A 53,717-nucleotide genomic window follows, 5' to 3' on the forward strand; every position below is an offset into this window, starting at 1 on the left:
GCGCAGGATCGCGGCCAGATCATCAATATCTCCTCGGTGGGCGGCCTGGCGGTCGTGCCGACCGCCGCCGTCTACTGCGCGACGAAATATGCGGTACGGGCGATTTCCGACGGTCTGCGTCAGGAAAACAAGAAACTTCGGGTCACCTGCATCTATCCTGGTGTGGTCGAATCCGAACTCGCTTCGACGATTACCGAACCCTTCTTGGCCGAAGCCATGGTCTCTTTCCGGGCGATTGCCCTGAAGCCCGACGCCATCGCCCGGGCAATCCGCTTCGCCATCGAGCAGCCCGACGATGTCGACGTCAACGACATCTCGGTTCGTCCGACCGAAAGTGTGGGGCTCTGACCATGGCAATCCGCTCGGCCCTTGCAGGCGCGGTCTTTTCGCTCGCAGCCTCTTCATCCGCTATTTCAGAGGATCAGAAAATGCAGAACCATCCCTACCTCGGCATGTGGATCACTGGTGACGGCCATATCCGTCAGGAGCTGCTACCGAACGGCCGATATGACGAGGCGCGGGGCACGCGAAAGAGCGCCTATCAGGGCCGCTATGAAGTGACCGGCGACCATATCGAATATTGGGACGATACCGGCTTTACCGCCGATGGTGATTTCATCGACCGCGTGCTGCATCACGGTGGAATGATCTTCTACCGTGATGGCAAAAAGCCGGAATAAGCAAATGCGGCTCGGTGGGCTGCCTTAACCGGCCACACCGACCGCAACACCGCGTCCGAGCGCGTTGAAGACGGTCGAGACGATGCCGGCGCGATCGAGACCCGCATGGGCGATCATTGCTTCCGGCTTCGCCTGCTCCATCCAGATATCGGGCATGACGAGCGAACGGACCTTCAAGCCGCGGTCGAGCAACCCGTCCATCGCCATGAACTGCATGACCTGGCTGCCGAAGCCGCCGACCGAACCTTCTTCCACGGTGATGAGGATTTCGTGATGCCCCGCAAGCTGGCGGATTAGAGCATGGTCGAGCGGCTTCGCGAAGCGCGCATCGGCAACCGTCGTCGACAGGCCTGCGGCATCGAGATCTTCGGCCGCGAGCAGACAGTCCGCAAGCCTCGTCCCGAAGGAGAGAAGCGCGACTTTGGTGCCTTCCTTGACGATGCGCCCCTTGCCGATCTCAAGAATCTGGCCGCGCTCCGGCATGTCGACGCCGATACCTTCGCCACGCGGATAGCGGAACGAGATCGGGCCGGCATCATAGGCAACGGCCGTGCGCACCATATGCTTCAACTCCGCCTCGTCGGCGGCCGCCATGACCACGAAGCCGGGCAGGGTGGAGAGGAAGACCGTGTCGAAGGAGCCCGCATGCGTCGGACCGTCGGCACCGACGAAACCGGCGCGATCGATCGGGAAGCGCACCGGCAGGCCCTGGATCGCCACATCGTGCACGACCTGGTCATAAGCGCGCTGCAGGAAGGTGGAATAGAGCGCTGCGAATGGCTTGAAACCTTCGGCGGCGAGGCCGGCGGCGAAGGTGACCGCGTGCTGTTCGGCAATGCCGACATCGAAATAGCGTGAGGGGAAGATCTCGGCAAACTTGTCGAGACCGGTGCCGCTCGGCATCGCCGCTGTGATGCCGACGACGCGATCATCGAGCGTGGCTTCCTGGACCAGGGTTTCTGCAAAGACATTGGTATAGCTCGGCGCATTCGGCTTCACCTTCGCCTGCGTGCCGGTGATGACATCGAACTTGTTGACGCCGTGATATTTGTCGGCTGCAGCTTCGGCCGGCGCATAGCCCTTGCCCTTCTGCGTCACGACATGGATCAGCACCGGGCCGTTCGCATTGTCGCGCACATTGCGCAGCACCGGCAGAAGATGATCGAAGGAATGACCGTCGATCGGGCCGATATGATAGAAGCCCATTTCCTCGAACATCGTCCCGCCGGTCACATAACCGCGGGCATGCTCGACGGCGCGGGTGATCGCGCGGTCGATGTTCTTGCCGAGGTAAGCCGTCAATTTCTTGCCGAAATCGCGGAAGCCCATATAGGTGCGGCCGGAAGCGAGGCGGGCGAGATAGGCGCTCATCGCGCCCGTCGGCGGGGCGATCGACATGTCATTGTCGTTGAGAATGACGATCAGCCGAGCATCGAGAGCACCGGCATTGTTCAGCGCCTCATAGGCCATGCCGGCCGACAGCGCGCCGTCCCCGATGACGGCGATCACGCGGCGGTCCGTCTTGTCGATATCGGCAGCGACGGCCATGCCGAGACCGGCGGAAATCGAGGTGGATGAATGCGCCGCGCCAAACGGATCGTATTCGCTCTCGGCCCGGCGGGTGAAGCCGGAGAGGCCGTTTTCCTGGCGCAGCGTGCGGATGCGGTCGCGGCGCCCGGTCAGGATCTTGTGTGGATAACATTGATGGCCGACGTCGAAGATCAGCCGGTCATCAGGCGTGTTGAAGACGCTGTGGATGGCGATCGTCAGTTCCACCACGCCGAGACCCGCGCCGAGATGCCCGCCGGTGCGGGACACCGCATCGATCATTTCGTCCCGGACCTCGCGTGCAAGCTGCGGCAGATCGCGATCCTCGAGCTTGCGCAGGTCGGCAGGGTAGGTGACCTGATCGAGCAGCGGGGTCTTCGGGGATTGTGTCACGGGCGGGCGCTCTTCTTTGACTGATCGGCTTTGCTTTATTCGATTGAATTGCGGCAAAACAACTGCATTTGCATAACCGCAAGATTTTCACCTTAGAGCACTTCAGCCCTCCGGCAAAGGCACGAATTCCTCTTCGTCGCCGGGAACGATATCGAAGCGGCCGGTGCGCCACTCCTCCTTGGCCTTCTCGATCCGCTCTTTCGAGGAGGACACGAAATTCCACCATATGTAGCGCTTGGAGTTCAGCGCCGCACCGCCAAACAGCATCAGATGACAGCCCTCGGCGCCCGCTTCGAGCGTGATCGCATCGCCTGGCCGGAAGACGAGAAGCTGGTCCGCCGCGAACCGGTCGCCGGCAATCACGACCTCGCCCGAGAGCACATAGACCGCGCGTTCTTCATGAGCAGCGCCGAAGGGAAATTTCGCGCCCGGCTGCAGGGCAATATCCGCGTAGAGCGTATCGGTAAAGACCTTTACCGGCGATTTCAGCCCTTCGAACGAGCCGATGACCACGCGGCCGGTCACCCCGCCATCGTCGATGACAGGCATGTCAGTCTTTTCGGTATGGGCAAAGGAAGGATCGATCTCCTCCTTGTCGTCAGGCAGCGCAAGCCATGTCTGCAGGCCGGACATGGAGAGCGGATGGCCGCGCAGATTGTCCGGCGTGCGCTCGGAATGCACGATGCCGCGGCCGGCCGTCATCAGGTTGATGTCGCCGGGCCGGATGACCTTTTCCGTGCCGAGACTGTCACGATGGCGGATTTCCCCGTCGAAGAGATAGGTGACGGTCGAAAGCCCGATATGCGGATGCGGCTTCACGTCGAGCGCCTCGTCGGGCTTCAGGATGGCCGGCCCCATGCGGTCGAAGAAGATGAAAGGCCCGACGAGACGGCGCTGACGCGTCGGCAGGGCGCGCCGCACCTGGAAGCCGCCAATATCGCTGGTGCGCGGAATGATCAGGTTCTCGATCGCGTCGCAGGCGAAGGCATCGCCGGGCAGGGGATCTTTACCGGGGAAGAAGGACATGGGGGATCTCCGATCACAAAGGCTTCCGCCACAGATAGCGCCTGCCGGTCCATGGTGAAAGGGTCAGTTTCCCGGATCGTCAAGAGTCGTCAGATGGCAGTAAAACCATTGTCCACGAAGAGATGGGCGCCGTTGACGAAGATCGATTCATCGCTGGCAAGATAGAGTGCGGCGCGGGCGACATCTTCCGGCTCGCCGATCCGGCCCTGCTGCGCGACAATCGCCGCATCGGACGCATCGACGCCATGTGCCTGCAACTCCTTCACTTCGCGCAGGCCGTGCGGCGTGCGGATGAAGCCGGGGCAGACGGCATTGCACCGGATACTACGGTCACGAAATTCGACAGCGATGGCGCGGGCAAACATATGCACCGCGCCCTTGGTCGTGTCGTAGAGCACTTCCATCGGCGTGGCGGCGACCGCCGAGATCGAAGAGGTGCAGACGATCGATCCGCCGCCGGCGTCGATCATCTTGGGCAGCACCGCCTTGGTCATCAGGAACATGGAGCGCACGTTGACGGCGTGCAGCCAGTCCCATTCCTGCAGCGTGGTTTCCAGGAACGGCTTGATGACGATCGTGCCGGCATGATTGAAAAGCACGGTGACCGGCCCATAACGCTCTTCGATGCCTGCCACTGCGGCATTGACCGCTGCTTCTTCCGAGACATCGGCCGTCCAGTACTCGGCCTCGCCGCCGGCCTCGCGGATTTGCTTCACGGTTTCGGCTGCCGCCTCACCATTGCGGTCGATGATCGCGACATGCGCACCCTCAGCCGCAAAGAGCTTCGAGGCCGCGCCGCCCATGCCGGTGGCACCACCTGAGATAATGGCGACCTTGCCCTTCAATCTGTCCGTCATTCTGCTGCTCCCTGATGTTGTCGAGGGATCATAGATCGGCAGGAAGCCGGCGGCCAAGCGTCTAAGACAGGAAGTTTTACTGTTGCTTAAGCGCCGTCGAGTGGTTCGACGCCCTGCGGCTTGCCGGCGCGGTCGAGGCGGATCTTCTCGATGCGGTTTTCGGCAGCGGTGAGCAGCGCTTCGCAATGCTTCTTCAGCGCTTCGCCGCGCTCATAAATCTCGATGGATTCGTCCAGCGCTACGTCGCCGCGTTCCAGGCGGGCAACGATGCTTTCGAGTTCGGCAACTGCCTTTTCGAAGGAAAGACCGGAAACCTCCGGCTTGGCGCTGTCAGTCATTCTCAACCCTTCATCATTCTGAGGATATGCATGCCCGCCGACTCGGCGAGCCCTTCCAGATCATACCCGCCTTCCAGCAGGCTGACGACCCGGTTATTGGCGCTGCGGTCGGCAACCTCGAGAAGACGGCCGGTTGCCCAGTCGAAATCCTCGCCCGTCAGGTTGATCTGCGCCAGCGGATCACGGTGATGCGCGTCGAAGCCGGCCGAGATGATGATGAGATCCGGCCGGAAATCGTTGAGCGCCGGCAGCACGCGCGACTTGAACGCCTCGCGGAAATGGTCGCTGCCGACATTGGGCGAAAGCGGCGCATTGACGATCGTGCCATGCACGCCGTTCTCGTCCTTGGCGCCCGTACCGGGATAAAGCGGCATCTGGTGGGTGGAACAGAAGAGAACGGAAGGATCGTCCCAGAAAATATCCTGCGTGCCGTTACCATGGTGCACATCCCAGTCGACGATGGCGACACGCTCGGCGCCATGAGCCTTCTGTGCGTGGCGGGCAGCGATCGCCGCATTGTTGAAAAAGCAGAAACCCATCGCCGTCATTTTTTCGGCATGGTGCCCCGGCGGGCGGGCGGCAACGAACACATTGTCCGCCTTACAGTGGAAGACATCGTCGACGGCAGCCAACGCCCCGCCGATGCCGGTCAGCGCGGCTTGCAGGCTCTTCTGGCTTGCATAAGTATCGGCTTCCAGCTGGTTGATCTTGTCTTCCTCTTCCGGGATCTGCCGCATCACGGCGATCAGATGCTCCTCCGGATGGGCAAGCAGCACGGCGTCCTCATTCGCCTGCGGCGCTTGCCTGCGGTCGAGGCGCTCGAAATTCGGATGTTCCAGCGCGACATTGAGCGCGCGGATGCGGTCGGAGCGCTCGGGATGACCTGACGGCGTCACGTGCTCGAGAAAGATGGGATGTTCGTAAAGACGGGTGCTCATGCCGGCACTCTATCGGTCGTAAATGTCATGATCCACAGCAGATGGAGCGCAGCGCGTCGATTTCAACAAGCCACGTCGCCGCGGTTACGATCCCACTTCTGTTGTTTACGCTATTTTAATTGTTTCGTTTACTTCGACGGACCCCATGCTAGGGTCGAGCTGATAACCTGCAAGGCAGACCTGTAAATGAGTAAGACGAACCGCCCGGACGTGGTGGAATTGCGCGTACCGTTTCGTGATGTGGATATGAACGGCCAGATGTTTCTGGCCTCCTATATTTCCTATGCCGAATCCGTACTTGCGGGTTTCTGGTCATTGAGACCTGATGTTGAGGACGAGCCTGCCTATACTCCCGCCAAGGTGTCCTGCATCCTTCACCGGCCGCTGCACTATCATGAGGCGGTAACCTTCACCGCCGGCGTCGACAAGATCGGTTTACGTTCCATCGGCTTTCTCATCGCCGCCGAGATTGATGACGAGCGTGCCGCCGAGGTCGAAATCACCTGGCAGGCGCGCAGCCGCGACGACGGCTCGCCGGTCGCGCTACCGGAAGAGACGCGCGACTGGCTCTATGGTTTCCTGGATTAAGCGCGAACCGGCAAGAGTGGATAGCCGGCCATGACGGCCCGGCCGACGAGCGCTGCGACGAAGGCCTTTATGACATCACCTGGAATGAAGGCCATGCTGCCCACAAAGGCCTGCTTCAGGCCGATATTGGCGGCAATGGCCAGATAGGCGATGCCGAAGGCATAAAGCACGACGATGCCGCCGATCATGGCAGCAAGGAAGAAGTTTACCGTCTGCACGAGGCCGGACTGATCGCTGTGCACGAGCCGTTCACTGAGGAAGCCAGTAACAAAAGCGGCAAAAGCCCAACCGAACAGGAAGCCTGATGTCGGAGCCACGAAAGCGGCAAAGCCGCCGCGACCGCCCGAAAGCACCGGCAGGCCGATGGCTACGAGCACCAGCACGATCAGCACGGCAATCGTGGCGCGTCTTGCGCCGAGTACGACACCTGCCATCATCACGCCGAGCGATTGCGCCGTAATCGGCACCGGAATGAAGCCCAGATAGATAGGTGGCAGCAGGCCGAGAGCCACGATAATAGCGGCGAAAAGGGCGGCAAGAACGAGGTCGCGCGTGCTCATCGTGATCTCCAATTCATAAAACGTTAACTGACATGCCGCCGAATGCCGCGCGCGTCAATCGCCGCGGCAATGTTATCCGCATCCCTGAGCGTCAAAATGATGAGCGGGGTAAGGATCGTCACCGGTCGCACCTTCAGTCCACGCGCCGCATGGGCTTCGCTGATCGCATGATAGCGGGCGATGATTTCGGGCACGAACCGCAGGACGAGGCCGACGGCGAGCCCTATGTCGTCGGCCTTCACCCGGCCGGTCCGCTCCAGCGGCCGTGCAAGCGCTGTTATTTCATCCATGAATTGCGTGATCGTCGTCGTCGCGGTCACGGCAGCAGCAAACAACATCAGTGCCGTCAGCCGGAGCAGCGTCGCAAGCGCAACGTGCCACGGACTGACGATGAGAGTGAAGAGCGCCACGATCACGATCGTCAGCAGGATCGGCCGCAGCCGGACGGCCGATTCCTTCAGTGACAAGCCGATGCTCCGATAGGTCAGCGCCGTCAGCAGCGTGACGGTGGAAAGCAACGGAAGATTGTCGCCGATGAAGAGCACGACGCCCAACAGGAAGAGCGAAAAGATCTTTGCCCGCGGCGAAAGCCGATGCAAGGCACTGTTACCTTCGACATAAAGCGACTGCATCAGGCGACAAGCTCCCTATAGCGGGCAATCGCTTCCGCCGCCGGCGCGTCGGCTGCGAGCCTGCCCTCATGGAAAAGGAGAACCCGCCCGAAGCCGGCGATCAGCTCCAGATCATGAGTGATGACGACGACACTTTCCTCAAGCCCATCAATGGTCTTCTGAACCAGCGCGCGGTTGCGCAGATCGAGCTGATTGGTCGGCTCGTCGAGGATAAGGATATTGGGACCCGTCGCCAGCACCGAGCAGAGCGCCGCGATCTGGAGCTCACCACCCGAAAGCTCATGCGCACGGCGAGTGGCAAGGTCCTCAGCATTGAAGCGAGCCAGCACCAGCTCGACCTTCCGATCGATCTCCGCCTTGGTTAAGCCGCGGCCCTTCAACCCGAAAGCGATATCGTCCTTGACGATAGGCAGGATGATCTGGTTCTGCGGCGACTGGAAGATGAAGCCGACATCGGCAAGCGCCGTCTTCTCGTCGCGTGTGTCGCGACTGTTGACCAGGACCTTGCCCGTGGTGGGTTTCATCAGCCCATTGATCATCCGCGCGAAGGTCGTCTTGCCCGAACCGTTGAGCCCGATGACGCCGAGGCGGTTTTCGGTGAGCGAGAGCGTTAGCGGTTCGACCGCGACCCTTGGCCCGAAACTGGCACCTGCGCTCTCGAAACGAATATCCAAATCTGGTCCCCTTGCTAGAATTCCTGCTTCTATAGGGCGGTGATGACCCGATAAAGGATCAAAATCAAATCGGCTCCAATATGGTATCGGGTGGCTAGGAAGATTTTCCGCGCTATGATGGCGGCATGACGAATCTGCTCTCGAATTCCGTTGCCCGCCGTATCTTTCTCGCCAAGCAGGGGCTGAGCGCGCCTCCGAACCGCGCGTTGACCAAGGCCGGCCTGCTGGATCTTATCCATGATCTTGGCTTCGTGCAGGTGGACAGCATCCAGACAGTGGAGCGCGCTCATCACCAGATTCTCTTTTCCCGCAACCAGACGTACCGGCGCGAACATTTGACCGCGCTGTTGGAGAAGGATGGTGCGCTCTTCGAACATTGGACGCATGATGCCTCCATCTTGCCGAGCGCCTTCTTCAAATATTGGAAGCACAGGTTCGTCGATGAGGAGCGGGCAATTGTCGAGCGCTGGCGCAAATGGCGCGGCGAGGGCTTCGAAGCTTCCTTCGAGGAAACTTACGAGCGGGTGGTGAAGGACGGAGCGATCCTGGCGCGCGACATGAAGGCGGACGGTCACGTCTCCGGTGGCTGGTGGAACTGGCATCCGAACAAGACGGCGCTCGAATATTTCTGGCGTACCGGCAAGTTCGCCATCGCCGGCCGCTCCAATTTCCAGAAGATCTACGACCTCGTCGAACGCGTCATTCCGGCCGAATTCCATGAGCCGGAGGTGAGCCGCGAGGATTTCGTCGACTGGGCTTGCCGCAGTGCGCTCACCCGTTTGGGCTTTGCCACCCACGGCGAAATCGCCGCCTTCTGGGATCTCTTGTCACCGGATGAGGCGAAGGCCTGGGTGACCGAACATCGGGATGAGCTGATCGAAGTGCTGATCGAACCGGCGCTTGGCGGTAAGCCGCGCTCTTCATGGGCTTTTGCCGATTTCCTCGGCACGATAGACACTTATCCGGAAGCGCCCCCGCGAATCCGGGTGCTCAGCCCGTTTGACCCGATGATTCGGGACAGAAACCGGACAGAGCGTCTTTTCGGCTTCTTCTATCGCATCGAGATCTTCGTGCCGGAACCGAAGCGCGAATACGGCTACTATGTTTTCCCGCTCCTGGAGGGGGACCGGCTCATCGGCCGCATCGACATGAAGGCAGACAGGAAAAAGGGCACGCTCGATGTGAAGCGGCTGTGGCTGGAGCCGCGCGTGAAAGCGTCTGCCGGTCGGATCGAAAAGCTGGAAGCCGAGCTCGAGCGCCTGGCGCGCTTCGCCGGTGTGGAGCAGGTCGTTTATCTGGACGGCTGGAGAGAATAGTCCCGCCTCCCTGAGGGAGAAGGGATAATCAGCAGATCTCCGTCTTGGAAATCTTGATGCCGAAGCCTTCCAGGCCGACATAGTGCCGTTCGCGGCTGGTCATCAGCGTGATCGAGCTGACGCCGAGATCTTTCAGGATCTGTGCGCCGAGGCCGATTTCCAGCCATTCGTTGTCGCGCGTCTGCGCTTCGGCATGGGCCTCGCGGCCCTGGTTGCGTGCCTTGCGGCCGTTGTCATAGTGGCCGACTCCAACAGAGCCTTCGCGCAGGTAGACGATGACGCCGCGGCCCTGTTCGGCGATCTTCTGCATGTAGAAATCGACCGGTTTGCGCTTGCCGAACAGATCGTCGGCGACGTTTTCCGGATGCAGGCGCACCGGAATATCGACGCCATCCCTGATGTCGCCGAAGACGACGGCAAGATGCTGCATCGGATCCCAGGGTAGCGAATAGGCGTGCGCCTTGGCCTTGCCGAACGGTGTGTCGATATCGAAGCTCGAACCGAGTTCGATCAACGTTTCCTTGCGCTGGCGATAAGCGATGAGGTCGGCGACCGAGAGGAGCTTCAGCCCGTGCTGCTCGGCGAAATCCACAACCTGCGGGCCGCGCGTCACCGTGCCGTCGTCATTGACGAGTTCGGAGATGACGCCGATCGGCGGCAGGCCGGCAAGCTTGCAGAGATCGACAGCCGCTTCCGTGTGTCCCGAGCGCATCAGGACGCCGCCTTCGCGGGAAACCAGCGGGAAGATATGTCCGGGGCGGACGAAATCGGAGGCGCCGACATTCGGGTTGGCGAGATTTCGCACCGTAAGCGTGCGGTCGTCGGCGGAAATGCCCGTCGTCGTACCATGCTTGAAATCGACGGAAACGGTGAAGGCAGTCGTATGGGCGGAATCGTTTTCTGCCACCATCGCATTGAGGTTCAGCCGCTTGGCCTCTTCCTTCGGCATCGGCGCGCAAACGATGCCTGATGTGTGGCGCACGATGAAGGCCATCTTTTCCGGCGTCGCATGCACGGCGGCAACGATCAGGTCGCCCTCGTTTTCGCGATCATTATCATCCATGACGACGACAATTTCGCCGGCTTCGAAGGCCCTGATGGCATCGACAACGCGCTTCTGGTCATAAGGCATGGGACAGGTCCTATTTCAGCCGGCCGGTCTGGCCGCGGTCGCGAAGATAGTGGTCGGCAATGGCGCAGGCGATCATCGCCTCGCCGATCGGCACGGCGCGGATACCGACGCAGGGGTCATGACGGCCCTTGGTGCGGATATCGACATTCTTGCCGTCGGCATCGATCGACTGCCGTTCGGTGAGAATGGAAGAGGTCGGCTTGACGGCGAAGCGGGCGACGACCGGCTGGCCAGTCGAAATGCCGCCAAGAATACCACCGGCATTGTTGGACAGGAAGATCGGCTTGCCGTCATTGCCCATGCGCATCTCGTCGGCATTGTCCTCGCCGCTCGTCTCGGCGGCGGCAAAGCCGTTGCCGATCTCCACGCCCTTGACGGCGTTGATCGACATCAGCAGTGAAGCGATATCCTGGTCGAGCTTGCCATAGATCGGCGCACCGAGCCCTGCCGGAACACCCTCGGCGATCACTTCGACGACGGCGCCGATGGAGGAGCCGGCTTTGCGGATGCCGTCGAGATACTCTTCCCAGACGGGCACAATCTCGGCATCGGGGGAAAAGAACGGGTTCTGGCCGACCTGATCCCAATCCCAGTTGGCGCGGTTGATCTTGTGTTTGCCGATCTGCACCAGCGCACCGCGAATGGTAACACCGGGCACGACGAGGCGGGCAATGCCGCCAGCTGCGACGCGTGCCGCCGTCTCGCGTGCGGATGAACGGCCGCCGCCGCGATAGTCGCGGATGCCGTATTTCGTGTCATAGGTGTAGTCGGCATGGCCGGGGCGATATTGGCGGGCGATCTCGCCATAGTCCTTGGAGCGCTGGTCGGTATTCTCGATCAGCATGGAAATCGGCGTGCCGGTCGAGATCATCGTTTCGCCGTCGGTATCCATCATCACGCCGGAGAGAACTTTCACCAGATCGTCCTCGCGCCGCTGGGTGACGAAGCGGCTCTGGCCGGGCTTGCGCTTGTCGAGCCAGACCTGCAGGTCCTCGAGCTTGAAGCGCAGACCGGGAGGGCAGCCGTCGACGACGGCGCCGAGCGCCGGTCCGTGGCTTTCGCCCCAGGTGGTTACACGGAAGAGGTGACCGAATGTATTATGCGACATGTGTTCCCGCCGGATGCGCGGAGCCGGTCGTCACCGGCCGCGCCATTACTTAAAAAGGCGCGACACTCATAGGCCAAAAAGCCGTTCAGGCAAAAGCCTTTCTTTGCGCCTGATGGGGCGATCAGAGGAATGGTATTTCCGGTATTGGGACCGATAGCCTAGGCTTCAGCGCTAGGATGCCAGCAGCCAGGCCGTGCCGCGCGCCTCGATGGCGAAATCGTCGAAGGAGAGGGGGCGTGCGAAGGCATAGCCCTGCAGGAGATCGCAGCCGAGATCGCGCAGCAGTTCGGCATGATCAAGCGTCTCGACGCCCTCGGCCACCGTCTCCACGCCGAGCGAGCGGGCGATTTCGATGATGGAGCTGACGAGCGCGCGTTCCTGCGAAGAGGCGACGATCGGCTGCACGAGCTGCCGGTCGATCTTCAGCCGCTTCGGCTTGAGCTTCAAAAGCGACACGATCGACGTGTGGCCGGTGCCGAAATCATCGATCTCGATATCGATGCCGAGCGCCTTGATTCGTTCGAGATTCTGCGAGACCACATCCTCGCTCTCGTCGAGGAAGATGGATTCCACCAGTTCGAAGGAGATTTCGCCGGGACGGATCTGCAGGTCGCCAAGCGATTCCAGCAGGCTGCCGTCGTGCAGGCGCCGCGCCGAGACGTTGACCGAGACCTTCGGCACGGAGATGCCCTGTGCCGCCCAGCGCATCTTGTCGCGCAATGCGGTCTCCAGCACGATGCGGTCGAGCGTCTGTACGACATTGATTTCGTCGGCAATGCGCAGGAACTTATCCGGCGTCAGCAAGCCCTTGGAGGGATGGCGCCAGCGCACCAGCGCCTCCACCCCGGTCAGCTTCATCGAGCGGGCGCAGAATTGCGGCTGGTACCAGGCCGTGAACTCGCCATTGTCGATGCCGGCGAGGATCTCGTCGGCGGTGCGCTTGTTGTTGATGATATCGGCTTGAAGATTGTGATTGAAGAATTCGAAGCGGTTGCGGCCGAGGCTCTTGGCGCGATAGAGCGCGATATCGGCATTGATCAGCACCTTGCGCGCATCGACATGGATGCCGTTCGCCAGCGCAATGCCGATCGACACGCCGCAGCGGCAGGAGAAGCCCTGGAAATCGATGGGCTGACGCATTTCCTCGACGATGCGGCCTGCAAGCTCTGCCATCTCCGTGTCGCCCGTGTCGAAGGAGAGGATGACGAATTCGTCTCCACCGATACGCGCCACGACATCTCTGTCACGCACGCTTCTCGAAAGCACGCGGGATGCATGCACCAGCATCGCGTCGCCGGCGGCATGCCCCAGCGTGTCGTTGATTTCCTTGAAGCGGTCGAGGTCGATATGCAGGATCGCGAATGTCTGCCGCTCGCTGCGGCCGGCATCCGTCAGGCTTTCCAGTGCTATGTCGAGCTTGCGGCGGTTGGCGAGCGAGGTCAGCGGGTCGTGAAGGGAATTGTGCTCGATCCTGTTCTTGGCAAGCTCCAGTTCAACGTTCTTGGCGATCGCCTCGTCCTTCGCGGACTTGAGGCGCAGCGTCATCAAAGCGTCTTCTGTCGAATCGAAGGCGATGCCGATGATTTTCATCTCGCCGGTCGGCGTGCGGTGCACCTTGCCGACGGAACGCACGTAGCGCAAGCCGCCATTCTCGTCCGGCACGCGGACGACAAGCGTATGCGTGTCCCCGAGTCGCTTGAAATGTCGGGCGCTTTCGAGCGCCAGCCCGCGATCATCGGGATGGATTCGGGAGAGCCAGGCGTCTTCGGTCACGAAGGCATTGCTCTGCTTCAACCCGTAGAGTTCTTGCATGCGCTCGTCCCAGATCGAACCGGCCTTGCCGAGAACGGCTTCCCAGATTCCGCATTGATAGGAATCGAGTGCCAGATCGAGCTTGCTGGACAGTACGGAAAGCTCGGCCTCACGGCTTGAAAGCTCCTCCAGTGCAAGTTCCAGCTCGGCATTTTTGAGTTCGCTTGTTTCTTTGGCGAGACGAAGCGTGTTGGTGACTTCTGCGTCGGCCGTGACATCCCAGACGATGCCGATCGTCTTTCCTGCGCCGCCGGCATCCGTATAGAAGGCGCCGATGGACCGCAGGTGGCGGATGCGGCCATCCTCCCGCATCACCCTGTATTGCGCGGTACAGGCTTCCCCCGCTATGCTGCAGCCGAAGAAATGAACCTCTGCGATTTCGCGGTCTTCGGGCACGATCGTTGACAGCCACACTGCCTGCGATCGGATACCCTCTATCGCCTTGAGGCCGTGAAGCGAGGATGCGCGCGCATCCCAGGAAAGGCTGGTGGCGTTTTCCGGCAACTCCCAAATGCCGATCCGGGAGGATTCGAGTGCCAGGTTGAGCCGCTGCGACAGTTCCAGAAGCTTGGCCTCGCGCGCTTCAAGCTGCGTAATATTGCGATTGCGTTCGCCGAGCAGCAACGTGGCGAAGAAGATCGGGATGATGATCACGCAGCCTGCGGCGACGATGATCAATCGCAGTTCGGGCTGATTGTCTGGAACGGCCGTCCAGCCTGTGTTCGGTACCGCCGCCAGTTCCCATCGCCCGCCCGCGAAATTGATTTTACGGCGGAGCGGATCTTTGCCGTAAATATCGGGGGGGCCGAAGAAGGGCGCGGCCGTTTCGTCTGGAGTGCCGATGTCGCGCACTGCGACCGACAGGTGGTCGAGATGCGGATAGCGCTCCTGGTTCTCGCTGTTACGCGCGGGTCTAAGACCCGTCGCCTCGTAGAACATGTTCTGGTCGATGACTGCCTCGACCGCGCCCCAGATGCGGCGTTTGCCGTCCTGCTTGATGAAAACCGGGAAGAAGATCGCGAAGGCGTTTTCTGCGTCCGTCGTCTTGAAGGGACCGTAGAAGCGGGCCGACTGATCGCCGGAATTGCGGCTGATCGACATGCGCTGCAGCAGTACGTCCCGCACATCCCTGCCGATCCGGTCTTTGCCTGATTGCGCCGGATAGACCGACTTGACGACGAAATCAGGCGCGACCGCAATATGGATGAAATGCGGGTTCTGGATCAGCAGCCAGTTGATCTGCCGTTCCATCTCCACTTCGTTCGTCGGCGTGCTGAGCGAGATCAGGTTGGAAAGGTCGCGGACGGCGGTGATGTCCATGTTGATCTGCGCCGCCATGCGGGCGCGGATCAGGTTCGTCTCGTTTGCAGTTCGGATTTGCAGCTCGCGTAGATAGGCGGCAGTATTCGCGCTGTCGAGCGCAAAGCCGACGGCAATAACGACAACAGCCATGAGGGCGGAAACCAGCAGCGAGACACGCGTATTCTTCAGAACACGCCGCAGTTGGTTGCCGTTGCTCAGCCGGAATTGCAAATCACACACCCCTACATTCGCGCCGACTTTAGGGGGCAGGGGTTAATTTACGATTGCGCGCATTCGTGGCTGCTAAATCGCGTAAACGGAGAGAAAAAGACGGTCAACGGAGCCTCTTGATTATCCGTAAAATCCTATTCATCAATTGGGCGCCGAAAGCCATTCTTCCGGGCAATTTTCGCCATATTCAGGAGTTTATCTGTGGCCACTCGATATCAACGGCAGCGTTTCAAAGGGATTGCCGACATGCGTTTCGTTATTGCTACGCTTCTGGCCACGGCAAATTTTCTTTCGCCCATGAGCAGTTTTGCCGAGAGCGCTGATGTCGAGGCGACCATCAAGAAGGTCGACACGACCAATCTCGTCCTGACGCTGGACGACGGCAAGACCTATCAGGCGCCCGAGGAATTCGACTTCGAAGGCCTGAAGGCCGGCGTCAAGGTGGTGATTTTCTATACGGAAGTCGACGGCAAGCGCGTCATCAACGATCTCGACATCGTCAAGTGAGCAAGTCCCATCTGGGCTAGAGCCTTTCCTGGTTAGATTGAAGCATTCTGCCGGAGCAGGTTTGCGTCAGGGCAAAGGCGATTGGCGAAGGGCATACCCCTTGGTACATCCGAGCCGATCGCCTTTGATCCTGGCGGAAAGATGCCCGGCCCTAGCTGGTTTGCAGGCAAACCAGCGGGTTGGCTGAAACGGGCCGCCTGATCGACCGGCCGGCTTGGCTGTAGATCTGGGCTACTACGCGCGCCGGCCGGTCGATCATCCGACTCCGTTTGAGCCAACAGAATGCTTCAATCTAACCAGGAAAGGCTCTAGATCCAGCCGATCAGGCTCTGCGACGTCTCGATCTTCAAAATCCGGTCCTGCGGAATTTCGCCCTCGGAGGCGACGTCCTTCGGCAGGTTGGATATCATCTTGAACAAGCTTCTGATGACACCGCCATGAGTGACGCAGACCGTCGGCCGGTCGACCGAATTCAGCCATGCGCCGGTCCGCCACGACATGATCTCGTAGCTTTCCGCATCCTCGCCCGGCGGAATGAAATCCCATTTGTTGATGTTGCGTTCTGCGACGCGCTCGGTCTGCGAGGCCCTAAGCTGCTTTAGCGTATAGCCTTCCCAATCGCCGAAGGAGACTTCGACCAGGCGTTCGTCGGTGCGGTATTCCTTGGGCGGGAGCCCCATGGCTGATCGCATGATCTCCATGGTCTCGCGCGTACGGCCGAGCGGGCTTGCGACGAAATCAAATTCCGTATCGTCACCGTTCAGGATCGCCGCAAGGGCGATCCCGTTCTGTCTTGCCTGTTCGCGGCCGATCGCATTGATCGGAATATCCTTCTGCCCCTGCAGGCGACGCTCCGCATTCCAGTCGGTCTGGCCGTGTCTGATCACATAGATAAGCACGGGGATCGGCTCCGCTCGAGGGTAGTAGGACGCCTCAGTCCTTGATGACGGAAATATCAGGCGCGTCCACCGCCTTCATGCCGATGACATGATAGCCGCTGTCGGCGTGATGCACTTCACCGGTCACCGAACGCGACAGGTCGGAGAGAAGGTAGAGACCGACATCGCCCACTTCCTCGATGGTAACCGTACGGCGCAGCGGCGCATTGTACTCGTTCCACTTGAGGATATAGCGGAAATCACCGATGCCTGAAGCAGCAAGCGTCTTGATCGGGCCTGCCGAAACGGCGTTGACGCGAATGTTTTTCGGTCCGAGATCGACGGCGAGATACTTGACGCTCGCTTCAAGTGCGGCCTTGGCGACGCCCATGACATTGTAGTTCGGCATCACCTTTTCTGCACCGTAATAGGTGAGGGTGAGCATAGAGCCGCCTTCCCTCATCAGCTTCTCGGCGCGGCGAGCGACCGAGGTGAAGGAGTAGACGGAGATCTGCATCGTCTTGGCGAAATTGTCCGGCGTCGTATCGACGTAACGGCCGGTCAGTTCGTCCTTGTCGGAAAAACCGATCGCGTGCACGATGAAATCGATCTTGCCCCAGAGCTTCTCGACATTGTCGAAAACGGCATCGATCGTGGATTCGTCACTGACGTCGCAATGGCCGACCATGACGGCGCCGATTTCGGCAGCCAGTGGCTCCACGCGCTTCTTCAGGGCATCGCCCTGGTAGGTGAATGCAACTTCTCCGCCCTGCGCATGAATGGCCTTGGCAATACCCCACGCAATCGAACGATTGTTGGCGACACCCATGATGACGCCGCGTTTGCCTGCCATGAGGCCGGATGCTTGAGCCATATTTCGCTTCCCTAGGAATTCTGATGATCCTGCCTATGGCATAGGCCGTTAATCGGTTCAAGCTTGGCTAAGATCATCAACTGTTAGGGATCGTAACAAAGGGTGCGATTGTCACTGAAATTTCATAAAAACAGCCCTTCACGCATGCTTCGCATGAGATCGGTGACTTTATCGTCGGGTTTTTCCCACAACATAATACGCAATTCGACGACGAGATCGCCTTTTCCGCCGCTGTCGTTGGGCAGGCCCTTGTCGGGGATGCGGATCGTCTTGTCGGAGCCGGACCAGGCCGGGACCGTTACATTGAGCGGTCCCTGCGGCCCGTCGATACGCGCCTCGGTGCCGAGCACCGCATTCTCGATGTTCAGCGGCAGCACCGCATGCACGTCGAAACCGTCGACGGTGAAGCGTGGGTCGGGGGCGATGTGGATATTGATCACGGCATCGCCGCGCTGCATGCCAGGCAGCTTGAAACCCTGGCCCTTGAGCCGGATCTGATGGCCTTCGGTCGTGCCGGCCGGCAGGGCAAAGCCCACTTCACGGCCTTCGGGAAGGGAAACCGTCGTCCAGCTTCCCTTCATGATGTCTTCGATCGTCACGGTCGCGGTCGCCACTTCATCCGGCGCCTTTTCAAGGCCCGGCTGGCCGGCGCCGGTGAAGCGACGCATAAGCGAGGTCAGGAGACTTAGCGGCAGGGACATGTTGGCGCTGCCTGCAGCGGAGGCCTCCATATGCTCGTCCTCTGCCTTGGCGGGGTCGGATTCGGTGGTTTCCTGTTCTGGCTGCTTGGCGGCCTCCGCTGCATGCGGCTTGGCCTGTGCTTGCTGCGAATGCGTCTGGGATTGGGCCTGTGCGCCGGCAGTGCGGGCTGTCTGCGCACCGAAGATCCGTTCGACCATCTCTTCTGCGGCTTCGGCAGTGCCGGCCTGCTGCTGTTTGGCACCTGCCGCGGCGGCCTTTTGTGCATTGGCGTTGGCGCGCGCAAGCTCTTCCATCACACGCTCGGCATTGGCCTGCGCGGCCTTTGCGCGCTCGGCCGCTTCACGGGCTGCGTGCCGCTGCTGCATGATCGTTTGTTCTTGCTTCTTGGCCTCTGCCATACGCACCGCGCTGTCGAAGAGATTGCGCTTCCTTGGATCTTTCAGCGTCTCATAGGCGCGGCCGATCTCGGCAAAACGTGCGGTCGCCGTCGGGTCACCCTGATTGTGATCGGGATGCACGGCCTTGGCCATGTTGCGCCAGGCCGCCTTGATTTCATCCGCTCCCGCGTCGCGCTTGACGCCCAGTACCTTGTATGGATCACGCATTGTTCGCACCGCCGCTGTCGCAATCCGGGAGGCATGTTCCTCGTGGCCGTTCCCGGAAACCGAATACTCAACTCATGACGCGCCGTCCCGTTCGCTTATGCGACAGGAAAGCCCGCTCGTCGGCCGATCGTGCGGGAGAGTTGCTAATCACTTCTTATTTCCGAAGTTGGACATGGGGTGTTTTGCCGCGAATGGTTAGTCTTTCACTAAACATTGAGGCGAATCGGCACGACACATTAACCCTGGCGCGTCAGGCGTGCATCCCGCCGAAACAGCTGAGCAGACGGGCTCAGCTTTCCGGCTGGAAGCTCAGAAGCTGCCAGTTGCCGCCGCCGACAAGGCAGGTTTTGCCATAGAACTTGGCGATGCCGACATAGGAGTGGCGCGTCGTGCGGAACTGGCGGCAAACCTGGCCGGCGTCATTGTTCTCTACGATTGTATCGATGACACCGGCGCTGCCGGTCGAGGCATTGGCCCAGGGAAGGGGCTGTCCCTCGAGCTTCTGGATATCGGCTGAGGTTACGGCGTTGCGCACCGTCATCTCGTCGGAAAGGGTATCGGTGCTGGGAGCGGGCTGCGGCACGGTGCCGGTTGCCACCGAACGATCCACCTTTGCCGAACTCAGGAAATCGAACCCTCCGGCCACGCAGCCGGAAAGGGACAGTATCGCGATACCGACGATGGAGAGTCTGACGCTGCGGCGCAGCGAACCCTTTGTATGGCGATGTGTCTTTGCTATGACTTCCACCCTGTGTTCTTCCCCAGCGTCAAAGGCTGGGTCAGTTTAATAAACCGCGGGATTTGAACTAATATGTCGGAAAACGGGTTAACAGGTGGTGACTTTACTGAAAGTGAAGAGCCCTTCAAGCTCTTTGGAGAATGGCTGAAGGAGGCGGAGGCTTCCGAAGTCAACGACCCCAATGCTGTCGCGCTCGCGACGGTCGATGAAGATGGGCTGCCCAATGTCCGCATGGTTCTCCTGAAGGGTTTCGATACCGACGGATTCGTCTTCTACACGAATTTCGAGAGCCAGAAAGGTCGCGAAATTTTGGGACAGAAGAAAGCGGCCATGTGTTTCCACTGGAAAACGCTGCGCCGTCAGGTGCGTGTTCGCGGCCCCGTCGAACTGGTCGCCGATGCAGAGGCCGACGCCTACTTTGCGACTCGTGCCCGCGGCAGCCGTATCGGCGCCTGGGCCTCCAAGCAGTCACGCCCGCTCGAAAGCCGTTTTGCGCTGGAAAAGGCAGTTGCTGAATATACGGCGCGCTACGCTATCGGCGAGATTCCGCGCCCGTCTTACTGGTCAGGCTTCCGGATCCGCCCAACCTCGATTGAATTCTGGAAGGACCAGAAGTTCCGGCTGCACGACCGCATCGAATTTCGCCGACCGACGCCCGAGGGGGGGTGGGACAAGGTGCGGATGTACCCGTAAAGAGTTTATTTGCCGAGCAGTTTCAATGGAATGCCTGATGCCAGCGCCGAAACATAGCGTGGCTTCTGGTAAAGGCCGTTGAGCGAGATGCGCGGCATAAAGGTGGGCCGACTTGCTGCGGGAAAGCCCGGCTGCGTTGTCACGGCTACGGCAAAGCCGAGCTTTGCCGTAAGTTCCGCTTCGCGGCCTGTCGCAGCTTCCTGCGTGCCATAGGGATAGGCGATCGCCCGCGGGCGGATGCCAGTGATCGATTCGACATAATCGGCCGAGATTTCCATCTCGATCCGTGCTTCCGCCTGCGGCAGGCGGGCCAGCGCCCGGTGGCTGATCGTATGGGCGCCGAGACTGGCGAGCGGGCTTGCCGAAAGCTTACGCAACTCCTGCGGCGCCATGACCAGTTCCCGCGTGATATCGACCGGCTCGATTCCGTGGTGCCGGGCCAGCGCATCCACCTCCAAGATGGCGCGGCTCTCGTCCTGCCTGTGGATAAACTCGGCAAGCCGGTCGAAGGCGTCCCATTTCCGGACGAGAGTGTCGAGCGCCAGTCTCTCCCTCCCGCGGCCGAAGTTGAACTCGATGCTGTTCTCCCTGCCGAGCAGCAGCGCCAGGGTTTCCCACCAGATGCTGTGCGAGCCTTCGGCAAAGCCTTGCGCTACGAAAACGGTAAAGGGTGCCCGATGCCGCTCGAAAACGGGCAGGGCATGGACGAGATTGTTGCGATACCCATCATCCAGCGTGAAGGCGGCGAACAGGCGATCGTCCTGCGGGTCCGACAATAGCGAGGGCACGGCATCGAGCGGCACGAAACGATAGCCGCTCCGTTTCAGCCGCCGAAGCACTGCGTCCAGAAATTCCGGCGTTATTTCAAGATGTTCGTTGGGTTCGAACGGCTGGGCGATATGCGGGCGCACGTGATGGAGCGTGAAGATGACACCACGTCCGCGGGCCTCCTTCATGAGCCCGGCTGCATTCGCCAGCCACGCCGCTTCCAGCCCGCCGCCGATCGCGGTGCGTTTCAGACGTCGCTTCCACTGCCCCATTTTTCCCGTGACCCCGCTTTGTATTCGTGTCACACAAGCTATCAATCCGCCGTTAAACCTTGCTGAATCGTGCATGGAGCGTGGCTTATTTATCGGCTGTTAACCAAGCGAAACAAAAGCTTGGAAAAAACTTGGGCGTTGCCTCAAAGTCGCGCCAGATTGTGGGCATGTGTCACAATACGGGACATAGTTTCGATTGTATCGACTCGCCGGATAGAATGAGGGGAAGCGCATGAGAAGGCTTTTGGCTGCCATTTTGACCGCGACGCTGGCAATTACTGCACCCGTAGCGGCCTTTGCCGGAAGCGCCTCTCTCGTCCTCGATGCCCGCACCGGCAAAGTCCTCGCGTCCGAAAACGGTGATACGCTGAACCATCCGGCCTCGCTGACGAAGATGATGACGCTCTATCTGACCTTCGAGGCGCTCAATCGCGGCAAGATCACCTGGGATACGCCGGTCACGATGTCGAAATATGCGGCCTCCCGTCCACCCACGAAGCTCGGCGTGAAGCCGGGCGGCACGATCACCGTGCGCGAGGCGGTCTATGGCATGATCGTCAAATCCGCCAATGATGCTGCTGCCGCCATGGGTGAAAAGCTCGGTGGTTCGGAAAGCAATTTCGCCAGGCTCATGACCCACAAGGCCCGCCAGCTCGGCATGAGCCGCACGGTCTTCGTCAACGCATCCGGCCTGCCGGACAAGCGCCAGATCACGACGGCTCGCGACATGTCCACGCTCGCCGTGGCGCTGATGAAGAACTATCCCAGCGAATATCGCCTCTTCTCCATCGCGAGCTTCAATTTCCGCGGCCGGACCATCCGCGGCCACAACAATCTCATGTATCGCTACGAGGGCATGGACGGCATCAAGACCGGCTACACCAATGCCTCCGGTTTCAACATTGTCAGCGCTGTGAAGGACGGTAACCGTCGCGTGGTCGGCGTGGTGCTCGGCGGCCGCACCGCTCGTAGCCGCGACGCCCAAATGGCAGCGCTCCTCGATCGGTATATCGGCCGCGCGTCCTCTTCCGGCGGCGCTAAGCTGGTTGCAAGCATGAATACCAAGGAGCAGGTCGAAGTAGCCTCGGCCGCCGATGACACCGATGTTCCCATGCCGGTGAGTGCGCCCCGTGTCGCAGAGGAGGCCGTACAACCCGCGCCGAAAGCGCTCGGTTATGCCGATGGTGGCGTTATCCCGCTGGAGCGCCCGGCGGCGATGGACGAGATCATCAATGCCGGCAAGGCGTCGAAAGCGCCGGCTGGCAAGGCAGGTGGCTGGCAGATCCAGATTTCCGCCGCCCCGAGCGCCGATGCCGCCCGAGCGCTTCTTGCGCAGGCTCAGTCCGAGGCAGGTGCACCGCTGGTCTCCGCCTCGCCTTATACTGAAGCTGTCGGCAAGGGCGCCAGTGCGGTTTACCGCGCCCGTTTCGTCGGCTTCCAGAGCAAGGAAGACGCGACGTCTGCCTGTGACGCCCTGAAGAAGCGCTCCTATGACTGCATGCTCCTGCCGAACCAGGGCTGAGCTGCACACTCTGGACAATTTCCGGGAATCGGCGCTCTTCTCATAAACAAAAGGAGAACGTCATGCTGCAACGGCTCGCCGATCAGTTCGAGACCTCATCGTCAACCTATGCCAGCGCCAACGGCATTGAGCGCGATGCCGACTGGTTCCTGCTGAAGCTGCAGGAGGAGATGGGTGAACTGACCCAGGCCTGGAACCGTCTGACCGGTCGTGGTCGTGCCAAAGGCCGCTCGCCAGAGGAGATGGAACGCGACCTCGCCGATGAGACCGCCGATATCCTCGGCCATCTCCTGCTCTTCGCCCGTCGCCACGACATCGATCTCGCCACTGCAGTCGAACGGAAATGGAAATTCAAGCTCGAGGCGTGATCCGCTTGATGGTCAGCTCGTTCTGACTTTGCGCTGGTAGAATTTGCTATCCACCGCCATGAGCGGGAATGCCCGCGGCAGGTCCTTCTTGGGAATTTCTGAAAACCCGTTCCTTTCATAGAACCGCTGTGCAGCAAGAAACTTGTCGGTGGTGCCGAGGAAGATATCGGTCACGCCGACTTCGCCGGCATGGGCAAAGAGCGCCTCGAGCAGTCGGTTGGCGACGCCGTGTTCGCGGCCTCGCACCTCGGCGGCCACGAACATCTTCCGGAGCGCAGCCTGGTTGTTGCCGATATCCTTGAGGCCAAGCGTGCCGACAATGACACCGTCTTTCACCGCGACCCAGAACTGACCCTTGCCCGACTGGTAAAAGTCGGGAATGACGCGCAGGTCCGGCTGCGCGTCAGCGGTGATGCCGATGCCGAATTCTTCACGCTGGATCGGCAGGATGACCGAGATCACGTCATCGTCATCGGCAGGGGCGAAGGTTCTGATTTCGATCTCGACCATGATCGTATCGCCTCAGGCCTGTGTGCCGCCGACGGTCACCTGATCCATGCGCAGATGCGGCTGGCCGACGCCGACAGGCACCCACTGGCCCGCCTTGCCGCAATTGCCGATGCCGGTGTCGAGTTTCATGTCGTTACCGATCATCGACACGCGCTTCATCGCGTCCGGGCCGTTGCCGATCAGCATGGCGCCCTTGATCGGCGCACCGATCTTGCCGTTTTCGATGAGATAGGCCTCGGTGCAGCCGAAGACGAATTTGCCTGATGTGATGTCCACCTGGCCGCCGCCGAAGGAGACGGCATAGATGCCCTTCTTGACCGAAGCGATGATCTCTTCCGGCGTCTTGTCGCCGCCGAGCATATAGGTGTTAGTCATGCGCGGCATCGGCACATGCGCATAGCCCTGGCGGCGGCCGTTGCCGGTCGGCGCCATGCCCATCAGCCGGGCGTTCTGCCGGTCCTGCATATAGCCGACGAGCTTGCCGTTTTCGATCAGCACGTTGTAGGCGGACGGTGTGCCCTCGTCGTCGATGGTGATAGAGCCGCGGCGGCTGTCGATCGTGCCGTCGTCGACGACGGTCACGCCTGGTGCTGCCACCATCTGGCCCAGGAGACCCGCAAAGGCGGAGGTCTTCTTACGGTTGAAATCGCCCTCGAGGCCGTGACCCACGGCCTCGTGCAGCATGACGCCCGGCCAGCCGGAGCCGAGCACGACGTCCATCGTGCCTGCCGGCGCGTCGATCGCTTCGAGATTGACGAGTGCCTGGCGCAGCGCTTCGTCGGCACCGTGCTGCCAGCTTCCCGTCGCGATGAAATCGCCGAAGCCGATGCGGCCGCCCTGGCCGTAGGAGCCGCTTTCCTGGCGATCGCCTTCGCCGACCATCACGGAGATGTTGATGCGCGTCATCGGCCGGATGTCCTGTACGCGATGGCCGTCGGCGCGCAGGATGTCAACCACCTGCCAGCTCGCGGCGACGGAGGCCGTCACCTGCCGCACTTTGTCGTTCTTGCCGCGCAGATAGGCGTCGATATCGGTCAGCACCTTGACCTTCTCCTCGAAGGTCGGCGAACCGATCGGGTTCTCGTCGGTGTAGAGCTTGCGGTTGGTGCCCTGGGGCGCTGCCGCATAGCTGCCGGAATAGCCGCGCGTGACGGCGCTGACCGCATCGGCGGCCCGCTTCAGCGCCGAGACGGAGAGGTCACCCGCATGCGCATAACCGACAGCTTCGCCGGCCACGGCGCGCAGGCCAAAACCCTGCTCGGTGTTGAAGCTGCCGCCCTTGAGGCGGCCGTTATCGAAAGTCAGCGATTCCGCCTGCGCGTGCTCGATGAAGAGCTCGCCGTCATCGGCGCCGGAAAGCGCTTCGGCGACATGCTTGCGCATCGTCGCTTCGTCGGCATCGAAAAGCGTCAGGAGATCGGTGGTCATGTCTTTTGCTCCGCAAGAAGAGCGGGAGTGCTCAATAGCCGATGTAGGTCTGTTGTGCTGCGCGAGCAAGCCCCGACGGATCAGGGCAGGGCGTCGTAGCCTTCCGCAAAGCCCTTGAGGTCGACGGGGATGCCGATGCCTTCTTCCGGCGTCTGGAAGACGATGAACGTCGCCTGGGCGCCGCTGCGGAAGGTCTTGAGCAGTTCGTCCTCGAGAACGACTTCGGCATAGCAGCCATCGGCAAAGCAGCGCACGAAATAGGCGCGGCCGATGTCCTTGCCGTCGACATTGAGACCGAGGCCGTTTGGCAGCAGCACGCCGAGCGGTGCCAGCACGCGCAGGATCTTCGACTTGCGGTCAGCCGTCTTCAGGACGACGACGGACAGGCCGACCTCCGGCCGGTCTTCGGCGATGACGTTCTGCATCAGTGCGCACTGCTCGGTCGAAGCGCCGGGCGGCTTGTCGCAGACGACGGACCATGCGCCATGGTTGGAACGAACCGTGCCGGGAGCCGGTGGCTGCGTTTGCCCAGGCGTCACCTGCTCGACGTTCGGCGTCGCGGGCGACGTAGACGGCTGGGCCGGAGCGGGCTTCGGGGCAGGCGTGGCAGGACGCGACTGCGCGGGCGCCGGCGTCTGCTGCGCGAAAACGGGGCTCGTCGCGGCGGCCGCGATGCCTGCGGTCAGAACAAACGACCGCGCGAGGGAACGGAAACCCATGAAAACCTCTGGATATCGAATCATTGCCGCTATTTGTGAAGCTGCCCACAAAAAATGAAAAGCCCCACCCCGTGAAAACCGGGGGACTGCGGCAGAAATAGGACCTCGCCAAAAGAATGTGCAGCAAGCGGATTGGCCTCAAAGCGCGTTTTTCGTATGCTGATGAAAAGCTTGCAATGTTTTGCCATGCCCGACGATGCGGTCCCGGAGCAAAAATGCCGCATAGACAATTGCTTCTGCCTGTTGCGGCGGATGCCAAACTGTGGTTTGAAGCGCAGAAGATGGCAAGGATTCTGCGTCCGATTTGATGCAGATCAGCGCTCGAGGGAGATTACAAGGTGATTAAGAAGGCTTTTGCAGCTCTGACCGCGCTGGTCTGTCTGCTTTTTGCTTCCGGCACATATGCCGATCAGCCGATGCCGTGGCAGGCGACCCTGCAGCCGGCAGCGACGCCGATCATGCGGGAGATCCGCTGGTTCGAACAGTATACGCTGTGGTTCATTGTTCCGATTACACTGTTCGTTCTCGTTCTTCTTATCGTCGTCTGTTTCAAGTTCCGCGCTTCGGCGAACCCGGTTCCCTCCAGGACGAGCCACAATACGCTGATCGAAGTCATCTGGACTGTGGGGCCGGTCCTTGTGCTTCTCTTCCTTGCGGTTCCCTCTTTTAACCTGCTCACTGCGCAGTTGACTCTGCCGGAAAATCCCGATGTGACCATCAAGGCGACCGCGACCCAGTGGCAGTGGAACTATGAATATGAAGGCTCGGGCGAAACGCCTGTCGCCTTCGACTCCTACCTTCTGAAGGAGCCGGATCGTCCCGCTGCCGGCAAGACCGATCTTTCCGTCTATCCGCGCCTGTTGGCCGTCGACAACGAACTCGTGCTGCCGGTCGACAAGACCGTCCGCGTTCTCGTCACCGCCGCGCCCACCGACGTCATCCACGCTTTCGCCATGCCGTCCTTTGGCATCAAGATCGACGCCGTTCCGGGCCGCCTGAACGAAACCTGGTTCCGCGCCGAGCGTGAAGGTCTCTTCTACGGCCAGTGTTCCGAGCTTTGCGGCAAGGACCATGCGTTCATGCCGATCGCCATCCGTGTCGTTTCCGAAGACAAGTACAAGCAGTGGTTGACCACGGCCGCCAGCGACCTGCCCGGCGCCTACAAGACACTGATCGCCGCTGCCGATGGTTCTGCAAAGACCGTCGATGTCGCTGAAAACGTCGCAAAGTAAGATAGGGGATCGGGACAATGGCTGGACCTTCCGCTCACGACGATCATTCTCATGATCACCACGCTCATGACGCTCATGCGCATGACGACCACCACGATCACTCTCATGCGCCGAGCTTTGCCGACCGCTGGTTCTTCTCGACGAACCATAAGGATATCGGCACGCTCTACCTGATCTTCGCGATCTTCGCCGGTATTATCGGCGGCCTGCTTTCCGTCGCCATGCGCATGGAGCTGCAGGAGCCTGGCATCCAGATCTTCCACGGCCTCGCCTCCATGGTCTACGGCTTCGAAGGCGATGCCGCCATCGACGGTGCCAAGCACATGTTCAACGTCTTCACCACCGCTCACGCGCTGATCATGATCTTCTTCATGGTCATGCCGGCGATGATCGGCGGCTTCGCCAACTGGATGGTGCCGATCATGATCGGCGCGCCGGATATGGCCTTCCCGCGTTTGAACAACATCTCCTTCTGGCTGATCGTTCCCGCCTTCCTGCTGCTGTGCATCTCGATGTTCGTCGAAGGCCCGGCCGGCGCATACGGCGCAGGCGGCGGCTGGACCATGTATCCGCCGCTCGCAGTCGGCGGTCAGCCGGGACCGGCAGTCGACCTTGCGATCTTCGCGCTGCACATCGCCGGCGCCTCGTCGATCCTCGGTGCGATCAACTTCATCACCACGATCCTCAATATGCGCGCTCCGGGCATGACGCTGCACAAGATGCCGCTCTTTGCCTGGGCTGTGCTGATCACCGCCTTCCTGCTGCTGCTGTCGCTGCCGGTTCTGGCTGGTGCCATCACCATGCTGCTCACCGACCGTAACTTCGGCACGGCTTTCTTCGCGCCGGAAGGCGGCGGTGACCCGATCCTCTACCAGCACCTGTTCTGGTTCTTCGGTCACCCGGAAGTCTACATCCTGATCCTGCCGGGCTTCGGTATCGTCAGCCACATCGTATCGACCTTCTCGAAGAAGCCGGTTTTCGGTTACCTCGGCATGGCCTACGCCATGGTCGCCATCGGTGCCGTCGGCTTCGTCGTCTGGGCTCACCACATGTACACGGTCGGCCTGTCGCTCGACGCGCAGCGCTACTTCGTCTTCGCGACGATGGTCATCGCCGTTCCGACGGGTGTGAAGATCTTCTCCTGGATCGCAACGATGTGGGGTGGCTCTATCACCTTCCGTACGCCGATGATCTGGGCGATCGGCTTCATCTTCCTCTTCACCGTTGGTGGCGTCACGGGCGTCCAGCTCGCAAACGCTGGCCTCGACCGCTCGCTGCATGACACCTATTACGTCGTGGCTCACTTCCACTACGTTCTGTCGCTCGGCGCCGTCTTCGCCATCTTCGCTGCCTGGTACTACTGGTTCCCGAAGATGACCGGTTACATGTACAACGAGTTCCTCGGCAAGTTGCACTTCTGGGTCATGTTCGTCGGCGTGAACCTGGTGTTCTTCCCGCAGCATTTCCTCGGCCTCGCAGGCATGCCACGCCGCTACATCGACTATCCGGATGCATTCGCCGGCTGGAACTATGTCTCGTCGATCGGCTCGTATATCTCCTTCTTCGGCGTGATCATCTTCCTCGTGGGTGTCTGGGAAGCCTTCGCCAAGAAGCGCGTTGCCGGTGACAATCCGTGGGGTGAGGGTGCAACGACCCTCGAATGGCAGCTGCCTTCGCCGCCGCCGTACCACCAGTGGGAACAGCTTCCGCGCATCAAGTAAGATGCCGGACTTCCAGACGCCGCAGGCCTCTGCGGCGTCTTGCGATTAGTAGATCAGGACGGAATGATGACGGTTGTCGACAATCACGAGGCTCTTGCGGACGAAGGCGATTTTCGCCTGTCGGAAGCCGGTGCGCGCGATTATTTCGAGCTTCTGAAGCCGCGGGTCATGTCGCTCGTGGTCTTCACGGCCTTTGCCGGCCTCGTGCTGGCGCCAGGCCACATCAATCCGGTCCTCGGCCTGATCGCCATTCTCTGCATTGCCGTCGGCGCAGGCGCATCGGGTGCGCTGAACATGTGGTATGACGCCGACATCGACGCCGTAATGAGCCGCACTGCCAATCGCCCGATCCCGGCCGGCCGCATCATGCCCAAGGAAGCGCTGGCCTTCGGACTCGTTCTCTCCTGCTTCTCGGTGACGATCCTGGGTCTGGCGGTCAACTGGCTGTCGGCCTCTATCCTCGCCTTCACCATCTTCTTCTATGCCGTCATCTACACGATGTGGCTGAAGCGCTCCACGCCGCAGAACATCGTCATCGGTGGCGCGGCCGGCGCTTTCCCGCCCATGATCGGTTGGGCCTGCGTGACCAATTCGGTCACGATCGAAAGCACTGTTCTTTTCCTGATCATCTTCCTGTGGACGCCGGCGCATTTCTGGGCGCTCGCCCTCTTCAAGATGCGCGATTACGAAGCTGTCGGCGTGCCGATGCTGCCGAACGTTGCAGGTGAACGCACCACCAAGCACCAGATCGTCGCCTATGCCGTGCTGACGGCAGTCTGCGCCGTGCTGCCGACTTTCCTCGGTTTTGCCAGCGTCGGATATGGTTTGGTGGCCGCAGCGCTTGGCGCGGTCTTCATATACTGTTCCATCGCCGTCTGGCGTATGCCCGATGGCGATCTCAAGATGATCCCGGCGAAGAAGCTGTTCGGCTTCTCGATCTTCTATCTCTTTGCCGTGTTCTCCGCGCTGATGCTCGACCGGCTGGTTGCGATGCTGGTCTCGTATGCAGGAGGCTCGTTCTAATGGAATTGATCAAGCTCACTGAGGCGCAACGCAAGTCGCGCCGTAATCGCAACATCGCGCTTGGTGTCGTGCTCGCCGGCCTGGTGGTTCTTTTCTACGCCATCACCATCATCAAATTCCTGGGACATGGAGGCTGATACGATGAGCGATGCCGTCAACGCACCGAAGAAGCCGCGCAACAATGCCGCCGTCGTCTTCATGTGCCTGAGCTTCGTCGTCGGCATGGGCGCGGCAAGCTATGCAGCCGTGCCGCTTTATCGCCTCTTCTGCCAGGTGACCGGCTATAACGGTACGACCCAGCGTGTCGATCAGGTTTCGAGCGTCATTCTCGACCGCACGATGCGCGTCACGTTCGACGCCAACGTCGCCCCCGGGCTGCAGTGGGAATTCAAGCCGGTCGAACGCGAGGTCAATCCGAAGATCGGCGAGACCATCCAGGTCAATTTCATCGCCGAAAACCGTTCCAACGAAACCCAGCGCGGCCAGGCGATCTTCAATGTGACGCCGGGCGAGGCGGGCGCCTATTTCAATAAGGTGCAATGTTTCTGCTTTAATGAAACGGACCTGAAGCCGGGCGAAAAGCTTGAAATGCCGGTCGTGTTCTACATCGATCCGGATATTACCAAGGCCGCTGAATCGAAGAGCATTCACACGGTCACGCTGTCCTACACGTTCTATCCCAAAGAGGGTTCGAAGCCGGTGGCTTCGAATGACGGTGGAACGGGACAGGCTGAAAAGAAACTTTGATTGAGGAGTGTTTCCGGCGGTGCCGGAAGCGGAGAAGGAAGACACCGGGGATCTGACATGGCCGATGCTCATCAGAAGAATCACGACTATCACATCATAGCTCCGAGCCCATGGCCGATACTGGCCTCGCTCGGCGCATTCCTGATGGCCTTCGGCGGCGTCGGCTATATGCGCTACCTGAACGGCGGCTCGCTGCATGTTCTCGGTATCGAGTGGGCTCATCCGTGGGTCTTCTTCATCGGCCTCGCTGTCGTTTTCTACGTCATGTATGGCTGGTGGTCGGACACCGTGAAGGAAGCCCATGAGGGCGCCCATACGCGCGTCGTGTCTCTGCACCTGCGCTACGGTATGATCATGTTCATTGCGTCCGAAGTGATGTTCTTCGTCGCCTGGTTCTGGGCCTATTTCGACGCCAGCCTCTTTCCGCACGAAGCCATCCAGGCTTCGCGGCTTGCCTATACCGGCGGCGTCTGGCCGCCGAAGGGCATCGAGGTTCTCGATCCCTGGCACCTGCCGATCTACAACACCGTCATTCTGCTGCTCTCGGGCACGACGGTGACTTGGGCTCACCACGCTCTCTTGCACAACGACCGCAAGGGCCTTATCCAGGGCCTGACGCTGACCGTTCTGCTCGGCGTGCTCTTCTCCAGCGTCCAGGCCTATGAATATGCGCATGCTCCGTTCGAGTTCCGCAACTCGATCTACGGCGCGACCTTCTTCATGGCCACGGGCTTCCACGGTTTCCACGTTCTGGTCGGCACCATTTTCCTGCTGGTCTGCCTGCTGCGTGCGTTGCGCGGCGACTTCACACCGAAGCAGCATTTCGGCTTCGAGGCGGCTGCCTGGTACTGGCACTTCGTCGACGTCGTCTGGCTGTTCCTGTTCTTCTGCATCTACGTCTGGGGCGGTTGGGGCGCTCCGGTTGCGGCAGGCTGATCGAGGCCGATAGAAATCAGAAAAGGCGGGTGCTCACTGACCCGCCTTTTTCTTTATCTCGACGCTGATTCTATGTTTTACCGTTGCCCGGCCAACCTTTCGAAGGCCGAAGGCTCGGGAATAGCGAGATCCAGCTGATGGCGGATCGCCTCGGCGCATTCGAGCGCAGTCAGCACGGATGTATCGACCTCCATGTCGTAGAGACCCGGACGATGCACCTCGTCCTGCCAGCGCTGCACCGGTTCGGGAATGGACGCGTCCTCCGTGGCGCGCAGATAAAGCGTCTCGCGCCCTTCCTCGACAATTTCGCGCCGCTGCATGATCGTTTCGATCGGACAACGTATGCCGACGAACAGCACGGGAAAGCCCTCCAGCCGCCGGGCGCAATCTCCGAGAATGCCGAGCGGCTGGGAGTAGCTGTCATGATGGCCGAGATCAGCGACGACGTTGAGGCCCAATCCGGCATGAATGGCGATCGATTCATAGAGCGCTGCGTAGAGGAACGGTACCAGTTCCTCCAGGTCCGGTCGTTCGCCGCCCGGCCTCAGCCCGATGCCGGGCAGGTAGCGCTTCGGCGTCATGGCATTATAGGTATCGACGCCGAGATTGATCCACGGCCCCTCAAATTCTTCCTGGATCGCGCGCGCAATGCTGGATTTGCCGCTTCGCGGCGCGCCGTTCAGGATTATGATCTGTCCGGCATGGCTATCATCTCTCATCAGTCTTCTTCTTCTGTTTGGCGCGAATCACTGAGGCGAAAACGCGCAGGCCTTTCCATTCGGGATGCGAATACTTTATGGGAGAGTTAAGGCAGACGACGAAAAGGCGTCGGCAGGGAGATGGTCATGAGTGAAGACAACGCACAATTTCCGCCGGTCGATCCGGTCAAGAGCGGTATCAAGGGATGCTGCCCACGCTGCGGTCATGGTCAGCTCTTCGATGGTGTACTTGGCCTGAAACCGCGCTGCGCCGCCTGCGGCCTGGACTATTCCTTCGCCGATGCAGGCGATGGTCCCGCCGTCTTCGTCATCCTCATCGTCGGCTTCATCATCATCGGTTCGGTGCTCTGGCTGCAGGTCAACTACGCTCCGCCGATCTGGGTCCACATCCTGCTCTTCGGTCCGCTGACGGTCATTCTTTCCCTGGTGGCGCTGCGTTGGTGCAAGGGTATCCTCATCGCCATGCAATATCGCCACAATGCCCGTGAGGGTCGCTTGAGTGATTGATATTGAAAGTCCGGCCCCGCGCCGCAAGCTGCCGGTCTTTACCGGCATGGCGGTCCTCATTGCGCTCGCCATCCTGATCTCGCTCGGCACCTGGCAGGTGGAGCGCCTTCACTGGAAGGAAGGCCTGCTCGCCGATATCGCCGAGCGTCGCGCAGCCGCCCCGGTTCTGCTTGCGGATATCGAGTCCATGGCGGCTCAGGGCGGTGATATCGAATATCGTACAGTTACAGCCGCCGGCCGCTACATCAACAATAAGGAGCGCCACTTCTTCGCCACCTGGCGAGGCCAGACCGGCTATTACATCTACACGCCGCTGCAGCTTGAAGACGGGCGCTACCTCTTCGTCAACAGAGGCTTCGTTCCCTATGAGAACAAGGAGCCGGAAATGCGCATGCAGGGCCAGTTGACTGGCCAGCAGACGGTAACCGGCCTCGCGCGTGCAAAACTTCCCGCCAAGCCTTCGTGGCTCGTGCCTGACAACGACGTGGTGAAGAACATCTTCTACTGGAAGGATCTCGATGTGATGGCATCGAGCGTCGATCTCGACAAGGCCAGTGTCGTGCCCTTCTTCGTCGATGCCGATTCCACGCCCAATCCAGCGGGTTTTCCGATCGGTGGCGTGACACAGGTCGATCTGCCGAACGACCATCTGCAATATGCCTTTACCTGGTACGGGTTGGCGGTGGTGCTGGCCGTCGTCGTCGCTATCTCCTGGTTCCGCCGCAAGGGTGCCGCGCAATAGTATCGCTTCAATTCCATCCCATATTGGGTTAGAGGTCCCTGAAGCTTAACCTGGATATGTCATGAACATTGCGGCAAAACCTCCTTTGACGATCAGGCTCTGCGGTCCGCGCGGCTTCTGTGCTGGCGTCGATCGGGCGATCCAGATCGTCGTGCTGGCGCTGAAGGCCTATGGCGCGCCCGTCTATGTCCGCCACGAGATTGTCCATAACCGCTATGTCGTGGAAGGGCTGGAAGCCAAGGGTGCGGTCTTCGTCGAGGAGCTTGACGAGATCCCGGCGGAACATCGCGCCCAGCCGGTCGTCTTTTCCGCCCATGGCGTGCCGAAATCCGTGCCCGAGGATGCGAATGCCCGCAACCTCTTCTATCTCGACGCAACCTGTCCGCTGGTCTCCAAGGTCCACAAGCAGGCGATGCGCCATAATCGCCTCGGCCGCCATGTCGTCCTGATCGGCCATGCCGGCCATCCCGAGGTAATCGGCACCATGGGCCAGCTTCCTGAAGGTACCGTCTCTCTGGTCGAGACCGTCGAGGACGTCGATGCCTATGAGCCTGCTGATCCCGATAATCTCGGCTATGTCACCCAGACGACGCTCTCGGTCGACGATACTGCCGGTGTTATCAAGCGGCTGGAAGAGCGCTTCCCCAATCTGAAGGCGCCGGCTGCCGATTCCATCTGCTATGCCACGACCAATCGCCAGGAAGTGGTGAAGGATGCTGCCCCCGGTTGCGATCTGTTCATCATTGTCGGCGCGCCGAATTCGTCCAATTCCAAGCGGCTCGTCGAAGTGGCGCTCCGGGCCGGGGCGAAGAGGTCGATCCTCGTGCAGCGCGCTTCCGAACTTGACTGGGATGAGATTGGCCCGATTGGTACGCTCGGCCTGTCCGCCGGTGCTTCCGCCCCGGAAGTGATCGTCAACGAGATCATCGAGGCCTTCCGCACTCGCTTCGATGCCCGTGTCGAGCTTGCCGAAACCGTGCAGGAAAACGAACATTTCCTCGTCAATCGCGAACTGCGCAGTCTTGAACTGACCACGGCTGACATGGCATTCGTGAACGGGGAGTGAGGCGAGGAGATCCCTCCATCCTGCCCCATCTGATCAGACCGCCTCTACAGTGAGAGACCCACCTTGGCAGTTTATACTGATATCGCCGAAGACGATCTGAAATGGTTTCTCACCGAATATGATGCCGGCACGCTGCTTTCCTACAAGGGCATCGCCGAAGGCGTGGAGAATTCCAACTTCCTGCTGCACACATCCAAGGCGCCGCTCATTCTGACGCTTTATGAGAAGCGGGTGGAAAAGAGCGATCTGCCGTTCTTCCTCGGCCTGATGCAGCATCTGGCGGCAGGCGGCCTGTCCTGCCCGCTGCCGCTGCCGCGCAAGGACGGCGCTCTGCTCGGCACGCTGTCAGGCCGTCCCGCAGCGCTCATTTCCTTCCTCGAAGGCATGTGGCTGAGAAAGCCCGAACCGAAACATTGCCGCGAAGTCGGCAAGGCGTTGGCGCAGATGCATGTCGCTGGCGAAGGTTTTGCGCTGACGCGGCCAAACGCGTTGTCGCTGGAAGGCTGGCAGACGCTCTGGGACAAATCGGAGGCACGCGCCGACGAGGTGGAGTTCGGCCTGCAGAACGAAATCCGCAGCGATCTCGATTTCCTGCGGACCTGTTGGCCGAAGGATTTGCCCGCTGGCGTCATCCACGCCGATCTGTTCCCTGATAACGTCTTCTTCCTTGGTGACGAACTCTCGGGCCTCATCGATTTCTACTTCGCCTGCAACGATCTGCTCGCCTACGACGTCTCGATTTGCCTCAATGCCTGGTGCTTCGAGAAGGATGGTGCCTACAACATCACCAAGGGCACGCAGATGCTCGAGGGTTACCAGAGCGTGCGGCCGCTGAGTGCTCAGGAGATCGCGGCGCTGCCGGTCCTCTCCCGCGGTTCGGCCCTGCGTTTCTTCCTGACCCGTCTCTACGACTGGCTGACGACGCCGGAAGGCGCGATGGTCACCAAGAAGGACCCGCTCGAATATCTGCGCAAGCTGCGCTTCCACCGCCAGATTTCCTCGCCGGCGGAATACGGATTGAGCCTATGAAGCACATCGATATCTTCACGGATGGGGCGTGCTCCGGCAATCCCGGCCCCGGCGGGTGGGGCGCCGTGTTGCGCTACGGCGAGGTCGAGAGGGAGCTCTCCGGCGGCGAGGCGGACACGACCAACAACCGAATGGAATTGTTGGCTGCCATCTCCGCGCTCAGCGCCTTGAAAGAGCCCTGCGAGGTCGATCTCTACACCGATAGCGCCTATGTGAAAGACGGCATTTCCAAATGGATATTCGGCTGGAAGAAGAACGGCTGGAGGACATCGGACAATAAGCCGGTGAAGAATGCCGAGCTCTGGCAGGCGCTGGAAGAGGCCCGCAACAGGCACAAAGTGACGCTCCATTGGGTCAAGGGCCACGCCGGTCACCCGGAGAACGAGCGTGCCGACGAACTGGCCCGCAAGGGCATGGAGCCGTTCAAGAAGAGCAAGAAGGCAGGCTGATCAAGCCGCCTGTCGCTGCTCGTTGGCTGCATTCTGTATCAGTCGGTGCAGATATTCCAGCTTCGTGACGACTGGCGAAGACAGCACGAAGGGATAGGAATCCGGCTGGCCCATGCTGCGCTGGATCGCATTGATCGCAAGGCTGAGCGGCACCCACGCGCTGACGAGCTGTTCGGCGCTCCGTGCCCGATAGGGACTGAAATCCACCTCCGCCGCAATCTCTTCATGGCCGCGCGGATCGATCGCCATGCCGAAGCTGCGCGCGGTCTCCAGCGTATCGACGATGTGCAGGTAATGCGCGAAGCATTCCGCAAAATCCTCCCAGGGATGGACGGAGGCATAGGCACTGATGAAGTTCTCCTGCCAACCGGGAGCCGGCCCATTGGCATAGTGATCCTGCAATGCCGCGCCATAGTCGTGCCGCTCGTCGCCGAAGACGGCGCGGAATTCGTCGAAACCATTGCGGTCGCGCACGAGCTTGTTCCAGATGAAATGCCCGGTCTCATGACGGAAATGGCCGAGCAGGGTGCGATAGGGCTCGTCCATCGCCGTGCGCGCCTGCTCGCGGGTCACGTCATCCGCCTCCGCCGCACGGATGGCGATCAGCCCTTCTTCATGCCCTGTCATGGCCGGGACCACATTGCCGTCGTTCTGGACGGCGTCTTCCAGGAAATCGAAGACGAGGCCGCCTTGCGGGTCTTCCTGCCGATCCGGATGCGGCAGATTCCAGCGCAACAGCGAATAGAAGAGATGGCGCTGTGCCTGGCTCATGCGCCGCCAGCGGTCGATACCGTCAGGCGTATCGGTGTTCGGCACCAGCCGGTTATGCCGGCAGGCGATGCAGAAATCATTGTTGTCATCGACCAGCCAGTTGCAGATATCGAGACCCGCATTGGCGCAGAACCGCACGAGCCGGTTCGAATCGGAGACGAGCTGCCAGTTTGCCTCATCGAACGATTCCAGTGCATGCATGGAAAGATCGCCCGCAAAGAAGCCGAGGCGATGATTGCAGCGCACGCACTGCCTGTTGTCGAAATGGATGACCTGATCGCAATTATCGCAGGCAAACAACCTCATGGCAGCCCCCTAAATGCCCGCCGCATAGGTGCCGCAGGCATTGCCGACGGGAAACGCTAATGAACGAGTTTCGTTCCGGAAGGATGCAATCAGGCGTGGCCGGCTTCTGCCGAAAGCATGGCCGGCGTGACACCCATACTGGCAAGTGCCCGCTCATACTTGTCATCGAGGCAGCGATCGAAGATCAGCTCTTCATTGGCCGCGCAATTGAGCCAGCCATTGGCTGCCACCTCGTTTTCAAGCTGGCCCGCGCCCCAGGAGGAGTAACCGAGCAGCATGGTCGCCCGCTTGGGGCCGCCGCCCTTGGAGATGGCGCGCACGATATCGAGCGTCGCCGTCAGGCAGATATCGTCGCTGACGGGGATGGAGGAGTCGCTGACATAATCGTCGGAATGCAACACGAAACCGCGGCCGCTCTCGACCGGACCGCCCGTCTGGATCGGAAATTCCCGTGCATCCTTCGGCAGTACGATGGAATCTTCCTGCTTTATCATATCGAGATGCAGCAGGACATCGGTGAAGGTGAGGCTCTGCGGGCGATTGATGACGAAGCCCATGGCCCCTGCGTCCGAGTGCGCGCAGATGTAGATCACCGTGCGCGCAAAGTTGCGATCTTCCATGCCGGGCATGGCGATCAGGAACTGACCGTCGAAAAATCCGCGTTCCCGTCTGTTCTTCAGCGTTGCTAGGGACATGGTTCCTCCTGCCGCCAGACCGCACAAAAGGCTCCGACAAGAGAAACATGGGCCAATGTCACAAATCAATCAACTGAAAATGAAGATTTATATGGGCGGGACTTCTGGCAGCAATTGGCAAATTTCGGTAAACCCTTGTTCCATGAGAGTTATTTCATTGCGCGCGCACGCCCTGTTAATTGCAGTCATTTCGGCTGCGTCCATGGCCGGATTGTTGCGTCCGGCGCATGCGGAAATGAGCGACTGGGTGCAGAACGAGGGTGGCCGCATGCGTCTCGTGGCACTGCCGCCTGATGCTGCCGGCCATATAAGGGCAGGCCTGCAGATCGAACCGAAGCCTGGCTGGATCACCTATTGGCGTGAGCCAGGCAACAGCGGGATCCCGCCGCAGATCACCATCGCACCGCAAAGCGGCGTCACGCTTGATGCCATTTCCTATCCCGTTCCGAAACATATCTCCAGTGGCAAGGTCGAGGATATCGGCTATGGGGCTCCGGTGACACTGCCATTATCGCTGACGGCTTCGAAGGCGGGGCCGGTCGCAATAGACGCCACCGCTTTCATCGGCATCTGCAAGGATATATGCATTCCTTTTCAGGCGCAGTTTTCGCTGAAAATCGGCGCTGTCGCTCAGTCGCGGCCGCAGGAGGAAATGATCCTTCGGAATGCTGCTGCCCGCCTTCCCGAAGCGCCGTCCGCCGATTTCGAGGTTGTGGCATACGCGATGTCATCCGACCTGAAGCAACTCTCGCTGAAAGTTACTCTGCCGGAAGCGGGGAATGGATCGCCCGAAATCATCGTTACCGGCCCCAGCGGCTATGCCTTCACCAAGCAGATAAACGTGGGGCGCAGCGGCAAGGCCTATTCCGCCGATATCGCCATCGGAAAGCTGCCGAAAAATTACGATATCAAGGGCAAGCAGTGGGGAGTGCTCATCGTTGACGGCGCCCGCGCCATGGAAACCACGCTTGCCTTTGATTGACCGCATCTTATAGTCCCTCTCGATCCCCTGCGGCCATGCCGCGACCAGCCAGTATCGAGGAGAAAATCCATGACCATCGCGATCGGCGGCAAGCTTCCTGCCGCCACCTTCAAGGAAAAGACTGCCGACGGCCCGGTCGAAACCACCACCGAGCAACTCTTCGGCGGCAAGCGCGTCGTGCTCTTCGCCGTGCCCGGCGCCTTCACGCCCACCTGTTCGCTGAACCACCTGCCGGGCTATCTTGAAAACCGCGATGCCATTCTCGCCAAGGGTGTCGACGATATCGCCGTTCTTGCCGTCAACGATTGGCATGTCATGGGTGCCTGGGCACAGTCTTCGGGCGGCCTCGGCAAGATCCACTTCCTCGCCGACTGGGATGCCGGCTTCACCAGGGCAGTCGGTCTCGATGCCGATCTCTCGGCGGGTGGCCTGGGCGTGCGCTCCAAGCGCTATTCCATGCTGGTCGAAGACGGTGTCGTGAAGTCGCTCAACGTCGAAGAAACGCCCGGCCAGGCAACGGTTTCCGGTGCTGCGGCGATGCTTGAGCAGCTCTGAGCTGGAAACGTATCATTGCGAATGTCAAAGGCGCCCTCGGGCGCCTTTTCAATGCTCGACGTTGAAATGCGCATCGATATCGCGATGGCCTTCCAGAATATTCACGATCTCAAGTGCATCGTTTCTGTATTGAAAGAAGATAACGTATGTCCGGTATGCCACGCTTCGCATTTCCGGACGCAATTCGGGTCACGACATCTTTTACGGAGCTTGGAGACGAAACTCTCCGCAAGTTCGGTACCTCCGCTTTGCTGCTCAATGTAATCCAGAATATAGAGGATGTCGCGTTGGGCGTCTGTCAGATAGCGTAATCGAGGCACTATTTAGCTCTCTTCGCCTTTAGTTCAGCCACTCTCGTTTCGATCGCCGCTCCAAGTTCATCGTCGCTAACATTGCCGCCACGAGCAATCGAGGCTTCCAGCGTTTCGCGAAGCCTAGCAAGCTTCGCTTCCCGCTCCTCTACCAGCCGCAAGCCTTCGCGCACCACTTCGCTCGCAGAGCCATAGCGTCCGTCTTTGACGGCTTGTTCAACGAATTTTTCCCAGCGTTCACCAATGGACACGTTCATAGCAATCGTCTCCGTCCAATCTCGATAACAAAATATGCGCATTAGATAGCATTGCGCCAAGAGTGCATTCCGCCTCATTCTCGCCGCAATTGTTATAACATAACTGTAATGTTATTACGTAAAGGAATTGAGAATGCCGCCCATATCCGCACATTTTGCCATTAGTCTCCTTGGGCAGTCGGCGTTTCTGCGCCTGAGTGGTGCGGGCGCCATCGTCGCGCTTCTCTGGCTGGCGATCCATTGGGCGATCCTGCTGCCATGAGCGCTGCGATCATCCGCCTCGACAACCTGACGGTCTCCTATGATCGTCATCCTGCACTCCATCATCTCTCCGGCACGTTTCAGCCCGGCAGCCTGACGGCAATCGCCGGGCCGAATGGCGCCGGAAAATCAACGCTGCTCAAGGCGATCATGGGGGAATTGCGTCCTGCAGAGGGGCGGGTGGAGCATCGTCTCCAGCGCACGGATTTCGGCTATCTGCCACAGGCGGCTGACATCAACAGGCGCTTTCCGATCTCGGTGCTGGATACGGTGCTGCTCGGAAGCTGGCGCTCGGCCGGTGCCTTTGGCCGCATCGCAAAGCAGGACACTGCGCGTGCCCGCGCCGCGCTTGCCACCGTCGGTCTCGAGGGGTTCGAAAAGCGCCATATCGGCTCGCTTTCGGCCGGCCAGTTCCAGCGTGTGCTCTTCGCCCGCCTGCTGCTGCAGGATGCGCGCATCATCCTGCTTGACGAACCTTTCACCGCCATCGATGCCCGCACGACCAGGGATCTGCTCGACATTGTCGTCCGCTGGCATGGTGACGGGCGGACGGTGATTGCCGTGCTCCATGATTTCGAACAGGTGAGGGCGTATTTCCCGGAGACCTTGCTGCTTGCCCGCCGGCTGGTCGGCTGGGGGCCGACGCAGGAGGTCATGTCGTCTGCCAATCTTCTGCAGGCCCGCGCCATGGCCGAACGTTGGGATGAGGATGCCGAAGCCTGCGAGCCGGCGGCATGACGGCCTACGATATCTTCTTCGCACCCTTTGCCGATTATGGCTTCATGCGCCGTGCGCTCGTCGCCTGCCTGTGCCTGGGGCTTGGTTCCGGCCCCATCGGTGTTTTCCTGATGCTTCGCCGCATGAGCCTCATGGGAGACGCCATGAGCCATGCCGTGCTGCCCGGTGCCGCGGTCGGTTACCTCGTCGCCGGCTCGCTGTCGCTGACGGCCATGGGCATCGGCGGACTTGTCGCTGGTCTTTCCGTCGCGCTGCTGTCAGGTGTCGTCAGCCGCATGACCGTGCTGCAGGAGGATGCGAGCTTTGCGAGCTTCTATCTCGCATCGCTGGCCTTGGGCGTTCTCATAGTCTCCTTGCGTGGCTCCAACATCGATCTGCTGCATGTGCTTTTTGGCACCATCCTCGCGATCGACGCGCCGGCGCTGACGCAGATCGGCGCCATCACGTCGGTCACACTATTGGCACTCGCGGTCATCTATCGGCCGCTGGTCGCGGAATGTTTCGATCCCGGCTTCCTGCGCGCCGTCGGCGGGCGCGGACCGGTCTATCATTTCCTCTTCCTGCTGTTGGTCGTGCTGAACCTCGTTGCGAGCTTCCAGGCGCTCGGCACGCTGATGGCCGTCGGCCTGATGATGCTGCCGGCTGCGATCGCCCAACTCTGGTCGCGCAGCTTGTCCGCCATGATGATCATTGCGGCGGCAAGTGCCGCGGCTTCCGGCTATCTCGGCCTCATCGCCTCCTATCACCTCGAGCTTGCCTCCGGCCCGACGATCATCATGACCGCGGCTCTGCTCTACGGCCTCTCCATTTTCTTCGCCCCGTCGGGCCTTGCCCGGCGCTTCTTCCCCCGCCCGCATCTGAAGGGCTGATTACAGGAGACATCGATGTTACCTAGCAGATTGCTTCTTTCCGCCGCCTTGCCCATCCTGATCACGCTTTCGGCCGTGCCGGCTTCGGCCGAAACGCTGAAGGTCGTCGCCTCCTTCACCGTGCTTGCCGATGTCGTCCGCCAGGTTGGCGGCGATCACGTTAAGGTCACGAGCCTCGTCGGCCCGAACGGCGATCCCCATGAATTCGAGCCGTCGCCGGCCGATGCGAAGGCGCTGAATGCCGCTAAAGTCACCTTCGTCAGCGGCGAGGGACTGGAAGGCTGGATGGACCGCCTGATCACTGCCTCTGGCTACAAGGGCAAGCCGGTCACGGTCTCCGAAGGCATAAATACCCGCACGATGGAAGAGGATGGCAAGACCGTCACCGATCCGCATGTCTGGAACAGCCCCGTCAACGTGAAGGTCTGGGTCGCCAACATCGAGAAGGCGTTGTCCAACGCCGACCCGGCCGATGCCGCGGCCTACAAGGCCAATGCTGAGAAATATACAAAGAAACTGGACGAACTGGATGCCTATGCGCATTCCAAATTCGACAAGATCGCCGATGACCGCCGCAAGGTGCTGACGAGCCACGATGCGTTCGGCTATTTTGGCCGTGAATATAATGTCAGCTTCCTGGCACCGCTTGGTCTCTCGACAGAAAGCGAAGCCTCCGCAGCCGACGTCTCCAAGCTGATCGAGCAGATCAAGCAGGAACACGTAAAGACCTACTTCTTCGAAAACTCCAACGATCCGCGCCTCGTCAAACAGGTCGCCACCGCGACCGGTGCCGAGCCGGGCGGTGAGCTCTACGTCGAATCTCTCTCGGACTCGAAAGGCCCAGCCCCGACCTACGAGAAGATGTTCCGCTACAATGTCGACCAGCTCTCCACCGCCATGGCGAAGTCGAGCTGAGTTACCAAGGTCTCAGATAACGAGATCGAAAACCAAGAGGCCGGCCAAGCCTCCATCCGTCGACGAGACGATGCGCTCGCCGACGGTCACATGCTCGGGATGCACGAGATAGGTATCACGAGCCTCGGGGCTTTCGAAGGTCACGGCAAAGCCGTCGACGAAACCGCCATGCAGCCCCTCGGGTGAAACATTCGGCCCGTATTTAATGTCAAGAATTCCCGGGATCACCTGCTTCAGCGCCACGATGGCGTCGAACAGCGCCTGCTTGTCGTCAGGCGTCATAGCGCTCTTCAGCCGCATGAATACGCAGTGCAGGATCATAAGGTGCCTCCCGGTTGTGTTTTCGGGCAGAATAACGAGGAAAACGGCAAGGGCAATGATATTCCGTTTCCGCAGTCGCTAGACCTGTCGGAGCCAGGCAGCCTACATCTGGTCCGCTACCGTTACCGGACGCTTATAGATCTTGCGGACCAGATCGTTGGACAAGCCGCGTGCAGCGGTCTTCTGCTCCTCCGTCATCGGACGGCAGGTATCCTTGAGGTTGGAGCCGTCGATCACGGTCGCTGCCCCGGAATTGGCGATAACGATATGCCAACTGCAAGCAGCGACCTTGTCGATGATCACAGCGCCCCGGCAACCAGTCGAGAGGCAGAAGGCCACGATGACCTGCGCGCCGTGATCTCCTTTGTGGGCGAGCGTATAGGCGGCCGTGAAGTCCCTCTTCAATTTTTCACAACGTCCCGGCTCGTCTGCCGCCTGGCAGCTCAGTGCGGCGGGTTGGAATTCGGCGGCGTAGAGGGGAGAGACGCAACAGGCGCCCATCGAGAGAGCGAGCAAAAGCTTGAGCATTGGATTTTCCTTGTTGCGTTGAGGCAGAGGGTCACATCGACGGCCAATGGTCAATGGCGCCACCTGGCAAAGAAAGCCGTATCGATCGAAGAGCCGCGAATCCCCCGGAAAAAGCCGGTGAACGGGCCTTGGGATCAAGCACGCTTCGTCAGCGGAAAGCGTTCCCTCAGCAGCCGCAGCACCGATTCCGACGGCATCGGCGGGCCGAAGAGGTAGCTCTGGCCATAGCTGCAGCCCATCTTGGCCAGCTCGATCGCATCCTCGTTGGATTCGATACCCTCGGCCACAACCTTCATTTCCAACTCGCGCGCCATCGAAATGACCGATTTCAGCACGGTCGCCTTCTTGTCGCTGTTGTCGCGCACCAGCGCCCTGTCGAGCTTGATCGTGTCGAAGGGGAAGCGGGTAAGGTAGGCGAGTGAGGAATAGCCGGTGCCGAAGTCGTCGAGCGCCAGGCCGAGGCCGGCTTCCTTCAGCTTTTGCAGCACGAGGCGCGCCTGTTCCGGATTCTCCATCACCATGGATTCCGTCAGCTCGAGCTTCAGTTGCGAAGGATCGCAATGGGTCTTCGCCAGCACCGAGCGGACGTCGTCGTAGAGCTCGTTGTTGAGTAGCTGCACGCTGGAAAGATTGATGGAAACGAAAATCGGCAGTTCGCCGGTCTGGTTCTGCCAGGCCATCAGGTCGTTGGTCGCCTGTTCCAGTGCGAAAATGCCGAGTGCGCCGATAATGTCGGATGTTTCGGCGATCGGGATGAACTCGGATGGCGGGATATTGCCGCGCTTGGGGTGCTCCCAGCGCATCAACGCCTCGAAGCCGGCGATCTCGACATCTTCCAGCCGGGCGATCGGCTGGTAGACCATCGAAAGCTCCTTGCGCTCGATGGCGCGGCGCAGATCCGATTCGAGCTGCAAACGGTCGGTGCCGAAATCGCGGAAGGCCGGCTGGAAGGGCTCCACGCGGTTGCCGCCGGCGCGCTTGGCCCGATACATGGCAAGTTCGGCGTCGCTGAGCAAACCCGACGCGCTCTCCTGCTGGTCCACCCAGGAGGCGAGGCCGATGGAGGCAGTCAGGATAATCTCCCGGTTGGAGAAGTTGATCGGCACCATGATCGCCTTGCTCATTGCATCGGCGAAATCCGCGACCTTGGCCGGATCATGCTCGGAAACGAGGATGAGGCCGAACTGATCGCCGGAAAGGCGCGCCAGCGTATCCTGCGGCTTCAGCAGGCGTCGCAGGCGGCGGGTGAGCGCGATCAGGATATTGTCACCTGCGGCGACACCGAGGGAATCGTTGACCAGCTTGTAGCGGTCGATGTCGATCACCATCACGGTCGGGCGCAGCGTCTCGCCGCCCGGCGCCAGCGTCAGCACCGACTGCAGGCGGTCGAGGAACACCTGCCGGTTCGGCAGACCTGTCAGGTTGTCGTGCAATGCATCGTGCAGTAGCCGCTCGACGGAATTCTTCTGTTCGGTCACATCGACAATCGTGCCGACGCAGCGGATGATCTCGCCGTTCGAGCCGAGAACCGGCCGGGCGCGGATCAGCAGCCAATGGAAATGGCCGTCTTCGGCGCGGATACGGAACTCGTGGTTCAGCCGCCCGCGGCGATGTTCCAGCAGCACGTCGAGCGTGGCGCGGAAGCGATCGCGATCGTCAGGGTGCAGCCGCGGCAGCCAGTTGCGCGCCGCACCATGCATCGCACCCGGCGACAGCCCGAGCTTGACGGAAACGTCGGGAATGGTGACGACGCGGTCGCGCGCCACATCCCAGTCCCAGACCATGTCGCCCGAACCCGTCAGCGCCAGCGACTGGCGTTCGAGATCGGAGAACAGCCCCTGCTGGAAGGCGCCGCCGGCAAAGGCGTGCTGCATGACGGTAAAGCCGATCAGCAGCACGATGAGAACGAGGCCACCGCCGAGTGCCGGCTGGATGATGTCATTATCGAGCCGGCCGGTAATCGTCATCCATGCGCCGAACAGCCAGACGAGCGTCAGCGCCCATGCAGGCACGAGCAGGATGGCGCGGTCATAGCGGTTGAAGCCGAGATAGATGATGAGCAACAGGCCGGTCGCCGCCGTCAGCGCGAAGGACAGCCGCGCGATGCCAGCCGCGATCGACGGATCGTAGATCGCAACGCCGAACAGCAGCGCGAGGCCCAGCACCCATGCAAGCGTGGCATAGCCGAGATGCACATGCCATCGATTGAGATTGAGGTAGGTGAACAGGAAGATGACGAAACTGGAGGCGAGCGCCACCTCCGCACAGGCGCGCCATATTCGTTGATCTGCCGAGGCGACGCTGATCAGCTTTCCCAGAAAGCCGAAGTCGACGCAGATATAGCCGAGCACAGCCCAGGCGAGGGCCGCCGTCGCCGGCAGCATCGAGGTTCCCTTGACGACGAAGAGGATCGTCAGGAAGACCGCAAGCAGGCCGGCAATGCCGAGAACGATGCCGCGATAAAGCGTAAAGGCGTTGATCGTATCCTTATACGCGTTCGGCTCCCACAGATAGATCTGCGGCAGATTGGGCGTCGCAAGTTCGGCGACGAAGGTGATGACCGCGCCGGGGTTCAGCGTGATGCGGAAGACGTCGGCATCGTCACTCGGCTGCCGGTCGAGCGCAAAACCCTCGCTCGGCGTGATCGCGATGATGCGCTGCGAGCCGAGGTCGGGCCAGAACAGCTTGGAATTGACGAGACGGAAGTGCGGCGCGACGATGACGCGCTCGAGCTGCTCTTCCGAAACGTTGGCAAGCGCAAAGACCGCCCAGTCGCCCTGATGGTTTTCCGAGCTCGACCGCACCTCGATGCGCCGGCGGATGCCATCGGCGCCGGCAGCGGTGGAAACCTGGAAGGCCTCGCCCTGGTTGGCGTAGATTTCAGTCGTGGCAGTCAGGTCCAGCGCTGTGTCGTCGCGGGAAATCTTCACCGGTTCGGCCGCCTGCACGGTTCCCGCCGCAAGGGCGAACACAGACAGGAGAAGGGCTGCGATCACCGCGATCACTCGTCCGGACGGTGACGTCGGCAGCATGCGGTCTTTGTTCATCGGCTGTTGGGTTTCCTGCCTGTATCCGCGTCGGTGGCCAAGCGTGAAAACATCACGTGATCGTGCCACTGACCGTTGATCTTCAAATATCCGCGCAGGTAGCCTTCCCGCTGAAACCCGGCTTTCTCAAGCAGGCGAATGCTCCGTGCGTTGTCTGGAATACAGGCTGCTTCGATACGGTGCAACTCAAGGCCTGCGAAGATATAGGGAATAACCAGTTGAAGTGCGGCAAACATATGGCCCTGGCCGGCATAACGCTCGCCCATCCAGTAACCGATCATGCAGCTCTGGGCGGCGCCCCGGCGGATGTAACCGATGGTAATGCCACCGACGAGCGCCATATCAATTTTCTGGAAAATGAAGAGCGGGATCGCCTGTCCCGAGGCATATTCCTGCTTACCGCGGATCACCCGGGCGCGAAAAGAACCTTCCGTCAGCTCGTCGCGGCGCCATGTAGGCTCCCAGGGTTCCAGAAAACGGCGGCTGTCGGCGCGAAGCCTGTGCCACTGGTTGAAATCCTGGTAGCGTGGCAGACGCAGGACATATTTGTCGTTTTCGAGTTCGACCGCTTCAGGCTGTCGCGACAGGAACCGAAAAACCGATTTTGGCATCGATAACCCCCGACGCAACGGATATGTCCGTCAGCGGCTTGCCTGCCTCGTCTTCGGTCCCGAAACCGAAAGCGAGGCGGTGATGTGTTCCATCGGGGCAAGCTGCTCGAGCGGGCCGATCGCCGAAAGCGTCGGGACGGTATCGTAGAAGAGGCGGCCGGCAAGATCGGTCAGGCGCTCGATCGTGATGCCTTCCAGGCGTTCCATCATCTCCGGATTGGAGATCGGACGGCCGTAGAGCATCATCTGTCGAGCGACCTGGCCGGCACGCGCCGCAGGACTTTCCTGGCCCATGAGAAGCTGCGCACGGATCTGGGCGCGGGCGCGCTCGATTTCCTTCTGGTCGATATTGTCGGCCGATTTGTGCAACTCGTCGATGATGACGGGCACCAATTCCGGCAGGTTTTCGCCGCCGGTCGCGGCGTGGATGCCGAAGATGCCGGTATCGGAAAAGCCCCAGTGGAAGGCATAGACCGAATAACAGAGGCCGCGGAACTCGCGCACTTCCTGGAACAGGCGGGAGGACATGCCGCCGCCGAGGATATTGGCAAGGATCTGCGAGCAGTAGAAATCACGGGCGTGATAGGCCTTGCCCTCGAAGCCGAGCAGAATCTGTGCGTCCATGAGATCGCGCGTTTCGCGCACATTGCCGCCGATATAACGTGCGGCTTCCATGACCGGCGGCGCGTTGGCCGCGGTCGGCAGGCTTGCAAAACGGTCTTCGACCATGCGCACGAATTCGTCATGCTCGACGGCGCCGGTCGCCACGACGAACATCCGGTCGGTCGTATAGTTGCGGCCGAGATAGGTGCGGATCTGTTGCGGCGTGAAGGAAACGACGGTTTCCGGAGTGCCGAGGATCGGCCGGCCGAGCGTCTGGCCGCGATAGGCCACCTCGGAGAAACGGTCGAAGACGACATCGTCGGGCGTGTCGTTGGCCGCATTGATCTCCTGCAGGATGACCTGCTTCTCGCGCTCCAGTTCTTCTTCCTCGAAGGCGGATTCCGTCAGGATATCGGCCAGGATATCGACGGCGAGCGGCACGTGGTCCTTCAGGACCCGGGCATAATAGGAGGTCGTTTCGGTGGAGGTAGCGGCGTTCACTTCGCCGCCGACATCCTCGATTTCCTCGGCAATCTGGCGCGCGGAGCGTCGCCCCGTGCCCTTGAAGGCCATGTGCTCGAGCAGGTGGGCAATGCCGTGCTCGTCTTCCGTCTCGTTGCGCGAACCTGATTTGATCCAGACTCCAAGCGCAGCGCTTTCAAGGTGCGGCATGGTCTGTGTGACTACTGTCAGCCCGGATTTGAGCCGGGTGCACTCAACTGTCATGTGCTATCTTTCTGCGCCTGCCGTCATCTAGCTGCGGGCATGCTTGCCGATAAAGGTTTCAACCGCTTTGAGCTCGGGCTCGATGATCTGGAAGCGCTCCTCCCTGTGCATCAGATCAGCAAGCCACGTCGGAAGCGCCGGGTCAATACCGGAGGCGGATTTTACGGCAGCCGGGAATTTCGCCGGATGGGCGGTGGCAAGCGTCACCATCGGGGTACCAGGCTTTTCCCGCTTGGCGGCCACGAAGACGCCGATCGCCGAATGCGGATCGAGCAGATAGCCGGTTTCCGCATAGGTCTTGCGGATCGTTTCCGCCACCTGGCGCTCACTCGCGCGGCCAGCGCGGAAATCCTTTTTGATGAATTTAAGCGCTTCGGGCGAAATTTCGAAACCATTGGATTGCTTGAGGCTCTCCATTGCGGCACGCACCTTGGAGGCGTCGCGGTCATAGGCTTCGAACAGCAGCCGCTCGAAGTTGGAAGATATCTGGATATCCATTGATGGAGAAGTGGTGGCCTTCACCGCCTTCATGTCATAACGGCCGGTCTTCAGCGTCCGCGCCAGGATATCGTTCTCATTGGTGGCGATGACGAGCTTGTCGATCGGCAGGCCCATGCGCTTGGCACAATAGCCGGCGAAGATATCGCCGAAATTGCCAGTCGGTACCGTGAAGGAGATCTTCCGGTCCGGGCTGCCGAGTGCCACCGCCGTGGTGAAATAATAGACGATCTGGGCCATGATGCGCGCCCAGTTGATCGAGTTGACACCCGAAAGCTTCACCTTGTCGCGGAAGGCAACGTCATTGAACATGGCTTTGACGAGGTTCTGGCAATCGTCGAAATTGCCCTCGACGGCAAGCGCATGCACATTGCCGGCCGTTGACGTCGTCATCTGCCGCTGCTGTACCGGCGAGACCTTGCCATGTGGGAAGAGGATGAAGATGTCGGTGCGCTCGCGGCCGGCGAAGGCGTCGATCGCCGCGCCACCCGTATCGCCCGAGGTGGCGCCGACGATGGTTGCCCGCTCGCCGCGCTTTTCCAGCGCATAATCCATCAGGCGGGCGAGAAGCTGCATCGCCACGTCCTTGAAGGCGAGCGTCGTGCCATGGAAGAGCTCCATGACGAAGCTGTTCGGGCCGGTCTGGACCAGTGGCGCGATCGCCGGATGGCGGAAAGTGCCATAGGCTTCGTCAATCATCGCCCGGAAGGTTTCGTCTGGGATTTCGCCATTGGTGAAGGGCGAAAGGATGGTGAAGGCGATCTCCTGATAGGTCTTGCCGCGGAGCGCCCGGATTTCCTTTTTGGAAAAGTTCGGCCATTTGCGGGGAACGTAAAGCCCGCCATCGCGCGCCAGCCCAGCCAGAAGGGCGTCGCAAAAGCCGAGGGAAGGGGCCTCGCCGCGGGTCGAGATATAGTCCACGTTCGTCATCCTTGATCTATGGCTGGAGAGTTTCCGTGCGGAAAACGGGCCGTCGCCGCGCCGCCGAAAAGAGGGGGCTTGCCGGCCTGCCCGAGCGGTGTCGCAGGTATCCTATTGAACTTGCCCGCATCCGGCTGCGAAAAGTGCATCAAAACGGTGCTTACCCAATCGATTTTTCTTTGCGCCGCTGATATAGACCATCGCCAACTGTCATGAAAGGCCTTGCGCGAAAGTCGCGAGAACCTAAAAGAAAAGCGTTTGCAAGGGGTGGAATATCGTGCTCGGCAAGGTCTCGCGTCTCATTGTTTCCGCATCGCTCTTTGCCGCCCTTGCCGGCTGCAATTCGCTCGGCCTCGGCGGCGACAGCAAGCCTGAAGCTGCAGCTGCGAGCAGCGGCTCCGCTCCGCTTCAGCCGAACGGCAATGCCCAGATCATGCCGGTCGCTCCATCAAATCCTTCGTCGAACCAGGCCCCGATCGGCACCGGCGTTACCGCGCAGGGAACGGTCGCACCCGTTGTGCAGGGTGCATGCCCGCAGATCTTCATGCGTGACCAGGACGCGATCTATCGCACCTATGCGAAAGGTGCGAAGACCGGTGATCCGCAGCAGGTCGTCTTCCAGGCATCTTTCGGCGACTACAGCCGCCAGTGCATGCTCAGCGATACGGCGCTCTCCATGACCGTCGTGGCACAGCTTCGCCTCGTCGCCGGTCCGGGTGGCACGCCGGGTCCGGTCACTCTGCCGATCCGCATCTCGGTGCTGGATGGTCAGGACGTGCTGTCATCAGAAGTCGTTCACTTCCCGACGCAAATTCCGGCGGGCTCCCCTGCCACGCAGGTCATCTTCCGCCACGAAGGCATCAAGATGCCGGTCGGTTCCGGCGCGCTGGTCCGCGTCAATGTCGGCTTCGACACCCAGCCCGCCAAGAACGCCAAAAATTCCAAGAAGAGCAGCTAGGCAATCGCCTGCTCGCGATCTCGTACAATTGAACGCGCTGTAGTGCCGCGGCACGTGCGGCCGCGCGACAAACCCTGTCCACAATATAAAAGGGCCCGCGAATCTGCGGGCTCAGCCTGCGGTTTTCTGTCAGAGGCTCGCAGCCAGCTGCCCTTAGAGCACGCCTTCCCATTCGGCGAGTGCGGCAACCACACCCGGCAGATCGTTCATGCGAGAGATGACGGTCTCCGCGCCTGCATCCGTCAACTTGTCGGCATGCGAGGGATAGGTGTGCGAGCCGCCGGTGAAGCCGATCACCCGCATGCCTGCAGCACGCGCAGCGTGGACACCATGCGTGGAATCTTCGACGACGACTGTTTTGGAAGGCGAAACGCCCCTCTGGCTTGCGCCATGCAGGAAGATATCCGGCTTCGGCTTGGCGCGATCGGGGCCAAGATCCTTCGCAGAGAAGATATTGGGCGCGAAGAGCTTCTTCAGGCCGACCTTGCCAAGCATCATGTCGAGCCGCTGGCTCGATGAGTTCGAGCAGATGCAGCGCTTCATCGAAAGGCGGCTGATGGCGAATTCGACGCCGGGAATGGCCTGGACTTCCTGTTCGAGCCGGATATCCAGAAGCTTCTGCGACTGATCGATGAGGGACGCCGAAAGCGGAATGCTCGCTTCCCGTTCGATCTGGAGCAGGATGTCGTGCCAGGTGAGACCGGCGAAGCGCTCGTTCATCTCCTCGATGCTGATCGGATAGCCTGCTTCCGTCAGCAGCTTGGATTCGACATCCGCTGCGATGATTTCGGAATCGACCAGAACGCCGTCACAGTCGAAAATGATGAGGTCGAAGCCGTCCATATACTCATGCCTTATTCGGGGATGATGCGGCTTTACACGATGGCGGACGAAAGCTCAACCGATGGCGGGGCATGGCTGGAATGCGCGGCGCGGGCAGCTTTGCGGCGAGCGGCTGGAGCACGGTCGCTCACCATCGTATCAGGGACAAGCTGGTCGTGCCTTGCTAGCTTTCCAGCGGAAACAATTTCAGAAACTGCCGCTCGCCTTCGGGTGAAAACACCACGGAGCGGCTTTCCGGTATCCGTCGCGCCCAGCCCTTTTCCATGAAGCTTGCCAGTAGTGCCTTGCCGAGGCTGCCAGCGAGATGGGCGCGGCGTTCGCTCCAGTCGAGGCAGGAGCGGCAGAGCGGCCGGCGAGAGGATTTGAGGCTGCCGATATCGATGCCGATGCATTGCAGATCGTTCTCGCCCTTGGTTGTTACCGCAAGCCCGTCGCCGACGGCATCGATCGATCCCGATGCGACCAGGCTGTCCAGCATGCGTACGCCGTAATCGCCGGCGAGGTGATCGTAGCAGATGCGCGCCTTGCGCAGTGCCGGATCCTTCGGTCCGGGCTGGTGGCGCAGATGCCCGCGGCTTGCGGCAAGACCCATCATGCTTTCGATCAGCCGAGCCACCGCCTCGTCGGCCAGAGTGAAATAGCGGTGCCGACCCTGCTTGCGCTGGGCAAGCAAGCCGCCGCCTTCCAGCTTTGAGAGATGTGAACTCGCCGTCTGCAGCGTGATGCCGCCGGCTGCCGCGAGCTCCGTCGCCGTCAGCGCACGGCCGCCGGTCAGCGCCGCCAGCATGTTGGCGCGGGCCGGATCGCCGATGAGCGCACCGATCTGCGCGATGTCAGGTCCTTCCTTCATACTTCGATCGTAACCGAAGCATGTCAGTACCGCAATGTGCGAAAGCTCCTCTCATACGAAAGGAGAAACCGATGATTACCTGCTTCATCCGCTATGAGATCGACCCCTTCCGCAAGGATGCCTTTGCCGAATATGCCCGCAACTGGGGAGAGGCGATCCCGCGCAACGGTGCCGACCTGATCGGCTATTTCGGTCCGCATGAAGGTTCGGCGACGACGGCCTACGGCGTCTACAACATCGAAAGCCTCGCAGCCTACGAGGCCTACCGTGCAAGGCTGACCGCCGATCCGCTCGGCCGGAAGAACTACGAATTCGCCCGCCGCGAGCGCTTTATTCTCAAAGAGGACCGGATCTTTCTGAAGAACGTCTCGGCCCCGCATGCGAAGCTGGTGCTGCCATGATCGCCGTCATCTTCGAAGTCATTCCCTATCTCGGCGAGCGCCACAAATATCTCGATCTTGCCGGTGAACTCAGATCCGAACTCCAGAAGATCGACGGCTTCATTTCCATCGAGCGTTTCGAGAGCCTGACGATGCGCGGCAAGATCCTCTCGCTGTCCTTCTTCCGGGATGAGGAAGCGGTGCACCAGTGGCGTAATCTCGAAGCCCATCGGGCGGCGCAAAAGGCCGGCCGGAACGGCATTTTCGCCGATTATCGCCTGCGCATCGGCCATGTCGTCAGAGACTACGGCATGCTTGAGCGGGCCGAGGCACCTGAGGACAGTAGGCAGGTTCACGCGCCTCAGGCGGCAGAGTGAAATCGGGGCGGGCGCAGCCGGCTGTCCGCCTCTTTCTTATAGGTAAACCGGAATATTTTCCCGAAACGGGTCGGTGCTTCAGGCTTTGGTAACCAACTTGCGTAACCATAACGGAGAGTTAAGCGTAAAGCGTATGGGTGAGTATTTACATGGCGTCTGTATTTCCGCTTGCCGACCTGAAGACTTCCGTAAAGCCGGGTTCTTGGGTCGACACGATCATCAAGGGTGATTGCGTTGCAGCCCTCGAGGCTCTTCCGAACCAGTCCGTTGACGTCATCTTCGCGGATCCGCCCTACAACCTCCAACTCGGCGGCACGCTGCACCGGCCGGACCAGTCGCTGGTCGATGCCGTCGATGACGAATGGGATCAGTTCGCTTCTTTTGAAGCCTATGACGCCTTCACCCGCGCCTGGCTGCTCGCCTGCCGCCGTGTGCTGAAACCGACGGGCACGATCTGGGTGATCGGTTCCTATCACAATATCTTCCGCGTCGGCGCCACGCTG

Annotated in this window: 60 protein-coding genes (2 of these 60 cut by a window edge); 29 read left to right on the plus strand and 31 right to left on the minus strand. The window is 60.6% G+C overall.

Annotation, left to right across the window (positions count from 1 at the left end):
• Positions 1-348, plus strand: partial view of an SDR family oxidoreductase gene (locus ACK9YZ_RS02795; RefSeq protein ID WP_416065599.1) — the 3' portion only. Its footprint begins 390 nt before the window's first position; the window shows 348 of its 738 coding nt (coding positions 391-738); its start codon lies beyond the left edge, outside the window; its stop codon occupies positions 346-348.
• A 2-nt stretch (positions 349-350) separates the two neighbouring features.
• Entirely contained in the window at positions 351-680 is a 330-nt protein-coding gene (locus tag ACK9YZ_RS02800; RefSeq protein WP_416065600.1) for an Atu4866 domain-containing protein, read from the plus strand.
• Between the two features lie 24 nt (positions 681-704).
• On the opposite strand, the gene dxs is transcribed toward ACK9YZ_RS02800, so the two are convergent.
• From dxs to ACK9YZ_RS02825, 5 genes are all read right to left on the minus strand, one after another.
• Positions 705-2,621, minus strand: a complete 1,917-nt coding sequence (gene dxs / locus ACK9YZ_RS02805) for a 1-deoxy-D-xylulose-5-phosphate synthase (protein WP_416065601.1) — start codon at positions 2,619-2,621, stop codon at positions 705-707.
• A gap of 102 nt (positions 2,622-2,723) precedes the next feature.
• A complete protein-coding gene (locus ACK9YZ_RS02810) occupies positions 2,724-3,647 on the minus strand; it encodes a pirin family protein (RefSeq protein WP_416065602.1) in 924 nt (307 codons plus the stop codon).
• 89 nt (positions 3,648-3,736) lie between these two features.
• Positions 3,737-4,504, minus strand: coding sequence for an SDR family NAD(P)-dependent oxidoreductase (locus ACK9YZ_RS02815; protein ID WP_416065603.1), 768 nt, complete (start codon positions 4,502-4,504; stop codon positions 3,737-3,739).
• Between the two features lie 86 nt (positions 4,505-4,590).
• The gene (locus ACK9YZ_RS02820) at positions 4,591-4,842 is read right to left on the minus strand and encodes an exodeoxyribonuclease VII small subunit (RefSeq protein ID WP_183735507.1); all 252 of its coding nucleotides are present in this window, start codon (positions 4,840-4,842) and stop codon (positions 4,591-4,593) included.
• Between the two features lie 2 nt (positions 4,843-4,844).
• Positions 4,845-5,780, minus strand: a complete 936-nt coding sequence (locus ACK9YZ_RS02825; RefSeq protein ID WP_416065604.1) for a histone deacetylase family protein — start codon at positions 5,778-5,780, stop codon at positions 4,845-4,847.
• A 186-nt stretch (positions 5,781-5,966) separates the two neighbouring features.
• Here ACK9YZ_RS02825 and ACK9YZ_RS02830 point away from each other — a divergent pair, with 186 nt between their 5' ends.
• On the plus strand, positions 5,967-6,368 hold the full coding sequence (locus ACK9YZ_RS02830; protein ID WP_216757228.1) for an acyl-CoA thioesterase: 402 nt from the start codon (positions 5,967-5,969) through the stop codon (positions 6,366-6,368).
• On the opposite strand, the gene ACK9YZ_RS02835 is transcribed toward ACK9YZ_RS02830, so the two are convergent.
• Genes ACK9YZ_RS02835 through ACK9YZ_RS02845 form a run of 3 tightly spaced genes read right to left on the minus strand, consistent with a single transcriptional unit; the run spans position 6,365 to position 8,234 of the window.
• Positions 6,365-6,928 (minus strand): biotin transporter BioY, encoded by a 564-nt coding sequence (locus ACK9YZ_RS02835; protein WP_216757229.1) that lies wholly within the window; start codon positions 6,926-6,928, stop codon positions 6,365-6,367. The two genes, ACK9YZ_RS02830 and ACK9YZ_RS02835, sit on opposite strands and share 4 nt — an antisense overlap.
• A 23-nt stretch (positions 6,929-6,951) precedes the next feature.
• Complete coding sequence (locus ACK9YZ_RS02840) at positions 6,952-7,560, minus strand: CbiQ family ECF transporter T component (RefSeq protein WP_416065605.1); 609 nt, start codon at positions 7,558-7,560, stop codon at positions 6,952-6,954.
• Positions 7,560-8,234 carry an energy-coupling factor ABC transporter ATP-binding protein gene (locus tag ACK9YZ_RS02845; protein WP_216757231.1) on the minus strand — a complete coding sequence of 225 codons (675 nt, stop codon included), beginning with the start codon at positions 8,232-8,234 and terminating at the stop codon, positions 7,560-7,562. Before ACK9YZ_RS02845 ends, ACK9YZ_RS02840 begins: the two co-directional genes overlap by 1 nt.
• 125 nt (positions 8,235-8,359) lie before the next feature.
• On the opposite strand from ACK9YZ_RS02845, the gene ACK9YZ_RS02850 reads away from it, so the two are divergent.
• Entirely contained in the window at positions 8,360-9,550 is a 1,191-nt protein-coding gene (locus ACK9YZ_RS02850; RefSeq protein ID WP_416065606.1) for a winged helix-turn-helix domain-containing protein, read from the plus strand.
• Between the two features lie 28 nt (positions 9,551-9,578).
• Here ACK9YZ_RS02850 and ribB read toward each other — a convergent pair whose 3' ends face one another.
• From ribB to ACK9YZ_RS02865, 3 genes are all read right to left on the minus strand, one after another.
• Positions 9,579-10,682: a 3,4-dihydroxy-2-butanone-4-phosphate synthase gene (ribB, locus tag ACK9YZ_RS02855; protein WP_416065607.1), complete on the minus strand. Its 1,104-nt coding sequence runs from the start codon at positions 10,680-10,682 to the stop codon at positions 9,579-9,581.
• 10 nt (positions 10,683-10,692) lie between these two features.
• Positions 10,693-11,790: a chorismate synthase gene (gene aroC, locus ACK9YZ_RS02860; protein ID WP_416065608.1), complete on the minus strand. Its 1,098-nt coding sequence runs from the start codon at positions 11,788-11,790 to the stop codon at positions 10,693-10,695.
• Between the two features lie 171 nt (positions 11,791-11,961).
• Complete coding sequence (locus ACK9YZ_RS02865) at positions 11,962-15,054, minus strand: EAL domain-containing protein (RefSeq protein WP_416066803.1); 3,093 nt, start codon at positions 15,052-15,054, stop codon at positions 11,962-11,964.
• Between the two features lie 327 nt (positions 15,055-15,381).
• Between ACK9YZ_RS02865 and ACK9YZ_RS02870 the strand changes: the two genes are divergently transcribed.
• Complete coding sequence (locus ACK9YZ_RS02870) at positions 15,382-15,642, plus strand: DUF1344 domain-containing protein (RefSeq protein WP_112542941.1); 261 nt, start codon at positions 15,382-15,384, stop codon at positions 15,640-15,642.
• Between the two features lie 308 nt (positions 15,643-15,950).
• On the opposite strand, the gene ACK9YZ_RS02875 is transcribed toward ACK9YZ_RS02870, so the two are convergent.
• The 4 genes from ACK9YZ_RS02875 to ACK9YZ_RS02890 all read right to left on the minus strand — a co-directional run bounded on the left by ACK9YZ_RS02875 (position 15,951) and on the right by ACK9YZ_RS02890 (position 19,449).
• Positions 15,951-16,541 carry a histidine phosphatase family protein gene (locus ACK9YZ_RS02875; RefSeq protein WP_416065609.1) on the minus strand — a complete coding sequence of 197 codons (591 nt, stop codon included), beginning with the start codon at positions 16,539-16,541 and terminating at the stop codon, positions 15,951-15,953.
• Positions 16,542-16,575: 34 nt separating this feature from the next.
• Entirely contained in the window at positions 16,576-17,394 is an 819-nt protein-coding gene (gene fabI, locus ACK9YZ_RS02880; RefSeq protein WP_216757237.1) for an enoyl-ACP reductase FabI, read from the minus strand.
• 122 nt (positions 17,395-17,516) lie between these two features.
• The gene (locus ACK9YZ_RS02885; RefSeq protein WP_416065610.1) at positions 17,517-18,701 is read right to left on the minus strand and encodes a DnaJ C-terminal domain-containing protein; all 1,185 of its coding nucleotides are present in this window, start codon (positions 18,699-18,701) and stop codon (positions 17,517-17,519) included.
• A gap of 289 nt (positions 18,702-18,990) precedes the next feature.
• Positions 18,991-19,449, minus strand: a complete 459-nt coding sequence (locus ACK9YZ_RS02890; RefSeq protein ID WP_183735520.1) for an RT0821/Lpp0805 family surface protein — start codon at positions 19,447-19,449, stop codon at positions 18,991-18,993.
• Positions 19,450-19,512: 63 nt separating this feature from the next.
• On the opposite strand from ACK9YZ_RS02890, the gene pdxH reads away from it, so the two are divergent.
• Complete coding sequence (gene pdxH / locus ACK9YZ_RS02895) at positions 19,513-20,133, plus strand: pyridoxamine 5'-phosphate oxidase (RefSeq protein WP_416065611.1); 621 nt, start codon at positions 19,513-19,515, stop codon at positions 20,131-20,133.
• A gap of 5 nt (positions 20,134-20,138) precedes the next feature.
• On the opposite strand, the gene ACK9YZ_RS02900 is transcribed toward pdxH, so the two are convergent.
• Positions 20,139-21,173 (minus strand): polysaccharide deacetylase family protein, encoded by a 1,035-nt coding sequence (locus tag ACK9YZ_RS02900; RefSeq protein WP_416065612.1) that lies wholly within the window; start codon positions 21,171-21,173, stop codon positions 20,139-20,141.
• A gap of 232 nt (positions 21,174-21,405) precedes the next feature.
• Between ACK9YZ_RS02900 and ACK9YZ_RS02905 the strand changes: the two genes are divergently transcribed.
• Both ACK9YZ_RS02905 and ACK9YZ_RS02910 read left to right on the plus strand, forming a co-directional pair.
• Positions 21,406-22,695: a D-alanyl-D-alanine carboxypeptidase family protein gene (locus tag ACK9YZ_RS02905; protein ID WP_416065613.1), complete on the plus strand. Its 1,290-nt coding sequence runs from the start codon at positions 21,406-21,408 to the stop codon at positions 22,693-22,695.
• 62 nt (positions 22,696-22,757) lie between these two features.
• Entirely contained in the window at positions 22,758-23,063 is a 306-nt protein-coding gene (locus ACK9YZ_RS02910) for a pyrophosphatase (protein ID WP_416065614.1), read from the plus strand.
• 12 nt (positions 23,064-23,075) lie between these two features.
• Here the strand turns inward: ACK9YZ_RS02910 and ACK9YZ_RS02915 are convergent, their stop codons facing one another.
• The 3 genes from ACK9YZ_RS02915 to ACK9YZ_RS02925 form a co-directional block, all read right to left on the minus strand.
• On the minus strand, positions 23,076-23,573 hold the full coding sequence (locus ACK9YZ_RS02915; protein WP_416065615.1) for a GNAT family N-acetyltransferase: 498 nt from the start codon (positions 23,571-23,573) through the stop codon (positions 23,076-23,078).
• Between the two features lie 12 nt (positions 23,574-23,585).
• Positions 23,586-25,001, minus strand: a complete 1,416-nt coding sequence (gene tldD / locus ACK9YZ_RS02920; RefSeq protein WP_416065616.1) for a metalloprotease TldD — start codon at positions 24,999-25,001, stop codon at positions 23,586-23,588.
• 80 nt (positions 25,002-25,081) lie between these two features.
• Entirely contained in the window at positions 25,082-25,744 is a 663-nt protein-coding gene (locus tag ACK9YZ_RS02925; protein WP_216757246.1) for an invasion associated locus B family protein, read from the minus strand.
• 314 nt (positions 25,745-26,058) lie between these two features.
• Between ACK9YZ_RS02925 and coxB the strand changes: the two genes are divergently transcribed.
• The 6 genes from coxB (at position 26,059) to ACK9YZ_RS02955 (ending at position 31,379) form a co-directional block, all read left to right on the plus strand.
• Positions 26,059-26,952 (plus strand): cytochrome c oxidase subunit II, encoded by an 894-nt coding sequence (coxB, locus tag ACK9YZ_RS02930; RefSeq protein WP_416065617.1) that lies wholly within the window; start codon positions 26,059-26,061, stop codon positions 26,950-26,952.
• Positions 26,953-26,969: 17 nt separating this feature from the next.
• Positions 26,970-28,673, plus strand: coding sequence for a cytochrome c oxidase subunit I (gene ctaD, locus ACK9YZ_RS02935; protein ID WP_216757248.1), 1,704 nt, complete (start codon positions 26,970-26,972; stop codon positions 28,671-28,673).
• A gap of 66 nt (positions 28,674-28,739) precedes the next feature.
• A complete protein-coding gene (locus ACK9YZ_RS02940; RefSeq protein WP_416066804.1) occupies positions 28,740-29,696 on the plus strand; it encodes a heme o synthase in 957 nt (318 codons plus the stop codon).
• Positions 29,696-29,833: a hypothetical protein gene (locus ACK9YZ_RS02945; protein ID WP_416065618.1), complete on the plus strand. Its 138-nt coding sequence runs from the start codon at positions 29,696-29,698 to the stop codon at positions 29,831-29,833. The genes ACK9YZ_RS02940 and ACK9YZ_RS02945 overlap by 1 nt, the downstream gene beginning before the upstream one ends.
• Positions 29,834-29,837: 4 nt before the next feature.
• Entirely contained in the window at positions 29,838-30,443 is a 606-nt protein-coding gene (locus ACK9YZ_RS02950; protein WP_416065619.1) for a cytochrome c oxidase assembly protein, read from the plus strand.
• Positions 30,444-30,500: 57 nt separating this feature from the next.
• Positions 30,501-31,379 (plus strand): cytochrome c oxidase subunit 3, encoded by an 879-nt coding sequence (locus tag ACK9YZ_RS02955; RefSeq protein ID WP_183735532.1) that lies wholly within the window; start codon positions 30,501-30,503, stop codon positions 31,377-31,379.
• 77 nt (positions 31,380-31,456) lie between these two features.
• Here the strand turns inward: ACK9YZ_RS02955 and ACK9YZ_RS02960 are convergent, their stop codons facing one another.
• Positions 31,457-32,098: a chloramphenicol phosphotransferase CPT family protein gene (locus ACK9YZ_RS02960; RefSeq protein WP_416065620.1), complete on the minus strand. Its 642-nt coding sequence runs from the start codon at positions 32,096-32,098 to the stop codon at positions 31,457-31,459.
• 126 nt (positions 32,099-32,224) lie between these two features.
• On the opposite strand from ACK9YZ_RS02960, the gene ACK9YZ_RS02965 reads away from it, so the two are divergent.
• The 5 genes from ACK9YZ_RS02965 to rnhA all read left to right on the plus strand — a co-directional run bounded on the left by ACK9YZ_RS02965 (position 32,225) and on the right by rnhA (position 35,891).
• Positions 32,225-32,605 carry a DUF983 domain-containing protein gene (locus ACK9YZ_RS02965; RefSeq protein ID WP_216757252.1) on the plus strand — a complete coding sequence of 127 codons (381 nt, stop codon included), beginning with the start codon at positions 32,225-32,227 and terminating at the stop codon, positions 32,603-32,605.
• 46 nt (positions 32,606-32,651) lie between these two features.
• Complete coding sequence (locus ACK9YZ_RS02970) at positions 32,652-33,347, plus strand: SURF1 family protein (protein ID WP_416066805.1); 696 nt, start codon at positions 32,652-32,654, stop codon at positions 33,345-33,347.
• A gap of 61 nt (positions 33,348-33,408) precedes the next feature.
• The gene (gene ispH, locus ACK9YZ_RS02975) at positions 33,409-34,413 is read left to right on the plus strand and encodes a 4-hydroxy-3-methylbut-2-enyl diphosphate reductase (RefSeq protein ID WP_216757254.1); all 1,005 of its coding nucleotides are present in this window, start codon (positions 33,409-33,411) and stop codon (positions 34,411-34,413) included.
• A 63-nt stretch (positions 34,414-34,476) separates the two neighbouring features.
• Entirely contained in the window at positions 34,477-35,442 is a 966-nt protein-coding gene (locus ACK9YZ_RS02980; protein WP_416065621.1) for a homoserine kinase, read from the plus strand.
• On the plus strand, positions 35,439-35,891 hold the full coding sequence (gene rnhA / locus ACK9YZ_RS02985; RefSeq protein ID WP_037105623.1) for a ribonuclease HI: 453 nt from the start codon (positions 35,439-35,441) through the stop codon (positions 35,889-35,891). Before ACK9YZ_RS02980 ends, rnhA begins: the two co-directional genes overlap by 4 nt.
• Here the strand turns inward: rnhA and ACK9YZ_RS02990 are convergent, their stop codons facing one another.
• Positions 35,892-36,968 (minus strand): putative zinc-binding metallopeptidase, encoded by a 1,077-nt coding sequence (locus tag ACK9YZ_RS02990; protein ID WP_416065622.1) that lies wholly within the window; start codon positions 36,966-36,968, stop codon positions 35,892-35,894.
• An 89-nt stretch (positions 36,969-37,057) separates the two neighbouring features.
• Positions 37,058-37,663 carry a YqgE/AlgH family protein gene (locus tag ACK9YZ_RS02995; protein WP_216757257.1) on the minus strand — a complete coding sequence of 202 codons (606 nt, stop codon included), beginning with the start codon at positions 37,661-37,663 and terminating at the stop codon, positions 37,058-37,060.
• Positions 37,664-37,805: 142 nt separating this feature from the next.
• Here ACK9YZ_RS02995 and ACK9YZ_RS03000 point away from each other — a divergent pair, with 142 nt between their 5' ends.
• Both ACK9YZ_RS03000 and ACK9YZ_RS03005 read left to right on the plus strand, forming a co-directional pair.
• On the plus strand, positions 37,806-38,645 hold the full coding sequence (locus tag ACK9YZ_RS03000) for a protein-disulfide reductase DsbD domain-containing protein (protein WP_216757258.1): 840 nt from the start codon (positions 37,806-37,808) through the stop codon (positions 38,643-38,645).
• 69 nt (positions 38,646-38,714) lie between these two features.
• Positions 38,715-39,200: a peroxiredoxin gene (locus tag ACK9YZ_RS03005; protein WP_416065623.1), complete on the plus strand. Its 486-nt coding sequence runs from the start codon at positions 38,715-38,717 to the stop codon at positions 39,198-39,200.
• A 319-nt stretch (positions 39,201-39,519) separates the two neighbouring features.
• Here ACK9YZ_RS03005 and ACK9YZ_RS03010 read toward each other — a convergent pair whose 3' ends face one another.
• On the minus strand, positions 39,520-39,768 hold the full coding sequence (locus ACK9YZ_RS03010; protein ID WP_416065624.1) for a type II toxin-antitoxin system ParD family antitoxin: 249 nt from the start codon (positions 39,766-39,768) through the stop codon (positions 39,520-39,522).
• Positions 39,769-39,901: 133 nt separating this feature from the next.
• Between ACK9YZ_RS03010 and ACK9YZ_RS03015 the strand changes: the two genes are divergently transcribed.
• From ACK9YZ_RS03015 to ACK9YZ_RS03030, 4 genes are read left to right on the plus strand one after another with little or no spacing between them, the layout of a single operon-like run.
• Complete coding sequence (locus ACK9YZ_RS03015) at positions 39,902-40,030, plus strand: hypothetical protein (RefSeq protein ID WP_281411216.1); 129 nt, start codon at positions 39,902-39,904, stop codon at positions 40,028-40,030.
• Positions 40,027-40,767 carry a metal ABC transporter ATP-binding protein gene (locus ACK9YZ_RS03020; protein ID WP_416065625.1) on the plus strand — a complete coding sequence of 247 codons (741 nt, stop codon included), beginning with the start codon at positions 40,027-40,029 and terminating at the stop codon, positions 40,765-40,767. The genes ACK9YZ_RS03015 and ACK9YZ_RS03020 overlap by 4 nt, the downstream gene beginning before the upstream one ends.
• Positions 40,764-41,636: a metal ABC transporter permease gene (locus tag ACK9YZ_RS03025; protein ID WP_183735546.1), complete on the plus strand. Its 873-nt coding sequence runs from the start codon at positions 40,764-40,766 to the stop codon at positions 41,634-41,636. Before ACK9YZ_RS03020 ends, ACK9YZ_RS03025 begins: the two co-directional genes overlap by 4 nt.
• A 15-nt stretch (positions 41,637-41,651) precedes the next feature.
• On the plus strand, positions 41,652-42,551 hold the full coding sequence (locus tag ACK9YZ_RS03030) for a metal ABC transporter substrate-binding protein (RefSeq protein WP_216757262.1): 900 nt from the start codon (positions 41,652-41,654) through the stop codon (positions 42,549-42,551).
• A 12-nt stretch (positions 42,552-42,563) separates the two neighbouring features.
• Here ACK9YZ_RS03030 and ACK9YZ_RS03035 read toward each other — a convergent pair whose 3' ends face one another.
• The 6 genes from ACK9YZ_RS03035 to thrC all read right to left on the minus strand — a co-directional run bounded on the left by ACK9YZ_RS03035 (position 42,564) and on the right by thrC (position 49,815).
• The gene (locus tag ACK9YZ_RS03035; protein ID WP_192727920.1) at positions 42,564-42,872 is read right to left on the minus strand and encodes a Dabb family protein; all 309 of its coding nucleotides are present in this window, start codon (positions 42,870-42,872) and stop codon (positions 42,564-42,566) included.
• Between the two features lie 102 nt (positions 42,873-42,974).
• Positions 42,975-43,400 (minus strand): hypothetical protein, encoded by a 426-nt coding sequence (locus ACK9YZ_RS03040; RefSeq protein ID WP_216757264.1) that lies wholly within the window; start codon positions 43,398-43,400, stop codon positions 42,975-42,977.
• Positions 43,401-43,534: 134 nt separating this feature from the next.
• The gene (locus ACK9YZ_RS03045) at positions 43,535-46,447 is read right to left on the minus strand and encodes a sensor domain-containing phosphodiesterase (RefSeq protein WP_216757265.1); all 2,913 of its coding nucleotides are present in this window, start codon (positions 46,445-46,447) and stop codon (positions 43,535-43,537) included.
• Positions 46,444-47,058, minus strand: a complete 615-nt coding sequence (locus tag ACK9YZ_RS03050; RefSeq protein WP_416065626.1) for a GNAT family N-acetyltransferase — start codon at positions 47,056-47,058, stop codon at positions 46,444-46,446. The genes ACK9YZ_RS03045 and ACK9YZ_RS03050 overlap by 4 nt, the downstream gene beginning before the upstream one ends.
• A 30-nt stretch (positions 47,059-47,088) precedes the next feature.
• A complete protein-coding gene (locus ACK9YZ_RS03055) occupies positions 47,089-48,387 on the minus strand; it encodes a M16 family metallopeptidase (RefSeq protein WP_416065627.1) in 1,299 nt (432 codons plus the stop codon).
• Between the two features lie 27 nt (positions 48,388-48,414).
• On the minus strand, positions 48,415-49,815 hold the full coding sequence (thrC, locus tag ACK9YZ_RS03060; protein WP_416065628.1) for a threonine synthase: 1,401 nt from the start codon (positions 49,813-49,815) through the stop codon (positions 48,415-48,417).
• Positions 49,816-50,080: 265 nt separating this feature from the next.
• Here thrC and ACK9YZ_RS03065 point away from each other — a divergent pair, with 265 nt between their 5' ends.
• Entirely contained in the window at positions 50,081-50,764 is a 684-nt protein-coding gene (locus tag ACK9YZ_RS03065) for a hypothetical protein (RefSeq protein WP_216758813.1), read from the plus strand.
• A 153-nt stretch (positions 50,765-50,917) separates the two neighbouring features.
• On the opposite strand, the gene ACK9YZ_RS03070 is transcribed toward ACK9YZ_RS03065, so the two are convergent.
• Both ACK9YZ_RS03070 and ACK9YZ_RS03075 read right to left on the minus strand, forming a co-directional pair.
• Positions 50,918-51,607 (minus strand): HAD-IA family hydrolase, encoded by a 690-nt coding sequence (locus ACK9YZ_RS03070; protein WP_416065629.1) that lies wholly within the window; start codon positions 51,605-51,607, stop codon positions 50,918-50,920.
• 163 nt (positions 51,608-51,770) lie between these two features.
• Entirely contained in the window at positions 51,771-52,457 is a 687-nt protein-coding gene (locus ACK9YZ_RS03075; protein ID WP_416065630.1) for an ArsR/SmtB family transcription factor, read from the minus strand.
• 71 nt (positions 52,458-52,528) lie between these two features.
• On the opposite strand from ACK9YZ_RS03075, the gene ACK9YZ_RS03080 reads away from it, so the two are divergent.
• The 3 genes from ACK9YZ_RS03080 to ACK9YZ_RS03090 form a co-directional block, all read left to right on the plus strand.
• Positions 52,529-52,858, plus strand: coding sequence for an NIPSNAP family protein (locus ACK9YZ_RS03080; protein WP_216757271.1), 330 nt, complete (start codon positions 52,529-52,531; stop codon positions 52,856-52,858).
• The gene (locus ACK9YZ_RS03085; protein WP_216757272.1) at positions 52,855-53,214 is read left to right on the plus strand and encodes an antibiotic biosynthesis monooxygenase family protein; all 360 of its coding nucleotides are present in this window, start codon (positions 52,855-52,857) and stop codon (positions 53,212-53,214) included. The genes ACK9YZ_RS03080 and ACK9YZ_RS03085 overlap by 4 nt, the downstream gene beginning before the upstream one ends.
• A gap of 149 nt (positions 53,215-53,363) precedes the next feature.
• Positions 53,364-53,717 carry the 5' end (the start) of a site-specific DNA-methyltransferase gene (locus ACK9YZ_RS03090; protein WP_216757273.1) on the plus strand. 777 nt of this gene lie beyond the right edge of the window, so only the first 354 of its 1,131 coding nucleotides appear in the window; it begins with the start codon at positions 53,364-53,366; the stop codon falls past the right edge of the window.

It is taken from the genome of Rhizobium sp. ZK1, from assembly GCF_047782645.1.
Lineage (GTDB): Bacteria > Pseudomonadota > Alphaproteobacteria > Rhizobiales > Rhizobiaceae > Rhizobium.

Coding starts and splice junctions, on each gene's coding strand:
- ACK9YZ_RS02800 (WP_416065600.1), top strand. CDS start 351: ATGGCAATCCGCTCGGCCCTTGCAGGCGCGGTCTTTTCGCTCGCAGCC.
- ACK9YZ_RS03055 (WP_416065627.1), bottom strand. CDS start 48,387: ATGACAGTTGAGTGCACCCGGCTCAAATCCGGGCTGACAGTAGTCACA.
- ACK9YZ_RS03030 (WP_216757262.1), top strand. CDS start 41,652: ATGTTACCTAGCAGATTGCTTCTTTCCGCCGCCTTGCCCATCCTGATC.
- ACK9YZ_RS02825 (WP_416065604.1), bottom strand. CDS start 5,780: ATGAGCACCCGTCTTTACGAACATCCCATCTTTCTCGAGCACGTGACG.
- ACK9YZ_RS02835 (WP_216757229.1), bottom strand. CDS start 6,928: ATGAGCACGCGCGACCTCGTTCTTGCCGCCCTTTTCGCCGCTATTATC.
- ispH (WP_216757254.1), top strand. CDS start 33,409: ATGAACATTGCGGCAAAACCTCCTTTGACGATCAGGCTCTGCGGTCCG.
- ACK9YZ_RS02995 (WP_216757257.1), bottom strand. CDS start 37,663: ATGTCCCTAGCAACGCTGAAGAACAGACGGGAACGCGGATTTTTCGAC.
- pdxH (WP_416065611.1), top strand. CDS start 19,513: ATGTCGGAAAACGGGTTAACAGGTGGTGACTTTACTGAAAGTGAAGAG.
- ACK9YZ_RS03020 (WP_416065625.1), top strand. CDS start 40,027: ATGAGCGCTGCGATCATCCGCCTCGACAACCTGACGGTCTCCTATGAT.
- ctaD (WP_216757248.1), top strand. CDS start 26,970: ATGGCTGGACCTTCCGCTCACGACGATCATTCTCATGATCACCACGCT.
- ACK9YZ_RS02865 (WP_416066803.1), bottom strand. CDS start 15,054: ATGGCTGTTGTCGTTATTGCCGTCGGCTTTGCGCTCGACAGCGCGAAT.
- ACK9YZ_RS02810 (WP_416065602.1), bottom strand. CDS start 3,647: ATGTCCTTCTTCCCCGGTAAAGATCCCCTGCCCGGCGATGCCTTCGCC.
- fabI (WP_216757237.1), bottom strand. CDS start 17,394: ATGGCTCAAGCATCCGGCCTCATGGCAGGCAAACGCGGCGTCATCATG.
- ribB (WP_416065607.1), bottom strand. CDS start 10,682: ATGCCTTATGACCAGAAGCGCGTTGTCGATGCCATCAGGGCCTTCGAA.
- ACK9YZ_RS03040 (WP_216757264.1), bottom strand. CDS start 43,400: ATGCTCAAGCTTTTGCTCGCTCTCTCGATGGGCGCCTGTTGCGTCTCT.
- rnhA (WP_037105623.1), top strand. CDS start 35,439: ATGAAGCACATCGATATCTTCACGGATGGGGCGTGCTCCGGCAATCCC.
- ACK9YZ_RS02940 (WP_416066804.1), top strand. CDS start 28,740: ATGACGGTTGTCGACAATCACGAGGCTCTTGCGGACGAAGGCGATTTT.
- ACK9YZ_RS03045 (WP_216757265.1), bottom strand. CDS start 46,447: ATGAACAAAGACCGCATGCTGCCGACGTCACCGTCCGGACGAGTGATC.
- thrC (WP_416065628.1), bottom strand. CDS start 49,815: ATGACGAACGTGGACTATATCTCGACCCGCGGCGAGGCCCCTTCCCTC.
- ACK9YZ_RS02960 (WP_416065620.1), bottom strand. CDS start 32,098: ATGAGAGATGATAGCCATGCCGGACAGATCATAATCCTGAACGGCGCG.
- ACK9YZ_RS02965 (WP_216757252.1), top strand. CDS start 32,225: ATGAGTGAAGACAACGCACAATTTCCGCCGGTCGATCCGGTCAAGAGC.
- ACK9YZ_RS03085 (WP_216757272.1), top strand. CDS start 52,855: ATGATCGCCGTCATCTTCGAAGTCATTCCCTATCTCGGCGAGCGCCAC.
- ACK9YZ_RS02950 (WP_416065619.1), top strand. CDS start 29,838: ATGAGCGATGCCGTCAACGCACCGAAGAAGCCGCGCAACAATGCCGCC.
- ACK9YZ_RS03010 (WP_416065624.1), bottom strand. CDS start 39,768: ATGAACGTGTCCATTGGTGAACGCTGGGAAAAATTCGTTGAACAAGCC.
- ACK9YZ_RS03000 (WP_216757258.1), top strand. CDS start 37,806: ATGAGAGTTATTTCATTGCGCGCGCACGCCCTGTTAATTGCAGTCATT.
- ACK9YZ_RS03075 (WP_416065630.1), bottom strand. CDS start 52,457: ATGAAGGAAGGACCTGACATCGCGCAGATCGGTGCGCTCATCGGCGAT.
- ACK9YZ_RS03005 (WP_416065623.1), top strand. CDS start 38,715: ATGACCATCGCGATCGGCGGCAAGCTTCCTGCCGCCACCTTCAAGGAA.
- ACK9YZ_RS03015 (WP_281411216.1), top strand. CDS start 39,902: ATGCCGCCCATATCCGCACATTTTGCCATTAGTCTCCTTGGGCAGTCG.
- ACK9YZ_RS02955 (WP_183735532.1), top strand. CDS start 30,501: ATGGCCGATGCTCATCAGAAGAATCACGACTATCACATCATAGCTCCG.
- ACK9YZ_RS02900 (WP_416065612.1), bottom strand. CDS start 21,173: ATGGGGCAGTGGAAGCGACGTCTGAAACGCACCGCGATCGGCGGCGGG.
- ACK9YZ_RS02815 (WP_416065603.1), bottom strand. CDS start 4,504: ATGACGGACAGATTGAAGGGCAAGGTCGCCATTATCTCAGGTGGTGCC.
- ACK9YZ_RS02830 (WP_216757228.1), top strand. CDS start 5,967: ATGAGTAAGACGAACCGCCCGGACGTGGTGGAATTGCGCGTACCGTTT.
- ACK9YZ_RS02870 (WP_112542941.1), top strand. CDS start 15,382: ATGCGTTTCGTTATTGCTACGCTTCTGGCCACGGCAAATTTTCTTTCG.
- ACK9YZ_RS03070 (WP_416065629.1), bottom strand. CDS start 51,607: ATGGACGGCTTCGACCTCATCATTTTCGACTGTGACGGCGTTCTGGTC.
- ACK9YZ_RS02945 (WP_416065618.1), top strand. CDS start 29,696: ATGGAATTGATCAAGCTCACTGAGGCGCAACGCAAGTCGCGCCGTAAT.
- ACK9YZ_RS02925 (WP_216757246.1), bottom strand. CDS start 25,744: ATGATTCGATATCCAGAGGTTTTCATGGGTTTCCGTTCCCTCGCGCGG.
- ACK9YZ_RS03025 (WP_183735546.1), top strand. CDS start 40,764: ATGACGGCCTACGATATCTTCTTCGCACCCTTTGCCGATTATGGCTTC.
- ACK9YZ_RS03080 (WP_216757271.1), top strand. CDS start 52,529: ATGATTACCTGCTTCATCCGCTATGAGATCGACCCCTTCCGCAAGGAT.
- ACK9YZ_RS02905 (WP_416065613.1), top strand. CDS start 21,406: ATGAGAAGGCTTTTGGCTGCCATTTTGACCGCGACGCTGGCAATTACT.
- ACK9YZ_RS02820 (WP_183735507.1), bottom strand. CDS start 4,842: ATGACTGACAGCGCCAAGCCGGAGGTTTCCGGTCTTTCCTTCGAAAAG.
- ACK9YZ_RS02850 (WP_416065606.1), top strand. CDS start 8,360: ATGACGAATCTGCTCTCGAATTCCGTTGCCCGCCGTATCTTTCTCGCC.
- ACK9YZ_RS03035 (WP_192727920.1), bottom strand. CDS start 42,872: ATGATCCTGCACTGCGTATTCATGCGGCTGAAGAGCGCTATGACGCCT.
- ACK9YZ_RS02885 (WP_416065610.1), bottom strand. CDS start 18,701: ATGCGTGATCCATACAAGGTACTGGGCGTCAAGCGCGACGCGGGAGCG.
- ACK9YZ_RS02970 (WP_416066805.1), top strand. CDS start 32,652: ATGGCGGTCCTCATTGCGCTCGCCATCCTGATCTCGCTCGGCACCTGG.
- tldD (WP_416065616.1), bottom strand. CDS start 25,001: ATGACCACCGATCTCCTGACGCTTTTCGATGCCGACGAAGCGACGATG.
- ACK9YZ_RS02990 (WP_416065622.1), bottom strand. CDS start 36,968: ATGAGGTTGTTTGCCTGCGATAATTGCGATCAGGTCATCCATTTCGAC.
- aroC (WP_416065608.1), bottom strand. CDS start 11,790: ATGTCGCATAATACATTCGGTCACCTCTTCCGTGTAACCACCTGGGGC.
- ACK9YZ_RS02840 (WP_416065605.1), bottom strand. CDS start 7,560: ATGCAGTCGCTTTATGTCGAAGGTAACAGTGCCTTGCATCGGCTTTCG.
- ACK9YZ_RS02915 (WP_416065615.1), bottom strand. CDS start 23,573: ATGGTCGAGATCGAAATCAGAACCTTCGCCCCTGCCGATGACGATGAC.
- ACK9YZ_RS02910 (WP_416065614.1), top strand. CDS start 22,758: ATGCTGCAACGGCTCGCCGATCAGTTCGAGACCTCATCGTCAACCTAT.
- ACK9YZ_RS03050 (WP_416065626.1), bottom strand. CDS start 47,058: ATGCCAAAATCGGTTTTTCGGTTCCTGTCGCGACAGCCTGAAGCGGTC.